The sequence below is a fragment of the Streptomyces wuyuanensis genome (assembly GCF_900103455.1).
GTDB classification, from domain to species: domain Bacteria; phylum Actinomycetota; class Actinomycetes; order Streptomycetales; family Streptomycetaceae; genus Streptomyces; species Streptomyces wuyuanensis.
Window position 1 is genome coordinate 228276 of the sequence record NZ_FNHI01000011.1, and the last position, 42313, is coordinate 270588.

A 42313-nucleotide genomic window follows, 5' to 3' on the forward strand; every position below is an offset into this window, starting at 1 on the left:
GTCGCCGCACGTCGGGGGCGTGACCCGGGAGACCCTGGTCCGGATCGCCCTGGCCGCGGTACAGAACGTCGTCGACCACCTGGGCGGCAAACCGCTGCGGGACGTGGTGTCGTAGGCCGACCGGGCCCGTACCGGCGGCTCGGTTCAGGGCAGCGGCACGCCGCGGGCCGCCAGCCAGAGCGCGTACCACTCCTCGTGGCCGAGGTCCGGCTCCTGCTCCGCGGCCTGCCGGCAGGCACGGATGCGCTCGGGATTGGCGGTGCCGATCACCGGCGAGATCCGCGCGGGGTGGCGCCGCAGCCACCACAGCAGCACCGTCTCCGGGGTCACGCCCTTCCGCTCGGCGAGAGAGGCGACGAGCCGCGCGGTGGCCTGCTCCTGCGGGGTCTCCTGACGCCCGGTGAAACGACCCTGCGCCAGCGCGCCCCAGGCCTGCAGTTCGATGCCGTTGTCACGGCAGTACTCGAGGGTGCCGAAGGGGAAGCCGTTCACGGCCGCCTCGGGGGTGTTCACCACCACCCCGGCCTCGAGCCAGTCACGCTTCTGGAGACTCATCTCCAACTGGTTCGCGACGAGCGGCACATCCAGCCGGGCCCGGAGCGGGGCGATCTGCGCCGCTCCCATGTTGGACACCCCGAATTGCCGGACCAGGCCCTGCCGGTGCAGCGAGGTCAGCGCCTCGGCGACCTCGTCGGGATCGGCCAGCGGGTCCGGGCGGTGCAGCAGCAGTACGTCGATCACATCGGTGCGCAGCCGCGCGAGGCTCTCCTCGACCCGCCGCACGATGGACGGCCCGCGCAGGTCGTAGATCCCCGGGCGCTCGCCGTCCGCGAGACGGATACCGCACTTGGTCTGCACGACGATCCGCTCCCGCAGCCCCGGAGCACGGGCCAGGACCTCGCCGAAGACGGCCTCCGCCTTGCCGTGCCGGTAGATGTCGGCGTGGTCGAACCTGGTGATGCCGCTTTCCAGCGCGGCCTCGACCGCCGCCTCGGCGGCGGCTATGTCCCCGGCGCCGTAGGGCGCGGTGTCCCACGTCCCACCGAGCCCCATGCACCCGTACAGCAGCCGACCGTCCGTCGCGTCCGTCTTCGTCGTCACCCCGTGACCCTACTGCCCGCGATTCCGCGCCCGCGGCGGGGCTTCGCCCCGAGCGACCGCCTCGGCACCGGGCATCGCGGGCCCGGTGAGCGCGCCGGCGGACGGCGGGGTCATACCCACCTCCTCGCCGGGCTCCGCTGCTTCCACGCGGTGTCCATCCGCCCGGGACCCGCAGGAGTCGCGGACGCGATCTTCGCGATCGAGGCGCTCGCAGTGCTGCGATCGCGACGAGCGGCGTTGCTGCCGATCACCCGGGCACCTTCGAACCGGATCGCCCTGAACCGCTGGTGACCGGTGCCGCCGGTCACCCCCGTCCTCGTCGCGGGGGTGCGCCTCGCACTGCTGACGTCGCCCGAAGCGCGTCCCGGGGAGGACCGCGCGAAGACGCGCGGAGGGCCGGATCCTTCGCCGTCGAACTGGTCGACACCATGCGCGGCGCCGACCCACTCGGCAACGGCGCGTCCGTCGCCCAGTTGCTGATCACCTGGCGGCACACGGCCGAGGTCCACTCCGACCCCGAACTGCTGGCCGCGCTGACCAGGGACCACGGCGAAGACTACGGCCGGCACCCGCGAGCCACAGACTGGCTGAGCCGGCGCAGATGCCGGGGTTCAGGCACGAACGAAGAGCACAACGCCTACGACCAGGAATACGAGCCCGAAGACGGACGCAAACCCACCCCAGATCCGCACGAGCCGCCGCTGGAGTGGGGCGTGACGGAGGACGTCCGTCCCCGGGTGCTCGAATCCCAGTCGGCTGAAGGTGCGCAGGAGGCCGGGGTCGGCATGGAGAGGGTTGAAGTACGTGTCCACGGACCGTTGGGCGAGGCCACGGTGGTCCGTCACCAGCGCGAGCCCGACCAGTACCAGCCCCGCGCCCAGCAGCAGAGGTATCAGGAACATCGGTTCCTCCGATGCAGCAGGGACCTGTCTGACAGGGCACAGTACGCAGCGGTGCGGAGAGACCGTCATGCCAGGGACTGGCCGTGCGAGGCCCAACTCGCCGCCGGTCAAGGTCCGCTCCCGCTCCGGACGGAAGCGCAGACGGGATCGGGCTGCACGACACTCGCCACGCATCCGGCTCGCTCCTGGCGGCCCTCGACGCGCACGCGCGCATCGCGATGCAGATCCTTCGGCTGCCGTACGGCACGACAAAGCCCCTGCCGGATCTCTCCGACAGGGGCTTTGTCGTGTTGTGGACCTGAGGGGATTTGAACCCCTGACCCCCTCGATGCGAACGAGGTGCGCTACCAGTCTGCGCCACAGGCCCTTGCAACGAGTGAAACCTTAGCATCCCGATCGGGGTGCTTGGAAATCCGTTCCTCGCTGGTCGGGCGGGGCGGGGTTCCGAAGGTCCGGGGGCCGCCCGGCCCGGTCTCACTCGTTGGCGGCGCGGGGCCGGTCCTCGTCCGCGTACTGGTCGAAGAGCGGGGTGCGGCCGTGCTCGCGACTACGGCGCGGCGGGATGGTGCGCTGCCGCGGGGGCTGGGGGGCGGGCGGCGCGGCCGGCTCGACCGCGGAGGAACGGGCCGAGCTCCAGGTCTCCGGGTCCGTGACATCGATGCCGCTCGTGGCGCGCGGGGCGACCGGCGCCGTGACATACGTGGGCAGCGGCACCGGGACCGGGTCCCAGCTGTCGCCGCGCCCGGGGCCCGGGTCGCGCTGCTGGTCCACCCATTCCGCGTGGTCGGTCTGCTCCACCAGCGCTCGGCGGCCCGCCTCCTGCGGCGACACCGCGGGCGCCGGCTCGGGCTCGGGACACGGCGGGGCCGCCTCGTCCGGTTCCTCGGCGACGGCCGGCCGACGGCGCGAGTGGTTCTCGCGCAGCCGCTGCGCCGCGGCCTCCGCACGGCGCCGGTCCATCACGTACACGAAGCGTCGCCGCTCCTGGGCGCGCAGATGCGCGATGTAGGCGCTGAGGAGCACCGCCGGAACCGCCGGCGCCCAGAGGAACCCCAGTCCGCCGACGGCCGCGACGATCGCGCCGAAGGTGAAGGCCAGGAAGAGGAGCACGGTGGTGCGCCGACGGCGGGCGAGCACCTTGGAGCGCCGTGCGCGTTCCGAGGCGGCCGCGTCGTTCGGCTTGGGGACGCGTTCCCTGCGCGCCCGGGCCTGAGCGGGGGCGGGCTGCGCTTCCAGCCGCGCCTCGGTCCTGGCCGGAGGCGCGGCGAACTCCCGGACGTCGACGGAACTCAGTCGGTCCGTCTCGGCGTCCGGGTCGGCGTCGGTGGCGGGGTCGTCCTCGGTGCGTTCGCGCAGCTCCTTGGCGTACCGGCGCTCCATTCCCGCCCGTCCGGACAGCAGCCGGATGGCGGTGCTGAAGCGTTCCGTCGGACGGGCTTCGTTGAGCTCGTCCTGCCTGCGGAGCCACATCGGCACCAAGTAGGCGGCCCAGGCCCCGACGATGACTGCATAGATGAGGCCGCTGCTGCTCACGCATCACACCGTAGAGGGATTCGCACGAGGGCATCGGCCAATTGGCCCGGTGTGTCGCACGATCTGGCTGATACCACTGACTTTTTTTGTGATTCTTCAGATCACCCGGCGATCGAGTGGCTACTGAATTCGAACAATTATTTTATTTCTCGTGCCGCGCGGGTCGTGCCTGGTGCCAGCGCCGGAGCAGTCCCCCCGGGACCTCCTCCGCGGTGAGCGCGAACACCAGATGGTCCCGCCAGGCGCCGTCGATGTGGAGATAACGCGGACGGATCCCCTCCTCGCGGAATCCGAGTTTCTCCACGACCCTGCGGCTCGGCCCGTTCTCGGGGCGAATGCAGACTTCGATGCGGTGCAGGCCGACCCGTCCGAAGCAGTGGTCGACGGCCAGCGCCACGGCCGTGGGCATCACCCCGCGGCCCGCCACGTCGCGGTCGACCCAGTAGCCGACATGGCCCGAGCACATCGAGCCCCAGGTGATACCGGCGACGGTGAGCTGGCCCACCAGCACGCCCCGGTACTCGACCACGAACGGCAGCATCCGTCCGGCGTTGGCCTCGGCACGCAGATGGCGCACCATCTGGCGGTACGTGGGCCGCTGCGCGACCGGAGCGCCGGGGGCGGGCGGCGGGATGGTCGCCTCCCAGGGGCGCAGCCAGTCCCTGTTGCGCCGGTTCACCTCCCGCCACGCCCGCTGGTCACGCAGCTTTATGGGGCGGAGGGTGACATCACCGTCCGTCAGGACCACGGGCCACGAGTGGGTGTTCAGCGGTGACTCCCTGCGGAACCCGAGGGGCCGGAGGGTTCGGCGGGCCGCGGGTGGTCGCCGCCGTGCAGCTGGTCCACGGCGTGCGGCAGCAGCCGGGACAGCACGGCGAGCCCGTCGCGCACGCCGCCCGAGGACCCGGGGAGATTGACGATGAGGGTGCGATCGGCGACTCCGGCGAGGCCCCGGGACAGCGCCGCGGTGGGCACCTTCGCGAGACCGTGCGCGCGGATCGCCTCGGGGATGCCGGGGATCTCGTAGTCGAGGACCCGGGCGGTGGCGTCGGGAGTGCCGTCCGTGGGCGAGATTCCGGTGCCGCCGGTGGTGAGGATGACGTCGTACGCCGCGGCCACGCCGTCGCGCAGGGCCGCTTCGACCGGGTCTCCGTCCGGCACGACCCGCGGGCCGTCGACCCGGAAGCCCATCTGCGCGAGGCCTTCGGCGAGGAGGGGACCGCCCTTGTCCTCGTACACTCCCGCGGCGGCACGGTTGGAGGCGGTCACCACGAGGGCGCGGCGCGGTGGGCGCCCCGGCTCCTCGCCCCGCGGCCCGGCCTCGGACTGCCCGCCGTGGGCTCGGCTGTGGACGTCACCGGCCCGGGGGGTCATCGCCCGGCCTCCTCACGGGCCCAGTCGCCGGACTTCCCGCCGGTCTTCTCCTCGACCCGGACGTCGGTGATCACCGCGGCCTTGTCGACCGCCTTGACCATGTCGACGACGGTCAGCGCGGCCACGGACACCGCCGTCAGCGCCTCCATCTCGACGCCCGTACGGTCGGTCGTCTTCACGGTGGCGAGGATCTCGACGGCGTCGTCGGCCACCGAAAGATCCAGCTTCACCCCGGAGACCGCCAGCGGGTGGCACAGCGGGATCAGGTCCGGTGTGCGCTTCGCGCCCATGATTCCCGCGATCCGGGCGGTGGCGAGGGCGTCCCCCTTCGGCACGCCCTCACCGCGCAGCAGCTGGACGACACGCGGCGAGACCAGGACCCGGCCGCTCGCGCGGGCGGTGCGCGCGGTGACGTCCTTCTCGGAGACGTCGACCATGCGGGCCGCGCCCGCCTCGTCGATGTGTGTGAGTCCTTGCTGCGCACTCATGGCTGTGGCTCCCGGTCACTGTGTGGTGAGACACGCTACCGCCACGGCCACGCGCTCATCCGAGCAGGACCACCTCCGTCTCCGTGCCGGGCTCCACGGAGGTCGCGTCCTCGGGGACGACGATGAGTGCGTTCGCCTGGGCAAGGGCCGCGATCAGATGCGACCCGCTGCCGCCGACGGGGGTGACGGTGCCCTTCTCCGCATCGTAGGCACCTCGCAGGAACTGCCGCTTGCCCTCGGGCGACGTCAGCGCCTTGTCCGTACGGAGCTCCGCCCGCGCCTGGGGCCGCCGCACGTCCTTCAGCCCCATCAGGGTGCGGATCGCGGGACGGACGAACATCTCGAACGACACGTAGGAGGAGACGGGATTGCCCGGCAGGGCCAGCAGGGGCGTGTGGTCGGGGCCGATGGAGCCGAAGCCCTGGGGCTTGCCCGGCTGCATGGCGAGTTTGCGGAAGTCGATCCCGCTGCCCGGCTCGTCCTCGTCGCCCACGGAGGAGAGGGCCTCCTTGACGACGTCGTACGCGCCGACGCTGACGCCACCGGTGGTGACGAGCAGATCGGCGCGGATGAGCTGGTCCTCGATGGTGGCGCGCAGTTCGTCGGCGTCGTCGGTGACCGCGCCGACCCGGTAGGCGATGGCCCCGGCGTCGCGGGCCGCGGCGGTGAGCGCGAAGCTGTTCGAGTCGTAGATCTTGCCCTCGCCCAATTCCTCACCGGGCTGGACGAGTTCGCTGCCGGTGGAGAGGACGACGACACGCGGGCGCGGGCGCACCCGCACCGTGCCGCGGCCGATCGCGGCGAGCAGACCGATCTGGGGCGGCCCGAGGACCGTGCCCTCGGTCAGGGCGACGTCGCCCGCCTGGACGTCGCTGCCCCGCTCACGCACATGGGCGCGGGGCTCCGCAGGCCGGTGGACCCGCACCTCGCCGGTCGCACCCTCGGGGGCGGCGCCGGCCGGGCGCATGGCCGTTGCGGCCCCGCCGCCCGCGCCGCCGTCGGTCCACTCCACGGGGACGACCGCCTCGGCGCCGGGCGGCAGCGGGGCACCGGTCATGATCCGGGCGGCCTGCCCGGGGCCGACGGCCCGCGTCCCGCCGCTGCCGGCGGCGATGTCCCCGATGACGGTGAGCACGGCGGGGAAGTCCTCGCTCGCCCCCGCGACGTCCGCGACGCGGACGGCGTACCCGTCCATCGAGCTGTTGTCGAACGGCGGCAGGGCCACGGGGACCGTGACGTCCTCGACCAGTACGCAACCCTGTGCGTCGGACAGCGGCAGGTCGATCGGGTCCAGCGGACGGATCGCGCCGAGGATGTCCTCCAGATGGTCGTCCACCGACCACAGGGCCGGCCGGCCGCCGGGGGCGTCCGCGGCCGGGCCGTCACCGGCCGGGGTGGCGGGGCCGGAGCCCGTGCCGGGGGTTGCCGTGCTGCTCACGTGCTACATCTCCTCGGTGACGTAACGTCGAAGCCAGGCTCGGAAGTTCGGGCCCAGGTCTTCACGTTCGCACGCGAGTCTGACAATGGCACGCAGATAGTCGCCTCGGTCGCCGGTGTCGTAGCGGCGGCCCTTGAAGACGACGCCGTGCACGGGCCCGCCGATCTTCTCGTCGGCGGCGAGCATCTGCAGGGCGTCGGTGAGCTGGATCTCGCCCCCGCGGCCCGGCTCGGTCTTGCGGAGTATCTCGAAGACGGCGGGGTCGAGGACGTAGCGGCCGATGATCGCGTAGTTGCTGGGCGCCTCGGATGCCTCGGGCTTCTCGACCAGACCGGTGACCCGGACGACGTCGTCCTCGCCCGTGGACTCCACGGCCGCGCAGCCGTAGAGGTGGATCTGGGAGGGCTCGACCTCCATCAGGGCGATGACGCTGCCGCCCTCGCGCTCCTGGACGTCGACCATCCGGGACAGCAGCGGGTCGCGCGGGTCGATCAGGTCGTCGCCGAGCAGCACGGCGAAGGGCTGGTCGCCGACGTGCGGCGCCGCGCACAGGACGGCGTGGCCGAGGCCCTTGGGGTCGCCCTGGCGGACGTAGTGCATGGTGGCGAGGTCGCTGGACTCCTGGACCTTCGCGAGGCGCTCCGCGTCGCCCTTGCGGGTCAGCGCCTCCTCCAGTTCGTAGTTGCGGTCGAAGTGGTCCTCGAGGGGGCGCTTGTTGCGCCCGGTGACCATGAGAACATCCGAGAGGCCGGCGGCGACGGCCTCCTCGACCACGTACTGGATCGCCGGCTTGTCGACGACAGGCAGCATCTCCTTGGGAGTGGCCTTCGTGGCCGGCAGGAACCGGGTGCCGAGGCCTGCGGCGGGGATGACAGCCTTGCTGATCCGTTGGTGCGACTCACTCATGCGGGCACCATATCCGGTACCTATGGGCGGAAGATTAGCCTCCGGTTAACTCTCTCCCCATACAGGCATATTGACAGTGGATTGTGAGGTTGCCGTGGACTCCGAGATGTCCGGAAAGGGCACGGTACGTCGTGAACTTCTCGACGCACGACGGCTGCTGTCCCCTGAAGACGTCCGTGAGGCCTCGCTGGTTCTCGCCCGCCGCGCGCTGGAACTCCCGGAGCTGACCGCCGCGCGGACCGTGGCCGCGTATGTCTCCGTGGGGCGCGAACCCGGTACGCGCGCGCTGCTCGACGCGCTGCGCACGCGGGGCGTGCGGGTGCTCCTGCCGGTGCTCCTGGACGACAACGACCTCGAGTGGGCGGAGTACGAGGGGCCGGACCGGCTGGTGCCGGCCCGCCGCGGGCTGATGGAGCCGGACGGGCCGCTGCTCGGCCACAAGGCCGTGCTGGAGGCGGACACGGTCCTGCTGCCCGGCCTCGCGGTGGACGAGCGGGGCATGCGGCTCGGCCGCGGCGGGGGCTCGTACGACCGGGTACTCGCCCGGCTGGCGGCGGCGGCCGCCCGGCCCGCCCTCGTCGTGCTCCTGTACCCGAACGAGGTGGTCGCCCGGGTCCCGGAGGAACCGCACGACCACCCCGTCCATGCCGTGGTGACCCCGGAGGGGGTCCGCCGCTTCGCGGACCGGCCTACGGCCTGAGCGCCAGGGTGTCCTCCGTCGCCGCCGCGACCGCCTTGTCGCTGTAGGCCCAGTCGAGGAGTTCGCCCTTGGCCCACTTGTCGGTCTGGTCGGTGTAGTGCGCGCTGTAGGCATGGCCCGAGGCGCCCGTCAGATTGATCCAGCGGGACCTGTCCCAGTCGCCCACGTTGACGACCATCCGCATCGACGGGACCCAGATCACGTCGTAGCCGCCGGCCGCGTTCCAGCCGGTCGCGTTGACCGCGGCCTCGCCGCCGCCCAGGTTCCACGGGCCGCGGTTGAGCATCCGCTTCAGTATGTCGGGGCCCTCGGCGCCGAGCGTCTGGTTCTTCAGCGTCAGCTGGTGCAGCCTGCCCCAGCTCCAGCTGTTGACGTCCTTTCCGAGCTCGGCCGTCAGCTCCCAGCGGGCGTCCTTCATGGCCCGGGCGAAGAGCTCGTCACGGGTGGTCGTGGCGACGTCCTTGCGGGTCTTCGGCGCCTGCCACCACTCGCTGTCCTCGTCGTCCATCAGCCCGCGGACCACCTCGTACCACCGGTCGCCGCCGTCCGGCTGGGCCGAGTCGGCGTCGCGCTGGCCGCACTCGCGCACCAGCGAGTTCAGGTCGTCGACCGGTCCGGTGCTGTCGGCCGGGCGGACGTTGAGGCACTCGCCGCGGATCCGCAGCTCCTTGGGGAGCTTGTTCCCGAAGGCCAGCTTCAGCACATGGCGCCAGACGGCGTTGAAGTAGGCCGCGGCCCCGGAGTCCGGCTCCTGGGTGTAGTCCCAGCCCTCCAGCAGCTTCTGCGCCTCGCGCACATGCGGGTCGGAGACGTCGATCCTCAGCAGATGGGGCGTCAGCAGCTTGGCGATCTCGCTCTGGTTGTCCGTCTGCATGGTGCGCATGTCGTCGGTCGAGATCTTCCCGCCGTCCTTGATCTTCGACTCGATGATGTCGTTGATCCGCTGGCTGCGGGAGCCGTACCCGTAGTCCTTGGTGATCAGGTACGGGTACTTCTCGGCGTCCACGACGGCCTGGTTGGCGGTGACGATGTAGCCGCGCTTCGGGTCGTACTCGTACGGCAGCTCGTCGAAGGGGATGTACCCCTTCCAGCCCGACGTCGGGTTCCAGCCCGGGGCCGGCATCGAGCCGTCGAAGCCCTCGGCGCGGACCGGGATCCGGCCCGGTGCCTGGTAGCCGATGTGCCCCTCGGCGTCCGCGTAGATCAGGTTCTGCGAGGGGACGTCGAAGTCCTTCGCTGCGGCGCGGAAGCCCGCGAAGTCCTTCGCCCGGTTGAGCTTGAACACCGCGTCCATGGTGTTGCCCGGGTCCAGCGCGGTCCAGCGCAGTGCCACCCCGAAGCCGTTGCCGCGGTCGGGGGCGGGGGTCCTGACCGGCGCCCGCTCGCCCACGCGCTCCAGCTCCGCGCTGCGGTCGGAGATCAGCGGCCCGTGCTCGGTCTCCCGGACGGTGATCTTCTTGCTGCCGCCGCCGGCGATCCTGATGGTCTCCTCACGGACCTTGAACGGCTTGATCCCGCTGCCGGACGTCCAGCCCGTGCGGGAGATCTTCTCCAGGTAGAGGTCGGTGACGTCGGCCCCGAGGTTGGTGAAGCCCCAGGCGATGTCGTCGTTGTGGCCGATGACCACGCCCGGCATGCCGGAGAAGGTGTAGCCGGAGACGTCGAAGGAGCACTTGTCCGAAACGGCGCGGCAGTGCAGGCCCATCTGCGCCCACAGCGACGGCAGCTGCGGCGCGAGGTGCGGGTCGTTCGCGAGCAGCGGCTTGTTGGTCGTCGTGTACTTGCCGGAGACGACCCAGGAGTTGGAACCGATGCCGTTGCCGTTCGGGCCGAGCAGCGCGGGGACCCGGTCGAGCACGTCGGAGAGGCCGGAGAGCTGCGTCTGCGCGCCCTGCCCCGCGTCCGAACCGCTGTCCGAACCGACGGACGAGCCGCCGCCGGCCCCGCCACCCTGCGACGACGAGCCGGAGGAGCCCCCGGAGCCCTCGGAGTCCGAGGAGGGCCGGGCCTTCGGGTCCCACTTCTTGGCGTCGTCGTCCACGGCTCCGGCCGTGACGACCGGCTGATGCAGGTCGTACGGGTACTCCGGGTACAGCTGCTTGATCTGCTGCTCGCTCAGCCGGCTGGTCATCAGCGAGCGGTCGATCTCGTCCTGCATGTTGCCGCGCAGGTCCCAGGCCATCGCCTTCAGCCAGGCGACCGAGTCGACCGGCGTCCACTTCTCGGGCTTGTAGTCGTTGGTGAGCCCCAGGGCGACGTACTCGAGGGAGAGCTCGCGGTTGTCACGGCCCGCCAGATAGCCGTTGACGCCGTCGGCGTACGCCTGGAGGTACTTCTTGGTCTCGGGCGAGAGCTTCTCGTCGAACTCCTGCTGCGCCACCCGGTGCCAGCCGAGCGTGCGCAGGAAGGCGTCCGTCTCGACCTGCCCCGCGCCGAACATCTCGGACAGCCGGCCCGCCGTGACGTGGCGGCGCACGTCCATCTCCCAGAAGCGGTCCTGCGCGTGCACGTAGCCCTGGGCGCGGAACAGGTCCTCGTCGGTGCTCGCGTAGAGCTGCGGGATGCCGTTCGCGTCGCGTTTGACGTCGACCGGGGCGGACAGGCCCTTGAGCTTGATCGTCCCGGTGGTCTGCGGGAAGGAGGCGCGCACGGTGCTGACGCCCCAGTACGCACCGCAGCCCACACCCGCGACCAGCACCAGGGCCAGGGCGAGCACGACGAGACGGGCGCGGCGGCCCCTCCTCCTGGCCGGCTTCTGGGCGGAGGAGGCGGTTGTGTTGGAGGGCATCGCTGTCCTTCGAGGGCAGGGTGGTCCTGGGAGTGCTGGAGCAACCATAGGCGCAGCGATCGACGGGCCCGGACGCGGTATCAGTAACGCGAGGCCGACCGCCAGTCATTCGAACTCATTGGCGAGTGCCGGAGCAAGCCGTCATGGAAGCGTCAAGAACTCGTTAAAGTTTAGGTAAGGTAACGAAGTGTCGCTTGCCGGAGGAACGATCCGGCAACAAGCGCGAGGGGAAGGATCGGCCGCTGACTGTCCACCAGCTCAATGCACTCCTGCTCATCTGCTCGCTCGTTCTGCTCATCGCCGTCGCGGCGGTGCGCGTCTCGTCCCGGAGCGGGCTCCCCAGCCTGCTGCTGTATCTGGGCATCGGGGTCGCGATAGGGCAGGACGGCATCTTCAACGTCAAGTTCGACAACGCCGGACTTACGCAGGTGATCGGCTATGCCGCACTTGTGGTGATCCTGGCCGAGGGCGGCCTGGGCACCAAGTGGAAGGAGATCAAACCGGCCCTGCCGGCGGCGGCGATGCTGTCGACCGTCGGCATCGCCGTGAGCGTGGGCGTCACGGCGGCCGGGGCGCACTATCTGGTCGGACTGGAATGGCGGCAGGCCCTGATCATCGGCGCCGTCGTCTCCTCGACGGACGCCGCCGCGGTCTTCTCCGTCCTGCGCCGGGTGCCCCTCCCCTCCCGCATCGCCGGTGTCCTGGAGGCCGAGTCCGGCTTCAACGACGCCCCCGTCGTCATCCTCGTCATCGCGCTCTCCACCACCGAACCGGTCGACGAGTGGTACGTCCTCATCGGAACGATCCTGCTTGAGCTGGCGATCGGCGCCGCCATCGGCGTCGCGGTCGGCTGGCTCGGCGCGTACGGGCTGCGCCACGTCGCCCTGCCCGCGTCCGGCCTGTACCCGATCGCCGTCATGGCCATCGCGGTGACGGCCTACGCCGTCGGCGCCCTCGCCCACGGCAGCGGCTTCCTGGCCGTCTACCTCGCGGCGATGGTGCTCGGGAACTCCAAGCTCCCCCACTGGCCGGCCACCCGCGGGTTCGCCGACGGCCTCGGCTGGATCGCCCAGATCGGCATGTTCGTCCTGCTCGGACTGCTCGTCACCCCGCACGAGCTGGTGCGCGACTTCTGGCCCGCGGTGGTCATCGGACTGGTGCTGACGATGGCGGCACGGCCGCTGTCGGTCGTCGTCAGCCTGCTGCCGTTCCGCATCCCGTGGCGGGAGAAGGCCCTCATGTCATGGGCCGGTCTGCGCGGCGCCGTCCCTATCATCCTGGCGACGATCCCGCTGGTGTCCGGGATCGAGGGCAGCGAGCGGATCTTCAACATCGTCTTCGTGCTGGTCGTCGTCTACACGCTCGTCCAGGGGCCGACGCTGCCCTGGGTGGCGAAGGCGCTGAGGCTCGGGAACGGCGCGGAGGCCGCCGACCTCGGCATCGAGTCGGCTCCGCTGGAGCGGCTGCGCGGCCATCTGCTGTCGGTGGCGATCCCCGAGAAGTCCCGGATGCACGGCGTGGAGGTCGGCGAACTGCGGCTGCCCGCCGGCGCCGCCGTCACCCTCGTCGTCCGCGAGAGCACGAGCTTCGTCCCCAGCCCGACGACGGTGCTGCGGCGCGGCGACGAACTGCTGGTGGTGGCGACCGACCCGGTCCGGGACGCGGCCGAGGCACGGCTGCGGGCCGTGGGCCAGGGCGGAAAGCTGGCCGGTTGGCTGGGGACGGGCGGCTAGGTGCATCGACCCGCGGGGCGAGGGCGCGATCACCGGCGGGGTGAGTTCCGGAAGGGACGGCTGCCGCCCCGGCGCGCAACCGGGAACGTGCCACGCCCCCAATCCCAGGCGGCGTTCTCGTTGCGTCGGCGGATTCCGAGGCAGGACCGCCGGCGACCCCTGTAGCATGAAGGCACACTGATCGACCAACTCTGCCTGACGCAGAGCTGGCGCGACCGTATGGCGGCCGAGCGACTCCCTGCAGCGGGGCCCGGTATCTACCGCAGTTCCGCGCAAGAGGACAGCTCTCGGCGATCCCCGGCACCCCGGGAGAGCGCTACCAGGCGGCAGAAAGGCAAGGCCGTGGAGTCCACGGTCGCTTCTGGCACGTCTACCGGCACGCCTTCCGGCACTTCCCCCGCGCCGTCTTCGGGTACGTCGTCGTCCGCCAGTGCGTCGCCGTCCACCGGTGCGAGCCCGCTCGGCGATGCGGCCGCCGGTACGCATCCGGCCACGGGTACGCCGTCGTCCTCGCGCACAGCGGCACCCTCCGGCACGTCGTCGTCCGGCCGGCGCCCCGGCTACGGGCAGCTGCTCCGCACTCCCGGCGCATGGACGTTCCTGCTGCCCGGGTTCGCCGCCCGGCAGCCGTTCGCGATGCTGACGATCGGCATCGTCCTCCTGGTGCAGCACACCACCGGTTCGTACGGCAGTGCGGGCGCCGTCGCCGCCGTCACCGGCGTCTCCATGGCTCTCTTCGCCCCGCAGAGCGGCAAGCTCGCCGACCGCTTCGGCCAGCGAGCCGTGCTGGTCCCGGGTGTCCTCGTGCACACCGCGTCCGTCGGCGCGCTGACCGCGCTCGCGCTCGCCGGCGCTCCCCTGTGGGCGCTCTTCGCCGCCGCGGTGCCGACCGGTGCCTCGGTACCGCAGGTCGGCCCGATGGTGCGGGCCCGCTGGGCGGCGAAGCTCGGCGGTTCGCGGCTGATGCCGACGGCGGCGGCGTTCGAGTCCGTCACCGACGAGTTCACCTTCGTCGTGGGACCGGTGCTGGCCACCGCCCTGTGCACCGGCGTCCACCCGGCCGCCGGGCTGATCGCCGAGGCCGGTCTGACCCTGGCCGGCGGTCTGCTGTTCGCCGCCCAGCGCCGCACGCAGCCGCCCTTCGGCCGCCCGGGCAGCGGTGAGCGGCAGGCGCACGCCTCGGCGCTGTCCATTCCCGGGGTGCGGGTCCTCGCGGTCGCCTTCCTCGGCATCGGTTCGGTCTTCGGCGGCATGCAGGTCTCGCTCACCGCTTTCACCGAGGAGATCGGGCAGCCCGGTATGAACGGTCTGCTTTACGGACTCTTCGCGGCCGGCAACATGCTCGCGGGCATCGCCGTCGGCGCGATCGCCTGGAAGTCCGGGCCGCGGCGGCGCATGGTGGCGGGATACGCGGGCCTGGCCCTCGCCGCGTCCCTGCTCTGGACGGCGCACTCCGCGGTGCTGCTCGGCGCACTGGGTCTGCTCGTGGGAGTGTTCATCGCGCCCGCGCTGATCAGCGGTTTCACGCTCGTCGAGACGCTGGTGCCGGCGTCGGCCCGGACGGAGGCCTTCACCTGGCTGACCGGGTCCGTGGCGCTCGGCCAGGCGGCCGCCGTGACGGTCGCCGGCCGACTCGCCGACGCCCACGGCGCGACCACCGGATTCCTGGTGCCGCTGGTGGGCACGGTGCTCGCCCTGGCCACCCTGGTGGCGCTGCGGTCGCGCCTCACGCCGCGCCCGCACAGCCGTACGGTCGCACGTGGTGTCGGTCACCGAGTGCCCGTGGCGGTGGACTGAGACGCAGGAATGCGTCACTATGGATCGTCGTTAGCACTCATCGAGTGAGAGTGCCAGGAGGAAGACAAGTGCCGACCTACCAGTACCAGTGCACCGCGTGCGGCGAGGGCCTCGAGGCGGTGCAGAAGTTCACCGACGACGCCCTGACCGAGTGCCCCAGCTGCCAGGGACGCCTCAAGAAGGTGTTCTCGGCCGTCGGCATTGTCTTCAAGGGCTCCGGTTTCTACCGCAACGACAGCCGCGGCTCCTCGTCGAGCAGCTCGCCGTCGTCCTCGTCGGCGAAGTCCTCGTCTTCCTCTTCGGCTTCCTCGTCGTCCTCTTCGTCGGACGCCAAGGCGTCCGCGGGCTCCTCGAGCGCGTCCGGTTCGTCGGCCTCGTCCGGCAGCACGACGGCCGCCTGATTCCGAAGCTTTTGCAAGGTCCCCACCGCCTCAGGGCGGCGGGGACCTTTCGCATGGCCGCCTGACGAACGGTGACCGGCCGGGCATCCGATGCGCGGGGGCGGGCGGCCGGTGGGCGGATACCGGCCCGTGTTCGGGCGCGGCTACTGTGACGGCCATGGCCAACGCAGAGAGCGCACAGCGCGCGGAGATCGGCGTCATCGGCGGCTCGGGTTTCTACTCGTTCCTGGAGAACGTGACCGAGGCCGAGATCGCGACGCCGTACGGCAGCCCGAGTGATTCCCTGTTCTTCGGCGAGATCGCGGGCCGGAAGGTCGCCTTCCTCCCCCGACACGGCCGCAGCCACCGCCTCCCGCCGCACCGCATCAACTACCGCGCCAACCTGTGGGCCCTGAGGTCCGCGGGCGTGCGCCAGGTCCTCGGGCCGTGCGCCGTCGGCGGCCTGCGGCCGGAGTACGGTCCCGGGACCCTGCTCGTCCCCGACCAGCTGGTGGACCGGACCAAGTCCCGGACCGACACCTACTTCGACGGCGAACCGCTGACGAACGGCCAGGTGCCGAACGTCGTCCATGTGTCGCTCGCCGACCCGTACTGCCCGGCGGGGCGGAGGGCCGCGCTGGCCGCGGCGCGCGGCCGCGAGTGGGAGCCGGTCGACGGCGGAACGCTCGTCGTGGTCGAGGGCCCTCGCTTCGGCACCCGCGCCGAGTCCCGCTGGCATGCGGCGATGGGCTGGTCGGTGGTCGGAATGACCGGGCATCCCGAGGCCGCGCTCGCCCGTGAACTGGAGCTCTGCTACACGTCCATGAACCTGGTGACGGACCTCGACGCCGGAGCCGAGACCGGAGAGGGCGTCTCGCACGAGGAAGTGCTGAAGGTCTTCGCGGCGAACGTCGGCCGGCTGAGGGACGTGCTGTTCGACGCGGTGGCCGGGCTGCCGGCGAACGAGGAACGCGACTGCCTCTGCAAGAACGCGCTGAACGGCTTGAAGACGGGTATAACGCTGCCGTAGCGAGGGCGGCTTCGAACACGCGTCGTGCCCGGGGCGCGCGGCACGCGCGGTGCACGGCAGGCCCGGGGCGCGCGGCACGCGCGGTGCACCTTGCGTGTCTGGTGCAGGAGGCGTGTGTGCGGGGGGCGTTCCGGTTGCTGTCACCTGTGGGGGTGAGGAGGTTTTCCACACTCCTCAAGCCGTCCACAGGCCGGAGCGGGCCGCCGCGTGAACGGGGATCGTGAGGGGCGTCGGGCGTACGTCGCCCGCCTCACTGCTCCTCGTACACGACAGGCGGTCACCACCATGACTCTTCTCTCCTCACCCTCGTCCCATGCACACGTCCCTCCCGGGTCCTCGGACTCCTGGGGACGGCCTCCTCGGTCCGCAGGTGTCGGCGGCCCCTCCGGGCCTTGGGGGTCGGGTCTGCCCCCGGCGCCCGCCCCGGAGCCCTGCGGGGTCCCGGCCTTCGCCCCCTTGCGGGTGCCGGACGGGCGGCCATGGCAACGGACGAGGCTGAGAAGGGTGCTCCGCAGGCGACGACGGGCGCTGGCCGCAGGTCTTGCCGTCACCGCCGCCGCGCTGGCTGCCTGGTTGCCGCGTGTGCAACCCGGACCGGACGCGCCGAGCGAGACGGCCGCCCTGCCGCGGCACGCACCGCCTTCTCAGGACCCGCCGTCACGGCCGTCGGCGTCTGCGGACCCATCGCAGCAGACGGCTTCGCCGGAAGCCGCTGCGGCTGGAGGTGCCTCACCCGGCGGCGTCCTGGCGGGCAGCGATTCGCCGGGCGGTCCTTCGGCACGGGACGTGGACCTCGTCTCCGCCCCGGTGCGCATCGCCGACGCGGAGACGGTCCGGCTGCTGGAGCCGGGCGACCGCGTGGATGTGATCGCGGCCCCCCAGGAGCCGGCGGGCACGGCTTTCGGCCGGGGTACGGGCACCGGCGGCGAATCGCGCACGGGCCCCGACGCACGGATCATCGTGACGGGCGCCCGGGTGGCGGAGGTGCCACGGGCGGCGGAGGGGACCGGGGACGGGGGTGCGCTGATCGTCCTGGCCGTGCCGCGCCCCGTCGCCACGGAGCTGGCGGGCGCGGGTGCCACCTCGCATCTGGCCGTGACGCTGTGCTGAGGCCCGCCCGTGCCGCCGGGGGACGGCTGCCGGTGCGGCCCGGCCGTCAGAGGTGGTGCGGGGGCTTCTCGTCGAGGAAGCGCGCGAGGTCGGCGGCGCTGCCACCGCTCGCCGCAGGCCGTTCGCCCCACCCGTGGTCCGTGTCGTCCGCAGACTGCTGGTCCAGCGGATCGTCGAAGATCAGCCCCGGCCGGGGAAGGGGCTGCTGCCGGGGCTCCTCCGCGTCACGCGGGCCGGTGCTGGGGGCGGTGCTCATGGAACCAGCGTACGACGGGACCGGCAGCCCTCCCGCCGCCCCCGGACGGGCCGGGCCGGCGAGGAGTTCGTGCCGCCCGGCGGTGAAGTCGGCTCGGCGGGCGCAGGGGCCCGGCCCTCTGACGGAGGGACGATGCGCTGCGGGGCGGAGGAGAGGCCGCCCGGCGGTCCGCCCCGCGATGTCGCGCGGGATGCGGATCCGGCGCCTTCTGCTGTGCTGGATCCATGACCTCCTCGAGCTCATCCGCACCCCACGGGCACCTCGGCTTCGGAGCGCTGCGTCACATGCACGCCCGGCGCCGGGACGAGGCGCATCGCACGGCGACACCGCTGGAGCTCTTCTTCGACCTCTGCTTCGTCGTCGCGGTGGGGCAGGCCGGGATGCAGCTGGTGCACGCGATCGCGGAGAACCACGTCGCCGAGGGCGTCGTCGGCTATCTGTACGTCTTCTTCGGCATCTGGTGGGCCTGGATGAACTTCACCTGGTTCGCCTCCGCCTACGACAGCGACGACGTGCCCTACCGGATCGCGACCCTGATCCAGATCTGCGGGGTGCTGATCTACGCGGCGGGGGTGCCAAGGGCGTTCGCCGAGAACGACTGGACGATCACCGTCATCGGCTACATCCTGATGCGGATCGCGCTGACCGCGCAGTGGCTGCGGGCCGCCGCGTCCGAGGACCGGGGGCCCGCGCGCCGCACGGCTCTCGTCTACGCCGCGGGCCTGGCCCTGTGCCAGCTCGGCTGGCTCTCCCTGCTCTTCGCCCCCGCGGACTCGAGACGCTGGCTCTTCCTGATCCTCGTGGCGGCCGAACTGCTGGTGCCGGTCGTGGCCGAGGGGCGCCACCAGACCCCGTGGCATCCGCACCACATCGCCGAGCGCTTCGGCCTGTTCACGATCATCGTGCTCGGCGAGACGATGTTCGCGACCACCGTGGCGGTCCAGTCGGTCCTCGGCGATGTCAAGGAGTTCTCCGAACTGGCGCCCATCGCGGGGGGCGGCATCCTGATCATCTTCTCCGCCTGGTGGATCTACTTCGCGGTGCCCGCCCACGAACGCCTGAAGAGCAACCGGGAGTCCTTGCCGTGGGGTTACGGCCATTTTCTGATCTTCGCCTCCGCCGCCGCGATCGGTGCGGGCCTGGAGGTCGCGGTCGAGCAGTCCGTAGGCAAGGCGCACATCCCGACGCTGACCGCCTCGGCCGCTGTGACCGTACCGACCGCGGTGTACCTGCTCACGGTGTGGTTCCTGCACGCCCGGCACTTCAAGGAGACGATGGCACAGCAACTGGTCCTCCCGATCGCCGTGCCCGCGGTTCTCCTCTGCACCTTCGCCGGCCACTGGGCCGTCCTTGCCACGGGGCTGGTTGCGGCGGCCACGGTCGCGCTGGGAGTGGTCCTGGCGGGCCGCCCGCCCGAGACGGCCCGGGCCTCCGGGACTTCACCGTCGGGCGGGTGAACGAAGTCACCTGACCGCGGCGGCGATGTCAGGGCGGTGACGCCACGGCGGAGACGCCGCGGCGGTAAGGCGGTGGCGGTGAGGCGGTGGTGACGAGGCGGTGAGGCGGTGGTGACGAGGCGGTGAGGCGGTGGTGACGAGGCAGTGGCGGTAAGGCGGTGGTGACGAGGCCGTGCTCACCGGCGGCGGCCGCGTGATACGCAGAAGTCATGGCACTCAACGACGCATTGACCGATGTGAGCGGCATCCGGGTCGGCCACGCCCGGCTCGACGGCGAGGGCGCGCTCAGCGGGACCACGGTCGTCCTCGCACCCGAGGGCGGAGCGGTGGCTGCGGTGGACGTCCGAGGCGGTGGCCCGGGCACCCGGGAGACCGACGCCCTCGACCCGCGCAATCTGGTCCAGCGCATCGAGGCGGTCGTCCTCACCGGCGGCAGCGCCTACGGCCTGGACTCGGCCTCGGGCGTGATGGCGTGGCTGGAGGAGCAGGGCCGCGGGGTGCCGGCGGGCAGGGAGCCCGGGCAGGTCGTGCCCGTCGTTCCCGCGGCGTGCGTCTTCGACCTCGGCCGCGGCGGTGACTGGCGGGCGAGGCCGGACGCGTCGACGGGGCGCGCGGCCGTGGAGGCGGCAGCGGCCACGGAGGCCGGTGCGCCGGTGGAGGAGGGCTCGGTCGGCGCGGGAACCGGCGCGGTGGTGGGCCGGATCAAGGGGGGCGTCGGCACCGCGAGCACGGTGCTGGGGGACGGCACGACGGTCGCCGCACTGGTGGTGGCCAACGCGGCGGGCTCCGCGCTCGACCCGGACACCGGTGTGCTCTACGGGCGGCACTTCTTCGGCGCGACGCCGGTGACTCCCGCGCCCGAGATCCACGCGGCGGCCCTGCACCGGCTGGCCGAGGCGTCCGAGCACAACGGGGCTCCTCCCCTGAACACGACCCTCGCCGTCGTCGCCACCGACGCCGAACTCACCCGTTCCCAGGCGCACAAGCTCGCCGGCACGGCGCACGACGGCATCGCGCGCGCCGTGCGGCCCGTCCACCTCCTCAACGACGGGGACACGGTCTTCGCGCTCGCCACCGGTAGGCGCCCGCTCGACGGCCACCCGCTGGCCCTCAACGCCGTACTCGCGGCCGGCGCGGACGTCGTCACCCGCGCGATCGTCCGGGCTGTGCTGGCCGCCGGGAGCGTGCACGGCCCGGGCGGGGACTTTCCTTCGTATACGGAGCTCTACGGGGAGGGGCACGGGAACCCGACGAGCGCACGGTCGGCCGGCGGAGGCGCGGACTGACGTGCGGCGCAAGGGAGTTGAGGGGGCGTGTGGATGTGACGGAACTTTGGCGGGTGCGCCGTTCGTTTTACCGAACCCAGGACGCGATGTCAGACCCAGGGACTACGTTAAGCAGTCATCAAGTGACGTGTGGCGACGGCCTGGAGATCCGGGAGATCCACCTTGAACGATCCGTATGAGACAACCGAGACGCACCTCGAGCGACTCCTGGGTCGGGCCCTCAATTCCTTCGACCTTCCCGACAGTGTGGTGGAGCGCCTCGACTCGGCGCTGGCCCATGACAGTTCGCTGCACTCCTCGCACCACAGCGCGGCCCTGCACCGCTCGACCTACCGGCACGCGTATCTGCTGGCCGACGGATCCTCGCTCACCCTGTGGGAGCTGGTGCACAACTCCGGCCGTGACGGCGCCCGGCGGCACGAACTGTACGCGGACGAGGGCGAGGCCCGGCTCGCCGCCTCCCGGCTGCGTCCGGCGCGCGGAGAGCGTTCGGACGGCGCGGACGGCAGCGGCGGTGGCGGTGCGGACGGCCGCCAGGCCGACGGGTTCGCGGCGATATTCGGCGCGGGGCCCGAGGGCCCCGGCTACGACAACCCGGACGCGGAGCCCGGCGACAGCCTCGACGCCGACCTGGAACTGCTGGGCCGGCTGCTGGCCACCCCACCGGCGCCCCCCGCGCGTACGTACGTTCCCGACGACTCCGCTGACCACGCCCGGCGGTTGCTGCGCCGGGCGGAGAACCCGGACCGGCCGGGCGAGGAGACGGCGGGGCTGCTGCGGGCCGCGTTCGCGCACCACATCGGCCAGGCCTTCGGCAGGCAGTGCCCGGCCGATGTGCGGGACGCCGCCTTCACTCTCTACGAGCACGCTTTCCTGCTGCTCGACGGCACCGAGCTGAGCCTGTGGGAGGTGGAGCACACGGCCACACCCGACGGACGCCACATGTGCGAGGTGTACGAGGACGAGCGCACCGCCCGCGAGGCCATGGAACTCCGCGCCCGCGTGCGCTGATCGGACCGAGCCGCGCCCCGCGCGGTGCCGCGCAATCAGAGTGAGCCACTCAGGCTGCGCAAACCGCGGAGGCTGGGCAAGCCGTGAAGGCCGGGCAAGGCGGGGACGAGGGTCCATCCGGCCCGCGCCCGTCGGCTCCCACCCGGCTGCACGCTCCGGTCCTGCGGCAGCGGGCCGCAGGACCGGGTTCGAGGGTCGGGTCTCAGGGTCGTCGCCAGGGGGTCGGGGTCCATGGGGACCACGGCCCCCGGGGGCTCAGACCGCTGCGACGACCTTGTGCTTGTCCGGCGCGGCCGTCGTCGGGGCCGAGCCCTCGGAGGTCTTCCGCAGACCCTTCAGCAGGATGACCAGAGCCGCACTGATCACCGTTCCCACCAGGATGGCGAGCAGGTAGAGGAACGCGTTGCCGATCAGCGGCACGACGAAGATGCCGCCGTGCGGTGCCCGCAGCGTGCACTCGAATGCCATCGACAGTGCGCCGGTGACAGCGCCGCCCGCCATCACCGACGGGATCACCCGCAGCGGATCGGCCGCGGCGAACGGGATCGCGCCCTCCGTGATGAACGAAGCGCCGAGCACCCAGGCAGCCTTGCCGTTCTCCCGCTCGGCCTTGGTGAACAGCCTTCCGCGGACCGTCGTGGCCAGTGCCATCGCGAGCGGGGGCACCATTCCCGCCGCCATCACGGCCGCCATCACCTTCAACGAGCCCTCGGTAGGGCTGGCGAGGCCGCCGACCGCGAAGGTGTACGCGACCTTGTTGAGCGGGCCGCCCAGGTCGAAGCACATCATCAGGCCGAGGATCGCGCCGAGGATGACGGCGTTCGCGCCGCTGAGGCCGTTGAGCCAGTCGGTGAGGGCCTGTTGGAGCGAGGCGAGCGGCTTGCCGATCACCAGGAACATCAGGAAGCCGACGATCGCCGACGAGAGCAGCGGGATCACGACGACGGGCATGATGCCCCGCAGCACCGCGGGCACCCTGACCTTCTGGATCGCGAGTACCACGGCGCCGGCGAGGAGTCCTGCGACCAGGCCGCCGAGGAAACCCGCCTTGATGGTGATGGCGATCGCGCCGCCGACGAAGCCCGGGACGAGTCCGGGGCGGTCGGCCATCCCGTAGGCGATGTACCCGGCGAGAACGGGGATCAGGAAGCTGAAGGCCAGCCCGCCGATCTGGAAGAGGAGCGCAGCCCAGCTGGACTGGTCGCTCCAGACGAAGGCGTCGGCGACGGACTTCGCGCCGGCGATCTCGTAACCGCCGATGGCGAAGCCCACCGCGATCAGAAGGCCGCCGGCAGCGACGAACGGGATCATGTAACTGACGCCGGACATCAGCCACTTGCGGAGCTTGGTTCCGTAGCCCTCACCGGGCTCACCGGCACCTTCGACCGGGGTCGGCCCGGCCGCCCTGGTCGTCACCTCGCCCCGGGCCGCCTTGTCCCTGGCCTCGGCGATGAGTTCGGCGGCCCGGTTGATCCCGGCCTTCACCCCGACGTCCACGACGGGCTTGCCGTCGAAGCGCTCCTTGTCCCGTACGGGGACGTCGTGCGCGAAGATCACCGCGTCGGCAGCGGCGACGACACCGGGGTCCAGCCGAGCGAATCCGGCTGAGCCCTGCGTCTCGACGGTGACCTCGACCCCCGCCTCCTGCCCGGCCCGCTCGATGGCTTCGGCAGCCATGTAGGTGTGTGCGATGCCGGTGGGGCAGGAGGTGACGGCGACGATCCGGAAGGGCGAGGCCGAGGGCACTCCCCCGCCCGCCCCGGTGGTCCTCGCCACGCCCGTCTCCGCCGCCTCACCCTCCACGGCACCGTTCCGCCCCGCCCCGGCACCGGTCTTCGCCGGCCCGGTCTCGGTGGGTACCGTCGCTGCGGGGGCGTTCCCGGCGGCTTCCGCCGCCCCCGCGCCGCCGGGAGCCGATGCGGCCGAGGTCGCCGCCGCTTCTCCGCTCGATGCCCCTCCTTCGGTCGCCGTCTCCGCGGTCGCAGCCGCAGTCCCAGGGGCAGTCGCGGGGGCAGTCGCAGTCCCCGGAGCAGTCGCGGTCGCGGGCTCCTCCACCGCCGACGGCTCGACATCTCCGCGGACGAGCGCCGCCGCGTTCGTCGCCGAAGCGGTACCGCGCAGGGCGGTGGTGAACTCGGGGTCCATCAGCCGCCGGGCGAGGGTCGAGAGGATGGTCAGATGCGCGTCGTCGGCGCCCGACGGCGCGGCTATCAGGAAGACGAGGTCCGCGGGGCCGTCCGGCGCGCCGAAATCGATGCCGTCGGGGGCCCGTCCGAACGCCAGGGTGGGCTCGGTGACATGCGCGCTGCGGCAGTGCGGGATGCCGATGCCGCCGTCCAGGCCCGTGGGCATCTGGGCCTCGCGCGCGGCCACATCGGCCAGGAAGCCTTCGAGGTCGGTGACGCGCCCGAGCGCGACCATGCGCCGGGCGAGCGAACGGGCCGCCTCTTCCTTCGTAGCGGCGGCCAGGTCGAGGTCGACCAGGTCCGCGGTGATCATGTCGCTCATCGCGGGCTCCCTTGCTGGGTGAGTGCGCGGTCCAGGGGGACGTCCGCGGTCACCAGGACCGCGGCGGGATCGAGGTCGGACGGCGTGGGCATCACGCTGCCCGGGAGCTGGACGGCTGCCGCGCCGTGGGCGACGGCGGCGGTCAGGGCGTCCTCGCCGTCGCCACCTGCGGCGAGGAAGCCGGCCAGGGACGCGTCGCCGGCCCCGACGTCGCTGCGTACGGCGGCCACGGAGGCGGCTCCGTAGAAGGTCCCGGCGTCGGAGACGAGCAGTTGCCCGTCGGCTCCGAGGCTGGCCAGCACCGCGCCCGCGCCGAGCGTGCGCAGTTCCTCGGCCGCCTTCACCGCGTCGCCCACGGTCGCCAGCGGACGGCCGACGGCCTCGGCGAGCTCGGCGGCGTTCGGCTTGACCACGTCGGGCCGCGCCGAGAGCGCGGCCGTGAGGGACGGCCCGGAGGTGTCCAGCGCGACGCGGGCGCCCGACTCATGGGCGCGGGTGACGAGTTCGGCGTACCAGGACGGAGTCAGGCCACGCGGCAGACTGCCGCAGCAGGCGATCCAGTCGGCCGTGCGGGACTGCGCGCCGACCGTCGAGAGCAGCGCCTGCGACTCGTCCGGCGTCAGCTCGGGGCCGGGCGCGTTGATCTTCGTCAGGGTGCCGTCGGACTCGGCGAGCGCGATGTTGGAACGAGTCACTCCGGCGATGGGGACGGGGGCGGTCTCGATGCCCTGGCCGGCCAGGAGTTCCGCTACGAGCGCTCCGGGGGCGCCGCCGAGCGGGAGGACGGCGACGGTCCGGTGCCCGGCCGCCGCGACCGCCCGCGACACGTTCACACCCTTGCCGCCGGGGTCCATGCGTTCACCGGTGGCCCGCAGCACATTGCCGCGCTCCAGGCCGGGGATGTCGTACGTCCGGTCCAGCGAGGGGTTCGGGGTGACGGTGAGAATCATGTGCGTACCACTTCCGTGCCCGCGGCCTCGACGGCCGCGGCGTCCTCGGGGCTGAGCCCGCTGTCCGTGATGAGCAGGTCGACGTCGGCGAGGTCGGCGAAGCGGGCGAAGTGTTCCTCGCCGTACTTCGCGGAGTCCGCGAGGAGCACGACCCGGCGCGCGGCCGCGACGAGGGCCCGCTTGACCGCGGCCTCGGCGAGGTCGGGTGTGGTGAGCCCGCCGGCGGCGGAGAACCCGTTCGTTCCGAGGAAGACCACATCGGCCCGGATCTCCCCGTACGCCCGCAGCGCCCAGGCGTCTACGGCGGCGCGGGTGCGGTGCCGGACGCGGCCGCCGACGAGATGGAGGTCGATGCCGGGGTGGTCGGCGAGCCGGGCGGCGGCGGGCAGCGCGTGGGTGACGACGGTGAGCGAGCACTCCAGCGGGAACGCGGCGGCCAGTCGTGCCACCGTGGAGCCGGCGTCGAGGATGACGCTGCCGTCCTCGGGGAGTTCGGCGAGGGCCGCCCGGGCTATGCGGTCCTTCTCGTCGGCGGCGGTCGACTCACGCTCGGCCAGGTCGGGCTCGAAGTCGAGCCGGCCCGCCGGGATGGCTCCCCCGTGCACCCTGCGCACCAGTCCGGCCCGGTCGAGCGCCTTCAGATCCCGCCGGATGGTCTCGGCGGTGACCTGGAACTCGTCGGCGAGCGACAGCACCTCGACCCGTCCGCCTTCACGGGCGAGGCGGAGGATCTCCTGCTGGCGCTCTGGTGCGTACATGCGGGTCTACTTCCGTTCCATGCCCGAACCTGTGGTTTCCTCGCCAGGCTACGCCGCACTTTCCCCAAAGTAAACAGACTCAGACCCGAAACGGGCACAGTCGGGCGCCCGTCGGACACGCCTCCCGGAACTCCGGACACCCGGACCGCAGCCGACCGGGCATGTGTCGGGCGCGTCGGGCATGTGGGTGCGCCCGGGCATGTGGGTGCGCCCGGGCCGTCGCCGCCGCCACGTCCGGGCCTGCACCCGTCGTACGGGCCGGGTCCATGGACGACGATGGCCCGGCACCGGGTTTCCCCGGGACCGGGCCACGCGGGGCGCAAGCCACAGCGCCCCTCGGAGCGGACGGGCTCAGTGCGACAGCGCCGGCTGCCGCCGCTCCCCTTCCGTCTCCGCGTCCGCCGCCGTACCGGAGTCCGCCCCGTAGGCGTGCTCCCCCGTCCGGTCCGCGTCCGCGACCACCGCGCCCTCCAGGTGCTGCCTGGGGCGGGCGGGCAGGGCGAACATCATCAGGAAGATCACGGCAAGCACCGCCACGACCCACCACAGCGAGCCCTGGAACGCGTCCGCGAACGCCCGGCCCACCGCGCCCTGCGAGGTCAGCGGCGCCGCGTCGACCACCGTGAAGAAGACGACCGAGACCAGTCCGAGGCCCAGCGCGTTGCCCATCTGCGCGGTGGTGTTGATCAGCCCGGAGGCCGAGCCCGCGTGCTCGCGCGGCACGTCCGACAGCACCGCGTCCGTCAGCGGAGCCACGATCAGCCCCATCCCGAGCCCCATGATCACCAGCGGTGCCGTCATCTGCCAGGGCTCGATGCCCGTGCCGTACCGGCCGGCCTCCCAGATGTAGAGCAGCAGCCCCGCCGCCATGGTCAGCGCACCCGCCTGCAGCACCTTCCGCCCGAAGCGCGGCACCAGTTTCTGCACGGAGATCCCGGCGGCCAGCGAGACCGCTATGGAGAACGGCACGCCGGTCAGGCCCGCCTTGAGCGGGCTCCAGCCCAGGCCGATCTGCATGTACAGCGTCCACACCAGGAAGAAGATGCCCAGGACCACACCGAAGGTGAGCTGGACGGCGACACCGGCGGCGAAGCTCTTCACCCGGAACAGCGCCAGTTCCACGAGCGGCGAACCGTCCTTGCGCGTCTTGTGGCGCTCGTAGGACACGAACGCGGCGAACACGAGCGGGCTCGCCGCCATGCACAGGTGGCCCCACAGCGGCCAGCCGAGCTCCCGTCCGCGCGTGAGCGGGTAGATCAGCATCAGCAGTCCGGTGGTCACCAGCGCGACACCGACGAGGTCGAGCCGGAGCGCCTTCTCGGCACGTGACTCGGTGATGAACTTCCGGCCGAGGACGAGACCCGCGATACCGACCGGAAGATTGATCAGGAAGATCGGCCGCCACTCCAGGCCGAACAGGTTCCACTGGGTCAGCAGGGCGCCGAGCAGCGGACCGGAGACGGCCCCGAGGCCGACGACCGCGCCGAACATCCCGAAGACCTTGCCGCGCTCGTGGGCCGGGAAGGTCACATGGACGATCGCGAGGACCTGGGGCACCATCATCGCGGCCATCGCGCCCTGCAGCAGCCGTGAGGCGACCAGCATCTCGGGCCCGGCGGCCAGTCCGCAGAGTGCCGAGGCGACCGTGAAGCCGCTGATGCCGACCAGGAAGAGCCGCTTGCGGCCGTAGATGTCACCGAGCCGCCCACCGGTGATCAGGCCGGCGGCGAAGGCCAGCGCGTAGCCGGCGGTGATCCACTGGATCGCGCCGAACGACGCACCGAGGTCGTGCTCGATCGACGGGATCGCGATGTTGACGATGGTCACGTCGACCAGGTCCATGAAGGCCGCGGTCATGACGATGGCGAGGGCGGTCCAGCGGCGCCGGCCGGGGTCGGCAGTGTGATCGGGAGCCGTATCCGGTACGGCGGCGTGGGAGCTCATGCCGAAGAAGCTAGGGCCGATATAGGACAGGTCACGTCCTAGAAGCCTGGCAGTCTGACTCCCATGACAGACACGCCGGCACGACTGCTGAATCTGCTGTCTCTGCTCCAGACGCCACGCGAGTGGCCGGGCAGCGAGCTCGCCGAACGGCTTCAGGTCAGCCCGCGCACGATCCGCCGGGACATCGAGCGGCTGCGCGACCTCGGCTATCCCGTCGAGGCGACGAAGGGCGCGGTGGGCGGGTACCGGCTCGTCGCGGGCGCCGCGATGCCGCCGCTGCTCCTCGACGACGAGGAGGCCGTCGCGATCGCCGTGGGGCTGCGGGCGGGCGCCGGCCACGCCATCGAGGGCGTGGACGAGGCTTCCGTACGGGCCCTGGCCAAGCTGGAACAGGTGCTGCCGGCCCGGCTGCGCCACCGCGTGTCCAGCCTCCAGAACGCGACGATCCCGCTCACCCGCGGCGACGGAGCCACCGTCGACCCGCGCATCCTCACCGCCCTCGCGGCGGCCGTGACCGGGCGGGAGCGACTGCGCTTCGGCTACCGCTCCGGGGAGGGCGCGGAGTCGAAGCGGCTGGTCGAGCCGTACCGGCTGGTCTCGACCGGGCGGCGGTGGTACCTGCTGGCATACGACCTCGGGCGCGAGGACTGGCGGACGTTCCGCGTCGACCGGGTCCGCGACCCGTTCGCGACCGGCGCCCGCTTCACACCGCGCGAGCTGCCGACGGGAGGCGACGCGGCGGAGTTCTTCTCCGCCTCCATGGCCCGCAACCAGCCCGAACTGGCGCTGGACATCAGTTTCGCGGCACCGGCGGAACGCGTATCCTCCCGGCTCCCCGGCTACCTCGGCACACCGGAGCCGACGGGGCCCGACACCTGTCGGCTGCGCAGCCGCTCCCAGGACTCACTGGAGTGGATCGCGCTGCGGCTGGCCCTGGTCGACTGCGAGTTCACCGTCCACGGCCCGCCGGCCCTCTCCGAGCACCTCAAGGAGATGGGCGCGCGTCTTGCGCGGGCCGGCGGCTGAGCGGTAGGCAGCGGACGAGCGGGAGGAGCGGTTCGCCGCCCCGCGGGCCGAGGTTCGCCGTACACCGAGGCCGTACACCGGTGCCGTACACAGAAGGGGCCGGGGCGTCGGTCGGAAGTGCCGCCGCTCGGCCGAGGGCCGCCGCTCGCCGGAGGGGCGGGGCGGAGAAGACCCCGGCACCGGGGGGGGGGAAGGGTGCCGGGGTCGTTCGGGGGACGTTCAGGGGCGCGTGCCCCCGCCGTCGTCATGCCGCTTCGTCGAAGCCCGTGTCACGGGCCATCCGCTTCAGCTCCAGCAGAGCGTGCTTCTCGATCTGCCTGATGCGCTCGCGCGTGAGGCCGTGCTCCTTGCCGACCTCGGTCAGCGTGCGCTCACGGCCGTCCTCGATGCCGTACCTCATCCGGATGATCGACGCAGTGCGGTGGTCGAGGCGGTCGATGAGGTCGTCGAGCTCCTCGCTGCGCAGCAGCGTCAGCACGGACTGCTCCGGGGACACCGCGGAGGTGTCCTCCAGCAGATCGCCGAACTGCGTCTCGCCCTCGTCGTCCACGGACATGTTGAGCGAGACCGGGTCGCGGGCCCAGTCCAGCACGTCCGTGACGCGCTCGGGAGTCGAGCCCAGTTCCTCGGCCACCTCGGCCGGCTCGGGCTCGCGGCCGTGCTCGCGGTTGAACTCGCGCTGCACCCGCCGGATCCGGCCCAGCTCCTCGACCAGGTGGACGGGAAGCCGGATCGTACGGGACTGGTCCGCAATGGACCGGGTGATGGCCTGGCGGATCCACCACGTGGCATACGTGGAGAACTTGAAGCCCTTCGTGTAGTCGAACTTCTCCACCGCCCTGACCAGGCCGGCGTTGCCCTCCTGGATCAGGTCGAGCAGTGGCAGGCCACTGCGCGGATAGCGCCGCGCGACGGCCACCACCAGGCGGAGGTTCGACTTGATGAAGATGTCCTTCGCGCGCTCGCCCGCGGCGACAAGTGCCTCGAGCTCCTCGCGTGAGGCACCGGCCGCGTCGCTCTCCACCTCGCCCTCGAGGATCTGCCGAGCGTAGACGCCCGCCTCGATCGTCTGGGAGAGCTCGACCTCCTTGGCGGCATCCAGCAGCGGCGTACGAGCGATCTCGTCGAGGTACATGCCGACCAGATCGCGGTCGGCGATCTCCCCGCTCGTGGAACGAACGCTGTCTGCTCCATCGGCCCCGGTCCCCTTGGCGGACTTACGACGGGCGACGGCACGGGTTGCCATGCGTGCTCCCTTGCTGAGTAGGTCGCGACACCTTTCCAGGTGCCCTGCATCCGACGGAAACAACGACTGGAATCCGGACAGAATTCCCACGGGTGCATAGATTTTTGTGATCTTGCAGTACCCTGCCCCCGCTCCGGGGCGGATCCGTGCCGCCGGCCCCCTGACGCTCACATCGCGGGCGCAGGTCAGAGGCTCTCCTCGCCACCGCATCCCCCACCCGTGAAGACGACGCGGGCCGCGCTCCTGGTTGCTCCGTATACCCAGAAGGCCCGGATCATTCCGCCACTCGGCCGATCCCCGGGCCCCGACCACCGCTGCGCGGCCACCCCGACGCGCCCTCCGCGCGGCGGCCACCGCGACGCGACCGATCGCGGGCCGTCACCCGCCGCGCGTCGGCGGTCGTTCAGCCGAACTGGACCGACCGCTTGGCCAGCCCCATCCAGAACCCGTCGATGACGCTGCGCCCGTTCGGCAGGTCCCCCCCGGAGGCGCCCAGGGTCACGAACAGCGGTGCGAAGTGCTCCGTACGCGGATGGGCGAGCCTGCCGGCCGGCGCCCTGTGCTCGAAGTCCAGCAGGGCGTCCACGTCCGCGGCGGCCAGCGCCCGCTGCCCCCAGTCGTCGAACTCGGCCGACCAGCCGGGCACTCCCGCCTGCCGCAGCGCCGCCAGGTTGTGGGTGAAGAACCCGCTGCCGACGATCAGCACACCCTCGTCGCGAAGCGGCGCCAGCCTGCGCCCGATCTCCATGAGCCGCCGCGGATCGAGCGTCGGCATGGACACCTGGAGCACGGGGATGTCGACACCGGGGAACATCTCGACGAGGGGGACGTAGGCCCCGTGGTCGAGGCCCCGGTCCGGGACGTCCTGCACGGGCATGCCCGGGGCGCGCAGCAGCTTGCGCACGGACTCGGCGAGCGCCGGTGCGCCGGGGGCCTCGTACCGGACCCGGTAGTAGCGCTCGGGGAATCCCCAGAAGTCGTACACGAGCGGAACGGTCCGCGTCGCACCGATGGCGAGGGGGGCCTCTTCCCAGTGGGCGGAGATCACGAGGATCGCCGTGGGCCTGGGCAGGGACGCCGACCACGCGGCGAGTTCGCCGGGCCAGACCGGGTCGTCGGCGAGGGGCGGGGCGCCGTGCGAGAGATAGAGCGCAGGCATCCGTTCCACAGGAGTCGCGGCGTCGATGGCGCCTGCGGTGTCGGCAGCGTTCACCCGGAAGCCTCCCATGAGGACGAATGAACTTGAAGCTTCAAGTTCATGGGAAACACCCTACGCCGAGCTAGTTCAATGTTCAAGAATTGGCCGTACGATAGATGCATGACCACGGCACCGAACCCGGGCGAACCCCGCTGGCTCACCGCCGAGGAGCAGGCCGTGTGGCGCTCGTACCTGCACGCCACGACGCTCCTCGAGGACAGTCTCGACCGGCAGCTCCAGCGGGACGCGGGCATGCCACACGTCTACTACGGGCTGCTCGTCAAGCTCGCCGAGGCTCCGCGCCGCCGTCTGCGCATGACCGAACTCGCCAAGGACGCCAAGATCACCCGGTCCCGGCTGTCCCACGCGATCGCCCGGCTGGAGAAGAACGGCTGGGTGCGGCGCGAGGACTGCCCCAACGACAGGCGGGGGCAGAACGCCTGCCTGACGGACCGGGGCTTCGAGGTCCTGAAGAAGGCTGCGCCGGGTCATGTCACTGCCGTGCGGCAGGCGGTCTTCGACCGGCTCAGCCCCGAGCAGGTGCGCCAGCTCGGCGAGATCACCCGGATCATGGCCGAGAGCCTCCAGCCGGACGGCACCGACGCCGACCTCCCCTGGCTGCGCTGACCAAGGGTCTTTCACGGCTGCCCGGACCGACGGTTCTTCGGCGGCTGCGCCGGGCACCGGTCCCGCCGGCCGGGCCCGGAGACCTCCCGCCGGCTGCGCCCACCAGAGATCCTCCCCCGACTGCGCCCGGGGGCTTCCATGGCTGCGCGCCGGCCTGGACGTACGCGGGTCCCCGCCGATGCCTCACCGGCACCTGCGGGGACCCGCTCCTCTTACCGCTCACTGCTCGCCAGCCCCGAGCGACATCGACACCGACACCGCTCGCGCTTGCAGCGTGTGCGGCGTCAGTGGGCGACGACCGGGATCCGCACATCGTCCTCGGAAGCAGCTCCGGAGGACGCCACGGTCGTGGCACCCGGGCGCCCGGAGTTGATCAGCGTGAAGGCGATGGCGGCCGAGGCCGCGAGAATGCCGACGGCCCACCAGATGGCGCTGGCGTAGCCGTGCACCATGCCCTCCAGCTGGACCAGCCGCTGTGCCTCGGGACCCGCCGCACCGACCGCGTGGGCGGCGAGGTACGAGGTGGTCGCGGAGGCGGCGACGGTGTTGAGCAGGGCCGTGCCGATCGCGCCGCCGACCTGCTGCGAGGTGTTCACCATCGCGGAGGCGACACCTGCGTCCCGCGCCTCGACGCCGTACGTCGACAGCGACATCGCCGGCATGAAGGCCGTACCCATGCCGAGACCGAGCAGCAGCTGCGCCGGGAGGATGAGGCCCGCGTAGGAGGAGTCGACCTCCAGCTGGGTGAGCAGCAGCATGCCCGTCGCGGCGACCAGGAAGCCGGGGCCCATGAGCAACCTCGGCGGCACCCGGGTCATCAGCCGGGCGCCGATCTGCGTGGAGCCCGTGATCATGCCGGCGATCATCGGCAGGAAGGCGAACCCCGTCCGCACGGGCGAGTAGCCCTTCACGATCTGCAGGTAGTAGGTCAGGAACAGGAACAGGCCGAACATCGCGATGACGGCCAGCCCCAGTGAGAGGTACACCCCGCCGCGGTTGCGTTCGGTCAGCACGCGCAGCGGCAGGAGCGGCGACGCCACCCGTGCCTCGACCACGACGAAGGCCGCGAGGAGCACGGCGGAGGCGACGAAGAGCCCGAGGGTCGTCGCGTTGGTCCAGCCGTGCGACTCGGCGCGGGTGAATCCGTAGACCAGGGACACGAGGCCGAGGGTGGACAGAAGGACACCGGGGACGTCGAGCGGCGAGCGGTTGCGTCCGTCGGCCGGCTCACGGATGACGAGCCAGGCGCCGACGGCGGCGACCACGGCGAAGGGGATGTTGACGTAGAACGTCCAGCGCCAGTCCAGGTACTCCGTGAGGAAGCCGCCGAGGATCAGACCGACCGCGCCACCGCCGCCGGCGATCGCTCCGTAGACGCCGAAGGCCTTGGCCCGCTCCTTGGCATCGGTGAACATCACGGCGAGCAGCGACAGGGCGGCCGGGGCGAGCAGCGCGCCGAAGGCTCCCTGAAGGGCGCGCGATCCCAGCAGCATGGCCTCGCCGGTGGCGGCGCCGCCGAGCGCGGACGCGGCGGCGAAGCCGGCCAGGCCCACGACGAAGGTGCGCTTGCGCCCCCACAGGTCGGCTATGCGGCCGCCGAACAGCAGCAGTCCGCCGAAGGCCAGGGCGTAGGCGGTGATGACCCACTGGCGGTTCCCGTCGGAGATGCCCAGGTCCTGCTGGGCGGACGGCAGCGCGATGTTCACGATCGTCGCGTCGAGCACGACCATCAGCTGGGCGAGGGCGATGAAGACGAGCGCTCTCCAGCGGCTCGGATCGGGCCCGAGGGAGCCGTCGGGAAGATGCGTCTCGGCCGTTTTTGACATGGAGGTAGCCACCTAAGTGTGCGAAGCGGAGAAGAGGAGCTAAAGGTAGGAAGAGAGTCGTCTGGTTGGCGGATGGATCCGCGCGTGTGGGCACCCTCGGTCGGGCGGTCGGGCGGTCGGGCGGTCGGGCGGTCACGCGGTCGCGAGGCGACGCGACCACGAGGTCGGGAGCCGGCCGTCGGCATGACCGGCGGCCGGATTTGCCGGGCAGCCGGATCGCCGGGAGCCGGCGAACAGACAGAAAGCGGCCAGGCAGTCAGGCGGTCAGGCGGCGGCCAGGCAGTCAGGCGGTCAGGCGGCCACATGGTCGGGCGGTCAGGCGGTCAGGCGGCCAGGCGGCCACATGGTCGGGCGGTCAGGCGGTCAGGCGGCCATGGTCGGGCGTGTCACGGCGAGCGCCTCAGATCCTCCAAGGTCACGGCCGCACCCGGCAGTTCGGAGCGTGCCGGCGCTTCGAGCCCGTCGAGGAACAGCTGCAGATGGCGGTGCGTGAACCGGTCGATGTCCAGGCAGGCGACGCCCGGAAGCGGCCGGGTGAGCTGGGAGAGCATGACCATCAGATCCCCCATCGCGACGTCCGGGCGCAGCCGGCCCGCCTCGTGAGCGCGGTCGACGAGCGTCTGGACCGCCCCTTCGAGCCGGTCGCGCTGGGCGACCAGGTCGGGATGGTCCCTGTCGAAGTCGCCACTGAGCAGCGGACAGAGGGCCGCCACCCGCTCGTCGGCGGCCGCGTGGGTGAAACGGCTGAGCGCGGCGAAGGTGTCCGACTCCGTCACGGCAGCCTCCTCGGCACGCTCGGCGGTGCGACCGAGGACGAACAGGACCACCTCGTGCACGAGAGTGGAGCGGTCCGGGAAGTTCCGGTACAGGGTCGCGTTGCCGACGCCGGCGCGTCGGGCGATCTCGTCGAGCGGCACCTCGGGTCCGAACTCCACGAACATCTCCCGGGCCGCCGTCATGATCCGCTCCCGGTTGCGCAGGGCGTCCGCCCGCGGCCGGGTGGTGCGCCGCGACGCGGTGTCGGTGGCGGGGCTCACGGCTCCACGTCCTCTCGTTCGACCGGGTGACACGGCCCCTTGCTGCGGCCGCGTCCGGTGCCCGCCGAGAACCGGGGAAGGGTTCCCCGTTTTCCGCGGACACGAAGTCAAACGGGGAAGCAGTCCCCGGTTATTTCCCCGACGCGAAATGAATCGATGTGACCTGAATCACGTTCATGTTCCGGCGTGTCCCACGATCGGCCCTCCCGGCGCGCGCCCCGCCACACCTCCGAACAGGCTGAACGCACGAGCGCAGCCCGGGCCCGGCCGGCTGCCGCCGAGCCGAGGGCGGACGACCGCATGCAGCAGACCCGCCGACGGATACGCAGACCCGGCACGCTCGGCGCCCTCGCCGTCATCACCCTGGCGACACTCACCTCGGCGAGTTCGGTGCTTCCCGGGAGCTCGCGGTCCACGGCGGGACCGATCGCCACGGCGGAGGAATCGGCGCTCGAACCGTGCCGTCTCACCTCCACGACCGGCGTCCAGATGTCCGAGGGCGTCCCGACCCCGTCCGGGTACGTGCGCTCCACGGGCGAGATCCGCGCCCTGAACCTGATGATCGACTTCCCGGACGCGGAGGGGGCGGGTTCCGCCCTGGACCGGTTCGCGGAATTCTTCCCGCAGACGGAGCAGTGGTTCGCCACCAGCTCCTACGGGAGGCTCGTCTACCGCCCCGAGACGCCGCTGCCGGGCTGGCTGCGGATGCCCATGGCGTTCAGCGCGTACGGGATCGACCGCGGTTCGCCGTACGAGCCCGGCTACCGCCAACTCGTGCAGGACATCGTGGCCGCCACGGACCACCGGGTGGACTTCAGCTCGTACGACCTGGTCAACGTCCTGGTCACGCCCAACGCCGGGCCGTCCGCGCTGGACACCGTGCTCTCGGTGACGTTCTCGGGCAACCACGAGGCGCCGTACGCGGACGGAGTGCCGCTCGCCAACACGAGCTTCGTCTACAGCCGCCAGGACGACGGTTCGGGCACCTACTCCGAGACGGGCTACCGGGTGCTGCCGCACGAGAACGGCCATGTCTTCGGCCTGCCCGACCTCTACACGTCGGAGGGCGGCGGCGCGGTCGGCCACTGGGACATCATGTCCGAGGACTGGGGCGCCAACAACGATTTCCTCGGCTGGCACAAATGGAAGCTGGGCTGGCTCGACAACGACCAGATCCAGTGCGCCGCCGCGACCGGCAGCAGCGAGTACGACCTGACCCCGCTGGCCATCAAGGGCGGCCGCAAGCTGGTCGTCGCCCCACTGGACTCCGAGTCCGGCTACGCCCTGGAGGTCCGCACCCGGGCCGGCAACGACGAAGCCGTCTGCAAACCGGGTGTACTCATCTACCACGTCAAGACGGACGTCGACACGGGCCAGGGGCCGGTCGCCGTCGCGGACAGCGACAAGAACAGCGGGGGCTGCACCCGCAGGCCCAATGTGCACGCGGAACTGTCGGACGCCCCGTACCGCCCGGGTGAGACGTTCACCGACCAGAAGAACAGGATCCGGATCACGGTGCTCGCGGAGAACGCGAACGGGACCTACCGGGTACGAATCACCCGCTCCTGACCCCCGGGAAGCAGCCTTCAGCCGCTGCCTGCGACCTGCCGCGCCAGCGGCCCGCGCAGCTCCCGCTTCAGGATCTTCCCCGTGGGGTTGCGGGGCAGTGACTCCTCCCGCACGAGGACGTGCACCGGGACCTTGAACGCGGCGAGCGTCCGCCCGACGTGCGTCCGGAGTTCGCCGGCCGTGACGGCGGCGCCCGGCCGGAGCTGGACCACGGCGGCGACCTCCTCTCCGAGGAGGGGGTGCGGCACGCCCAGCACGGCGGCGTCGACGACTGCCGGATGTCCGTGCAGCGCGGCCTCGACCTCCACGCAGTACACGTTCTCGCCGCCGCGGACGACCACGTCCTTCAGCCGGTCGACGATCGAGACCCGGCCGTCCCTCAGGGTCGCGAGGTCACCGGTCATGAACCAGCCGTCCGCCGTGAAGGCCCGGGCCGTGGCCTCCTCGTCCCGCCAGTAGCCGCGGACCAGCGACTGGCCGCGCAGCCACAGCTCGCCGACCTCTCCGTCCGGGAGCGGTTCGCCGTCCGGACCGGCGATCCGCGCCTCGACGGCCGGCGTCGGCCGGCCCACGCTGCCCGGGAACTTCCGGTACGAGGCACCGAAGTTGGCCGTCACGCCCCCGCAGGTCTCGGTCAGGCCGTAGCCGTTGCGGGGCTCCACGCGCTCGCCGAAACGAGCGGTGAGCCGCGCGACCAGGTCCGGCGGGGCGGCGGCGCCGCCGGTGTTGAGATGGGTGAGGCTCGGCAGCGGGCTCCCGCTCCGCTCGACGGCGTCGAGCAGTTGGAGCGCGGTGGTCGGCACGCCGGAGTAGTGCGTGACCCCGTGCCGCTCGATCAGCGCCGACGCCTGCTCCGCGTCCCACTTGCGCATGAGGACGAGCGTGCCGCCGACGGCCATCACCGAGTAGACCGTGGTGAAGGCGGCCACGTGGAAGAAGGGGAACGTCATGAGGCTGACGGGCGCCGGCCCCTGCCCGGGGAGGACTCCCCTGGCGAGAGCGGAGGCGGCGGCCGTGTAACGCGGGTTCATCGCGGCGCCCGCCTGGGCGAGCTGGGTGGCGACGGCCCCCTTGGGCCGGCCTGTCGTGCCGGACGTGTAGATGATCGTGGCGTCGTCCTCGGGGCGTACGTCCACATCGGGCGGAGCGGTGCCCGGGTCAGCGACGGGCAGGTCCTCGTAGCGCTCGATCCCCTCCCGGAGCGGCGCACCCGCACCGCCTTCGGCAGGCTCCTCGTCGTGGAAGACCACGACGGGCACCCGACGGCGGGACGCCCACGCCCCGACCCTCGGCAGCCGCTCGCCGTCCACGAGCAGCACCCGGGGCGTGCAGTCGTCGAGCGCGTAGGTGAACTCCTCCTCGGTCCACCACGCGTTCAGCGGCACCGTCACCAGTCCGGCCAACTGCGCCGCCCAGAAGGCGATCTGCCACTCGGGGTGATTGCGCATGCCGACGACGGCGCGGTCGCCGGGCTTGAGGCCGTGCACTTCGACGAGCCGGTTCGCCAGCGCGGAGGCGGCCGCGAAGAACTCCCCGTAGGTGTACGTCGCGCTCTCCGCGACCAGGAACGGCCGGTCCCCGAACGCCCAGGTGGCCTCCACGAACTCGCGCAGGGTGCGCGGGCCCGAGACGTACACGCCGCCTTCGACCTCGAACGGAGCGCCCGGCGCCGTCAGACGGTCCGAAGGATCTTCGGAGAACGGCATGGAACGGTCCCTCCCTAAGCGCTCGCTCAGCTCGCGCGCCGACGCTGTGCCGCCCACCTGCGGCTCGGCCATCCTCCCGTACCACCGGAACAGAGCGTGAGCCGCACCGGAGCCCGCCTCTCGCAGGCCCTGCGGGGACGGCCCCCCCGCCCGGCCGCTCCCCTCCCGGGGAGGGGCGGGAACCAGGGCGGCGGCCGCCGCCCCGCCGCCGCTCGCTCCCCGGTCGCTTTCACATCGCCAAGGACTGACGCTCCCTCAACTGCCAGCGCTAGCTTGTCCCTTGCATCAGGACAGGCCCACCGACCTGGAGACGAACCCGTGACCGAGCCCCCGGCATCCCCCGAGGCCCGCGCAACAGGGTCAACACCGCTCAGCCGCACACCGCCCGCATCTGGAACTACTGGCTGGGCGGCAAGGACAACTACGAGATCGACCGCGAGACCGGGGACCAGATCCGCAAGCTCCACCCGGGCATCGGCGACTACGCCCTCGCGGACCGGCAGTTCCTCGGCCGCGCCGTGAGCCACCTGGTGGGCGAACGCGGCATCCGCCAGTTCCTCGACATCGGCACCGGTCTCCCGACCGCCGGCAACACCCACGAGGTCGCCCAGCGGCTGGCCCCGGAGACCCGCGTCGTCTACGTCGACAACGACCCGCTGGTGCTCGCCCACGCGCGCGCCCTGCTGACCAGCACGCCCGAGGGCAGCACGGACTACCTCGACGAGGACCTGCGCAACGTCGACGGCATCCTGGAACACGCGGCGAGGACGCTGGACCTCAGCCGCCCGGTCGCGCTCATGCTGCTCGGCGTGGTCATCTTCGTCGGCGACCACGAGGACCCGCCCGGCCTCGTCCGGCGCCTCATGGACGCCCTCCCGTCCGGCAGCCACCTGGTCCTCTCCCACACCATCACCAGCCCGGCCATGCCGGACGTCGACGCGGCCGTCGCCTTCTGGAACGAACACGGCACCCCGAAGCTCACCCAGCGCACCCCGGCCGACGTCACCCGCTTCTTCCACGGCCTGGACCTCCTCGACCCGGGCGTCGTCTCCTGCAACCACTGGCGCCCGGAGCCGCCCGACGAGCCGCTGCCGGACGAGGTGGCGATGTACGGCGGGGTGGGCCGGAAGGCCTGACCGTGCGGGCCCTGAGCCCGCGGTCGCAAGGCCGGGTGGCCACGGCCACGAGGCCACCCGCCCTGCCCCGAACCAGAGGGGACGGACGTGCGCGGGCCCGGCTCTCGGCGGAATGCAGCCGGCCGGTCGGGCACACCCTGAGCAGGCGAAACGTGAATCTTGCCGGGCGGCAGCCGGGATCCGCTAGGCTAGACGCCGGATCTCACGGAGATCCACGCCTTCGCCTTCGTAGCTCAGGGGATAGAGCACCGCTCTCCTAAAGCGGGTGTCGCAGGTTCGAATCCTGCCGGGGGCACCACAAAACTGCAGGTCAGCGCACTGAAGGCCTTCCAGGGAACCTCCCTGGAAGGCCTTTGGGTGCGCAATGGGAACATCCTGGGAACATTGAACTGCGCATTCGTCGCACTTCAGACATTCTTCGACGATCTGGCGGAAAGCCCCCGTCTCTACGGCCAGACGCGCCTCAGTGTCGGCGACGGCTGGGAGAGACCGCCGACACCTGGTCGATGCGGGAGCGTCGATCGTTGGCCTGATGGTGGATGCCCGCCATTGCTCATTCCGCGTGGCAAGGTTGTTCGCGCAACGGAGAAGGAGCGGCCGCAGACCTTCGGGTGCTGCTTCCGCTCCTTGCTTACTTCCGCAGCGACGCAGCAGGTGGTCGACGTAGACGATCGTCTTCAGGACCAGGAACAGCATGTCGCGGCGACCTAGACATAGTGGTCGACCACCATGTCGGCGACCCTCGCATACCCGATCCGCACCGGCCGATCGGTGCGGGGCGCGGGTCGCGAAGAAGCTGGCCATCAAGACCGGGAAGAACGCAGGCAAACACCCCTCGGTCGCCTCGCCCTACCGGGCGCTCACCGAAGCCGAAGAGGCCGCGGCGGACGACGGCCTGCTGCTGCGGCCCAAGCCGTCCGCATCCGCCGACCAGAAGACCCGCTCACTCCCGAGGCGATCGACCTCCGCGAACGCCTCCAGTCCCAGCCCCACCCGAACACAGAGATCCGCAACTAGACCCCACGATCTTTCTCAACGCCAACGGCTGCACCCCCGATGTCCCCCAAGGCATGGTCTGTGGATGCGAGATTCCATGAATTCAGGAATCCATGTACTGTCAGTGGTGTGCTGACTCTCGCTGCCGACATCGAGGTGCTGGCGCGGTTCGGCCGCGCTCTCGCCGACCCGATCCGCTGCCGGATCCTCCTCGCCCTGCGCGAGGCCCCGGCCCACCCCGCCGACCTCGCCGACACCCTAGAGATCTCCCGCACGCGGCTGTCGAATCATCTGGCGTGCCTGCGCGACTGCGGCCTGGTCGTCGCGGTACCGGTCGGCCGGCGCACCCGCTACGAGCTCGCCGACGAACGGCTCGGTCACGCGCTGGACGACCTGCGCACCGCCGTGGTCGCCGTCGAGGCCGACAGGACCTGTGTAGACGCGGAAGGGAAGGGCTGCTGCTGATGACCGCCGAGATACCCATCGGCATAGGCCCGGCCCCGGCCCGCCGCGACGTCCTGGCCAAGCGGATACGGCTGCTGGTCGCGGCCACCATCACCTACAACGTCGTCGAGGCGATCGTCGCGATCACCGCCGGGACGATCGCCTCCTCCACCGCGCTGATCGGCTTCGGCCTTGACTCGGTCATCGAGGTCTCCTCCGCCGCTGCGGTCGCCTGGCAGTTCTCCGCCCGCGACCACGCGGTACGAGAGGCGCGGGAGAAGACCACCCTGCGGATCATCTCGGTGTCGTTCTTCGCCCTCGCCGCGTACGTCGCCATCGATGCCGCCCGCGCGCTGGCCGGCACCGGCGAGGCCGAACGCTCCATTCCCGGCATCGTCATCGCCGCTCTCTCGCTCGCGGTGATGCCCTTCCTGTCCGCCGCCCAGCGCAAGGTCGGCCGCGAACTCGGCTCCGCCAGCGCGGTCGCCGACTCCAAGCAGACCCTGCTGTGCACGTACCTGTCCGCCGTGCTCCTGGTCGGCCTGGTCCTCAACGCCACCCTCGGCTGGTCCTGGGCCGACCCGATCGCGGCTCTGGTCATCGCCGCCATCGCCGTGAAGGAAGGCCGCGACGCCTGGCAGGGCAAGGGCTGTTGCGCGGCACCTGCCACTGCGGCGGTTGCCTCCGCTAGCACCGAGACGGACGCGTGCGGGTGCCGCCCCGGATGCGACTGTTGCGGCTGAACCGACACCTGCACACCCACAGGACCCCGGCCATCACGTGGCCGGGGTCCTCTGCTGCTCAAGATCATTCCTTGGCTGTACCGACAGCCCTGCCCGCCGCACACGCCGGTCTCGGGGAGCGTCAATTCCACGCGCTCGGCGGCTTCCTGGTCGCCAGCCAGAGACGAGGAAGGTCAGGTCGGGGCGGAAGCCGGTGAGCAGGATGACCTCGTCGACCGAGTCGAGTCGTCGCCCGTCCTCGCCGACCAGGATTAGCCGGTCCGGGCCGTCACCCGGACAACGGTGCCTGCGATGCGGGCGGGGAATCAGGGGCTGACCCGCGGCGAGCTGCTCGGCGCCTGCGGATGATCACGCCGGTGACGAGCAGGCCCGCGAAGAGGGCGGCGATCAACGCGGGGCCGATCGTGTCCAGCGCGTTGGCGATCGTTCGCTGTACGGCGCCCGCAGCGTCGACGACCGGGTCCTGGGTGGTGGGGTCGCGCTGCACGCGGATCTCGTACCAGCCGTAGTAAGCGACGTACACGCCCACGAGAAGGAGGAGCCCGCCGCCGAGACGCGGGGCAATAGCGCCGAAGCGGCGGAGCCGGGTGACGGCGGTGGTGCGGGTGAGAGCGACGGTCAGGGAGGAGGCGCCGACGACCAGGCCCATTCCGCCCGCGTAGGCCGCGAACAGGGCGATGCCCTCGCCGGTGGAACCGCTGCGGAAGGCGGAGACCACGATGGCGAGGAACGGGGCAATGGTGCAGCCCAGGGAGGCCGTTGCGTACGCCATCCCGAACAGCGCCATGGAGGGCAATGAGCGGGTGACGGTGGGAGCCCGCCTGATCTTCGGGGTCAGGGCGGGCAGTTGGCGTCCGGCCAGCAGCCAGGCCCCCGCAGCGGCCATGAGGAGTCCGAAGGCGATGGTGAACCAGGGCAGCTGCTCCTGGACCTGTCCCGCGACGGGCTGGACGGCGAGGCCGAAGACGCCGAAGAGTGCGGCGAATCCGGCGGTCATCGCGGCGGTGGCAGTCAGGGCCCGGCCGACGGCGACCGTGCGGCGGGGGGTGTCGTCGCCGAGGACGAGCAGGGACAGGTACGCGGGGAGCAGGGCGAAGCCGCACGGGTTGACGGCGGCCAGCATGCCCGCGGTGAGCGCGAGGGCGAGGGGCAGGTCGTTCATGGGTTCAGCCGGTGAGTCCGGCGACCTTCTCGGCCAGTCCTTCGCCGCCGGGAATACGTGTCAATTCGGTATACCGACCGGCTGTCCGACATCGGAGCATCGGCCTCGGTCGGCTCGGTCGCGGACAGCTATGACAACGCGATGGCC

The 42313-nt window shown here is 71.7% G+C and carries 36 protein-coding genes, 2 tRNA genes and 1 pseudogene (1 of these 39 running past the window's edge); 17 read left to right on the forward strand and 22 right to left on the reverse strand.

Annotated elements, in window-relative coordinates; genetic code table 11:
* Positions 1–115 carry the 3' end of a 2-hydroxyacid dehydrogenase gene (locus BLT82_RS18195; RefSeq protein WP_093656062.1) on the forward strand. It extends 872 nt beyond the left edge of the window, so only the last 115 of its 987 coding nucleotides appear in the window; its start codon lies off the left edge, out of view; it ends in the stop codon at positions 113–115.
* Positions 116–144: 29 nt separating this feature from the next.
* Here BLT82_RS18195 and BLT82_RS18200 read toward each other — a convergent pair whose 3' ends face one another.
* The 9 genes from BLT82_RS18200 to galU all read right to left on the reverse strand — a co-directional run bounded on the left by BLT82_RS18200 (position 145) and on the right by galU (position 7742).
* Positions 145–1053 carry an aldo/keto reductase gene (locus BLT82_RS18200; RefSeq protein WP_093656170.1) on the reverse strand — a complete coding sequence of 303 codons (909 nt, stop codon included), beginning with the start codon at positions 1051–1053 and terminating at the stop codon, positions 145–147.
* A 659-nt stretch (positions 1054–1712) separates the two neighbouring features.
* On the reverse strand, positions 1713–2003 hold the full coding sequence (locus tag BLT82_RS36395) for a hypothetical protein (protein ID WP_107490260.1): 291 nt from the start codon (positions 2001–2003) through the stop codon (positions 1713–1715).
* Positions 2004–2296: 293 nt separating this feature from the next.
* Positions 2297–2370, reverse strand: a tRNA-Ala gene (locus BLT82_RS18215).
* Positions 2371–2477: 107 nt separating this feature from the next.
* Positions 2478–3536, reverse strand: coding sequence for a divisome protein SepX/GlpR (sepX, locus tag BLT82_RS18220; protein WP_093656068.1), 1059 nt, complete (start codon positions 3534–3536; stop codon positions 2478–2480).
* A 142-nt stretch (positions 3537–3678) separates the two neighbouring features.
* Positions 3679–4284: a GNAT family N-acetyltransferase gene (locus tag BLT82_RS18225; protein WP_093656071.1), complete on the reverse strand. Its 606-nt coding sequence runs from the start codon at positions 4282–4284 to the stop codon at positions 3679–3681.
* 17 nt (positions 4285–4301) lie between these two features.
* Complete coding sequence (locus BLT82_RS18230) at positions 4302–4910, reverse strand: MogA/MoaB family molybdenum cofactor biosynthesis protein (RefSeq protein WP_093656073.1); 609 nt, start codon at positions 4908–4910, stop codon at positions 4302–4304.
* A complete protein-coding gene (gene moaC / locus BLT82_RS18235) occupies positions 4907–5398 on the reverse strand; it encodes a cyclic pyranopterin monophosphate synthase MoaC (RefSeq protein WP_093656074.1) in 492 nt (163 codons plus the stop codon). Before moaC ends, BLT82_RS18230 begins: the two co-directional genes overlap by 4 nt.
* Positions 5399–5453: 55 nt before the next feature.
* The gene (gene glp, locus BLT82_RS18240; protein WP_208867965.1) at positions 5454–6743 is read right to left on the reverse strand and encodes a molybdotransferase-like divisome protein Glp; all 1290 of its coding nucleotides are present in this window, start codon (positions 6741–6743) and stop codon (positions 5454–5456) included.
* A 96-nt stretch (positions 6744–6839) separates the two neighbouring features.
* Positions 6840–7742, reverse strand: a complete 903-nt coding sequence (gene galU / locus BLT82_RS18245; protein WP_093656078.1) for a UTP--glucose-1-phosphate uridylyltransferase GalU — start codon at positions 7740–7742, stop codon at positions 6840–6842.
* Between the two features lie 106 nt (positions 7743–7848).
* Between galU and BLT82_RS18250 the strand changes: the two genes are divergently transcribed.
* Positions 7849–8442, forward strand: a complete 594-nt coding sequence (locus tag BLT82_RS18250; RefSeq protein WP_093656172.1) for a 5-formyltetrahydrofolate cyclo-ligase — start codon at positions 7849–7851, stop codon at positions 8440–8442.
* On the opposite strand, the gene BLT82_RS18255 is transcribed toward BLT82_RS18250, so the two are convergent.
* A complete protein-coding gene (locus BLT82_RS18255; protein ID WP_093656080.1) occupies positions 8432–11230 on the reverse strand; it encodes a penicillin acylase family protein in 2799 nt (932 codons plus the stop codon). The genes BLT82_RS18250 and BLT82_RS18255 overlap by 11 nt on opposite strands.
* Before the next feature lie 194 nt (positions 11231–11424).
* Here BLT82_RS18255 and BLT82_RS18260 point away from each other — a divergent pair, with 194 nt between their 5' ends.
* The 5 genes from BLT82_RS18260 (at position 11425) to BLT82_RS18285 (ending at position 17280) form a co-directional block, all read left to right on the forward strand.
* Entirely contained in the window at positions 11425–12963 is a 1539-nt protein-coding gene (locus BLT82_RS18260) for a potassium/proton antiporter (protein WP_244292028.1), read from the forward strand.
* Positions 12964–13599: 636 nt separating this feature from the next.
* Positions 13600–14760, forward strand: a complete 1161-nt coding sequence (locus BLT82_RS18270; RefSeq protein ID WP_093656175.1) for an MFS transporter — start codon at positions 13600–13602, stop codon at positions 14758–14760.
* 68 nt (positions 14761–14828) lie between these two features.
* Positions 14829–15161: an FmdB family zinc ribbon protein gene (locus BLT82_RS18275; RefSeq protein ID WP_093656082.1), complete on the forward strand. Its 333-nt coding sequence runs from the start codon at positions 14829–14831 to the stop codon at positions 15159–15161.
* A 157-nt stretch (positions 15162–15318) separates the two neighbouring features.
* Entirely contained in the window at positions 15319–16170 is an 852-nt protein-coding gene (locus BLT82_RS18280) for an S-methyl-5'-thioadenosine phosphorylase (RefSeq protein ID WP_208867961.1), read from the forward strand.
* Positions 16171–16956: 786 nt separating this feature from the next.
* Positions 16957–17280 carry a hypothetical protein gene (locus BLT82_RS18285; protein ID WP_244292029.1) on the forward strand — a complete coding sequence of 108 codons (324 nt, stop codon included), beginning with the start codon at positions 16957–16959 and terminating at the stop codon, positions 17278–17280.
* A gap of 46 nt (positions 17281–17326) precedes the next feature.
* Here BLT82_RS18285 and BLT82_RS18290 read toward each other — a convergent pair whose 3' ends face one another.
* Positions 17327–17536, reverse strand: coding sequence for a hypothetical protein (locus BLT82_RS18290; protein ID WP_093656086.1), 210 nt, complete (start codon positions 17534–17536; stop codon positions 17327–17329).
* Positions 17537–17760: 224 nt separating this feature from the next.
* Here BLT82_RS18290 and BLT82_RS18295 point away from each other — a divergent pair, with 224 nt between their 5' ends.
* The 3 genes from BLT82_RS18295 (at position 17761) to BLT82_RS18305 (ending at position 21290) form a co-directional block, all read left to right on the forward strand.
* The gene (locus BLT82_RS18295; protein ID WP_093656088.1) at positions 17761–18993 is read left to right on the forward strand and encodes a low temperature requirement protein A; all 1233 of its coding nucleotides are present in this window, start codon (positions 17761–17763) and stop codon (positions 18991–18993) included.
* Positions 18994–19202: 209 nt separating this feature from the next.
* Positions 19203–20279 carry a P1 family peptidase gene (locus BLT82_RS18300; protein WP_093656090.1) on the forward strand — a complete coding sequence of 359 codons (1077 nt, stop codon included), beginning with the start codon at positions 19203–19205 and terminating at the stop codon, positions 20277–20279.
* Positions 20280–20441: 162 nt separating this feature from the next.
* The gene (locus tag BLT82_RS18305; protein WP_093656092.1) at positions 20442–21290 is read left to right on the forward strand and encodes a DUF6227 family protein; all 849 of its coding nucleotides are present in this window, start codon (positions 20442–20444) and stop codon (positions 21288–21290) included.
* Between the two features lie 255 nt (positions 21291–21545).
* On the opposite strand, the gene BLT82_RS18310 is transcribed toward BLT82_RS18305, so the two are convergent.
* The 4 genes from BLT82_RS18310 to BLT82_RS18325 form a co-directional block, all read right to left on the reverse strand.
* Positions 21546–23798, reverse strand: a complete 2253-nt coding sequence (locus BLT82_RS18310) for a PTS fructose transporter subunit IIABC (protein WP_093656094.1) — start codon at positions 23796–23798, stop codon at positions 21546–21548.
* Positions 23795–24748 carry a 1-phosphofructokinase gene (pfkB, locus tag BLT82_RS18315; RefSeq protein ID WP_093656096.1) on the reverse strand — a complete coding sequence of 318 codons (954 nt, stop codon included), beginning with the start codon at positions 24746–24748 and terminating at the stop codon, positions 23795–23797. The genes BLT82_RS18310 and pfkB overlap by 4 nt, the downstream gene beginning before the upstream one ends.
* The gene (locus BLT82_RS18320) at positions 24745–25506 is read right to left on the reverse strand and encodes a DeoR/GlpR family DNA-binding transcription regulator (protein WP_093656098.1); all 762 of its coding nucleotides are present in this window, start codon (positions 25504–25506) and stop codon (positions 24745–24747) included. The genes pfkB and BLT82_RS18320 overlap by 4 nt, the downstream gene beginning before the upstream one ends.
* A 351-nt stretch (positions 25507–25857) precedes the next feature.
* Positions 25858–27450 (reverse strand): MFS transporter, encoded by a 1593-nt coding sequence (locus tag BLT82_RS18325; RefSeq protein WP_093656101.1) that lies wholly within the window; start codon positions 27448–27450, stop codon positions 25858–25860.
* A gap of 63 nt (positions 27451–27513) precedes the next feature.
* On the opposite strand from BLT82_RS18325, the gene BLT82_RS18330 reads away from it, so the two are divergent.
* Positions 27514–28476: a helix-turn-helix transcriptional regulator gene (locus tag BLT82_RS18330; RefSeq protein ID WP_093656103.1), complete on the forward strand. Its 963-nt coding sequence runs from the start codon at positions 27514–27516 to the stop codon at positions 28474–28476.
* 244 nt (positions 28477–28720) lie between these two features.
* Here BLT82_RS18330 and BLT82_RS18335 read toward each other — a convergent pair whose 3' ends face one another.
* Both BLT82_RS18335 and BLT82_RS18340 read right to left on the reverse strand, forming a co-directional pair.
* Positions 28721–29722 carry a sigma-70 family RNA polymerase sigma factor gene (locus tag BLT82_RS18335; protein ID WP_093656106.1) on the reverse strand — a complete coding sequence of 334 codons (1002 nt, stop codon included), beginning with the start codon at positions 29720–29722 and terminating at the stop codon, positions 28721–28723.
* A 403-nt stretch (positions 29723–30125) separates the two neighbouring features.
* Positions 30126–30881 (reverse strand): dioxygenase family protein, encoded by a 756-nt coding sequence (locus BLT82_RS18340; RefSeq protein ID WP_093656179.1) that lies wholly within the window; start codon positions 30879–30881, stop codon positions 30126–30128.
* 159 nt (positions 30882–31040) lie between these two features.
* On the opposite strand from BLT82_RS18340, the gene BLT82_RS18345 reads away from it, so the two are divergent.
* Positions 31041–31547 (forward strand): MarR family winged helix-turn-helix transcriptional regulator, encoded by a 507-nt coding sequence (locus BLT82_RS18345; RefSeq protein ID WP_093656108.1) that lies wholly within the window; start codon positions 31041–31043, stop codon positions 31545–31547.
* Between the two features lie 284 nt (positions 31548–31831).
* Here the strand turns inward: BLT82_RS18345 and BLT82_RS18350 are convergent, their stop codons facing one another.
* The gene (locus BLT82_RS18350) at positions 31832–33373 is read right to left on the reverse strand and encodes an MFS transporter (RefSeq protein WP_093656110.1); all 1542 of its coding nucleotides are present in this window, start codon (positions 33371–33373) and stop codon (positions 31832–31834) included.
* Positions 33374–33759: 386 nt separating this feature from the next.
* Positions 33760–34410 (reverse strand): TetR/AcrR family transcriptional regulator, encoded by a 651-nt coding sequence (locus tag BLT82_RS18355; RefSeq protein WP_093656112.1) that lies wholly within the window; start codon positions 34408–34410, stop codon positions 33760–33762.
* A 300-nt stretch (positions 34411–34710) separates the two neighbouring features.
* Between BLT82_RS18355 and BLT82_RS18360 the strand changes: the two genes are divergently transcribed.
* Positions 34711–35979, forward strand: a complete 1269-nt coding sequence (locus tag BLT82_RS18360) for a M6 family metalloprotease domain-containing protein (RefSeq protein WP_093656114.1) — start codon at positions 34711–34713, stop codon at positions 35977–35979.
* A 17-nt stretch (positions 35980–35996) separates the two neighbouring features.
* Here the strand turns inward: BLT82_RS18360 and BLT82_RS18365 are convergent, their stop codons facing one another.
* On the reverse strand, positions 35997–37685 hold the full coding sequence (locus BLT82_RS18365) for a class I adenylate-forming enzyme family protein (protein ID WP_093656116.1): 1689 nt from the start codon (positions 37683–37685) through the stop codon (positions 35997–35999).
* 335 nt (positions 37686–38020) lie between these two features.
* Here BLT82_RS18365 and BLT82_RS18370 point away from each other — a divergent pair, with 335 nt between their 5' ends.
* The 4 genes from BLT82_RS18370 to BLT82_RS18390 all read left to right on the forward strand — a co-directional run bounded on the left by BLT82_RS18370 (position 38021) and on the right by BLT82_RS18390 (position 41004).
* Positions 38021–38821 carry an SAM-dependent methyltransferase gene (locus BLT82_RS18370; protein WP_093656118.1) on the forward strand — a complete coding sequence of 267 codons (801 nt, stop codon included), beginning with the start codon at positions 38021–38023 and terminating at the stop codon, positions 38819–38821.
* A 222-nt stretch (positions 38822–39043) separates the two neighbouring features.
* A tRNA-Arg gene (locus tag BLT82_RS18375) sits at positions 39044–39119 on the forward strand.
* 827 nt (positions 39120–39946) lie between these two features.
* On the forward strand, positions 39947–40282 hold the full coding sequence (locus BLT82_RS18385; RefSeq protein ID WP_093656122.1) for an ArsR/SmtB family transcription factor: 336 nt from the start codon (positions 39947–39949) through the stop codon (positions 40280–40282).
* The gene (locus BLT82_RS18390; protein ID WP_093656124.1) at positions 40282–41004 is read left to right on the forward strand and encodes a cation efflux transmembrane domain-containing protein; all 723 of its coding nucleotides are present in this window, start codon (positions 40282–40284) and stop codon (positions 41002–41004) included. The genes BLT82_RS18385 and BLT82_RS18390 overlap by 1 nt, the downstream gene beginning before the upstream one ends.
* A gap of 86 nt (positions 41005–41090) precedes the next feature.
* Here the strand turns inward: BLT82_RS18390 and BLT82_RS37975 are convergent.
* Both BLT82_RS37975 and BLT82_RS18395 read right to left on the reverse strand, forming a co-directional pair.
* Positions 41091–41274, reverse strand: a pseudogene (locus tag BLT82_RS37975) (flavoprotein); the annotation flags it as partial.
* Complete coding sequence (locus BLT82_RS18395) at positions 41273–42166, reverse strand: cytochrome c biogenesis CcdA family protein (RefSeq protein ID WP_093656126.1); 894 nt, start codon at positions 42164–42166, stop codon at positions 41273–41275. The pseudogene BLT82_RS37975 and the gene BLT82_RS18395, both read right to left, overlap by 2 nt.
* Between the last annotated feature and the right edge of the window lie 147 nt (positions 42167–42313).

What these genes read in the sequence shown, in the direction of transcription:
- BLT82_RS18200 (WP_093656170.1), bottom strand. Translation starts at nt 1,053, where the DNA reads ATGGGGCTCGGTGGGACGTGGGACACCGCGCCCTACGGCGCCGGGGAC.
- BLT82_RS36395 (WP_107490260.1), bottom strand. Translation starts at nt 2,003, where the DNA reads ATGTTCCTGATACCTCTGCTGCTGGGCGCGGGGCTGGTACTGGTCGGG.
- BLT82_RS18230 (WP_093656073.1), bottom strand. Translation starts at nt 4,910, where the DNA reads ATGACCCCCCGGGCCGGTGACGTCCACAGCCGAGCCCACGGCGGGCAG.
- moaC (WP_093656074.1), bottom strand. Translation starts at nt 5,398, where the DNA reads ATGAGTGCGCAGCAAGGACTCACACACATCGACGAGGCGGGCGCGGCC.
- galU (WP_093656078.1), bottom strand. Translation starts at nt 7,742, where the DNA reads ATGAGTGAGTCGCACCAACGGATCAGCAAGGCTGTCATCCCCGCCGCA.
- BLT82_RS18250 (WP_093656172.1), top strand. Translation starts at nt 7,849, where the DNA reads ATGTCCGGAAAGGGCACGGTACGTCGTGAACTTCTCGACGCACGACGG.
- BLT82_RS18255 (WP_093656080.1), bottom strand. Translation starts at nt 11,230, where the DNA reads ATGCCCTCCAACACAACCGCCTCCTCCGCCCAGAAGCCGGCCAGGAGG.
- BLT82_RS18270 (WP_093656175.1), top strand. Translation starts at nt 13,600, where the DNA reads ATGCTGACGATCGGCATCGTCCTCCTGGTGCAGCACACCACCGGTTCG.
- BLT82_RS18280 (WP_208867961.1), top strand. Translation starts at nt 15,319, where the DNA reads ATGGCCAACGCAGAGAGCGCACAGCGCGCGGAGATCGGCGTCATCGGC.
- BLT82_RS18290 (WP_093656086.1), bottom strand. Translation starts at nt 17,536, where the DNA reads ATGAGCACCGCCCCCAGCACCGGCCCGCGTGACGCGGAGGAGCCCCGG.
- BLT82_RS18295 (WP_093656088.1), top strand. Translation starts at nt 17,761, where the DNA reads ATGACCTCCTCGAGCTCATCCGCACCCCACGGGCACCTCGGCTTCGGA.
- BLT82_RS18300 (WP_093656090.1), top strand. Translation starts at nt 19,203, where the DNA reads ATGGCACTCAACGACGCATTGACCGATGTGAGCGGCATCCGGGTCGGC.
- BLT82_RS18310 (WP_093656094.1), bottom strand. Translation starts at nt 23,798, where the DNA reads ATGAGCGACATGATCACCGCGGACCTGGTCGACCTCGACCTGGCCGCC.
- pfkB (WP_093656096.1), bottom strand. Translation starts at nt 24,748, where the DNA reads ATGATTCTCACCGTCACCCCGAACCCCTCGCTGGACCGGACGTACGAC.
- BLT82_RS18320 (WP_093656098.1), bottom strand. Translation starts at nt 25,506, where the DNA reads ATGTACGCACCAGAGCGCCAGCAGGAGATCCTCCGCCTCGCCCGTGAA.
- BLT82_RS18325 (WP_093656101.1), bottom strand. Translation starts at nt 27,450, where the DNA reads ATGAGCTCCCACGCCGCCGTACCGGATACGGCTCCCGATCACACTGCC.
- BLT82_RS18330 (WP_093656103.1), top strand. Translation starts at nt 27,514, where the DNA reads ATGACAGACACGCCGGCACGACTGCTGAATCTGCTGTCTCTGCTCCAG.
- BLT82_RS18335 (WP_093656106.1), bottom strand. Translation starts at nt 29,722, where the DNA reads ATGGCAACCCGTGCCGTCGCCCGTCGTAAGTCCGCCAAGGGGACCGGG.
- BLT82_RS18340 (WP_093656179.1), bottom strand. Translation starts at nt 30,881, where the DNA reads ATGCCTGCGCTCTATCTCTCGCACGGCGCCCCGCCCCTCGCCGACGAC.
- BLT82_RS18345 (WP_093656108.1), top strand. Translation starts at nt 31,041, where the DNA reads ATGACCACGGCACCGAACCCGGGCGAACCCCGCTGGCTCACCGCCGAG.
- BLT82_RS18350 (WP_093656110.1), bottom strand. Translation starts at nt 33,373, where the DNA reads ATGTCAAAAACGGCCGAGACGCATCTTCCCGACGGCTCCCTCGGGCCC.
- BLT82_RS18360 (WP_093656114.1), top strand. Translation starts at nt 34,711, where the DNA reads ATGCAGCAGACCCGCCGACGGATACGCAGACCCGGCACGCTCGGCGCC.
- BLT82_RS18365 (WP_093656116.1), bottom strand. Translation starts at nt 37,685, where the DNA reads ATGCCGTTCTCCGAAGATCCTTCGGACCGTCTGACGGCGCCGGGCGCT.
- BLT82_RS18390 (WP_093656124.1), top strand. Translation starts at nt 40,282, where the DNA reads ATGACCGCCGAGATACCCATCGGCATAGGCCCGGCCCCGGCCCGCCGC.
- BLT82_RS18395 (WP_093656126.1), bottom strand. Translation starts at nt 42,166, where the DNA reads ATGAACGACCTGCCCCTCGCCCTCGCGCTCACCGCGGGCATGCTGGCC.